The following is a 56,349-nucleotide window of genomic DNA, read 5'->3' on the forward strand; positions in this document are numbered from 1 at the left end:
GCCGTCGTGGCCAGAACCGCGTTGCGCAGATAGGTGCCGACTCGCAGTACGTCGGCGTTAGCCTGCTGTATCAGGTTGAGCCCGACAAGGTCCTGCCGATACGTCTTGTCTGCGTTCGCACTGATCTTCGCCATGTTGTGCAGGCCGATCCCGCTGACAACAGCGCTGATGATCGAAACCAGGATGAACGCACTGATCAGCTTGGCGCCGAGTTTCATATTGCCGAAATTCATAGTTCGCTTTGTTGAGAATGTAAGAACCCGAACGGATAAGCAGGTACATCACCGCTTTGGCGCTCGCTATAACACAACGCCATACCGACGCGAAACGCAGTACCGGACATAACTGGTTATCGGCAATACGCTCTCATTCTTCAGATTAATAGCGGGATCATCGCGAAGATTTTTTTTTACGTCCCTATAAGAGAACAGGAGTGCTCTATTTTGAGCCGATGAAAGTGCCAATCGGTGCACGCACTCGTGCCGACCGCACTCGCTTGGTGCAAAGCTTTTGGTCGCCCCGAACATGCACGCTCTTTTTATCCAGGAGGCCCTATGAGCAATTGGATCGCGCAGCTTTTCCGGCATTTGACTGCGGGTGTGTATGTGATCGGCGTAGCGGACGGCGAGCGCCGCAATGCGTTCACCGCAAGCTCGGTGATGCAGGTTTCGTTTGCACCATTGCTGGTCGCGCTCGGCATCAGTCCCGAGCATGAGTCGTACGAACTCCTGCGCAGCGGCGCGGTGTTCGCGATCAGCGTGTTGCGCGCGGATCAACAGAAGCTCGCCGAGCACTTCGGCACGCAGTCGGGCCGAGCCGTCGACAAGCTCGCGGTGGCTCGCTGGCGTACCGGCGTGACCGGCGCGCCGCTGTTGCTCGATGCGCTCGCGCATTTCGACTGCCGGGTGATAGGCGACATCGAGGCGGGAGATCATCGGCTGATAGTTGGGCGCGTCGTCGATGGCGCGCTAGCCGGCGCGGACGGCGACCCGCTGATCTACGCGCAGACTGGCAATCTCGACATGAGCGAGGATCTTTATCCGGAGACGTTTTCGTAGTTGGCTGGCGTGATGGCTGCTCAATGCCAGTGCCCGCCATGTCCTCCGTGCCAGCGGCCGTAATAGCCGCCATGGCCACGGCCACCGCCCCAGTAGCCTCCGATCACCACTGACGGTCCCCACCATCCGTAGTAGCCGGGCCATGAATAGCCATAGGGATAGCCGTAATAGCCGGGATAACCGTAATAGCCCGGATAACCGTAGTACCCGGGATAGCCGTAATAAGCAGGCGCAGATACCGCGACGTACGTGCAATTCTGTCCCGACAACGGCAAGTCGTTTGGCGCCGGATTCGCGGCCGCCGTACCGCTCGCCGGCACAGGCACGTTGCCAGACGATGCTTGCGCGGGGCCAGTGGCAGTGGCGCTGGTGCAGGCGTAATAGCCACCGGCTCCCGGATAGTACGAATAAGGACCGTAATAGACGCAGCCAGACAACACACATACGCCCGCCACGCCAGTGCATAGACCAACGATTCCACAACGCATGATCGCTCCCCCTATCCGGGCGCAGCGCAGCCGTCCCGACACGGCGTGTTTTTATTCTAGTCTTTGAATCCGGTATCAGGTACGCGCCTTGCGAACGGCAGGTATTCCGTGGAAATCAGGAGTTTCGACATGAACCCGCTCGATCCTCTCGACCCGAACGCCTCCGCGACTCCCGTACAGCCCAGCGCCGGCGCACGTATCGCCGGCAGCGGCGTCGGCGACGGTCCCGGACCCGAGGTCATGGCCGCCGCGACGCTCGACGGCAACAAGGTGATCTCTTCCGATGGCCAGGACCTCGGCAAAATCTCCGACATCATGCTCGACGTGCGCAGCGGCCGCATCGCGTATGCGGTGCTGACGGAGGGCGCTTTTCTCGGCATCGGCGGGACCTTGCACGCGATCCCGTGGCGTTCGCTGACGCTCGACACGGACCGCAAGTGCTTCCAGCTGGACGCCACGGCCGAGCAGGTGAAAAGCTCGCCGGGCTTCGACAAGGACCATTGGCCGGCGATGGCCGATCGCGCATGGGGGACCTCGGTCCATCAGTTCTATCATCGCGAACCGTACTGGGAAGCGACGCGCAGTGTCGTCGAAAGCGATCCCGCGACACGTGTCGATCCGACGAGCGGAATCTGAAGACACTCATCGCGACGCTCGGGCACCGCTACCTCGCACGCGTTGCCTGTTGCGGCGAGCACGCGAGGCGCGGTGCGCTGTTACACCCCGATGGTCCGCGTCGTCTTCAGCGCGATCCACGTCATGCCTTCGCGCAAGCCTTCGAGTACCGCTTCTCTTTCCACGGCGAACACCTGCGACTGATGAAAGGTGCGTTCGAAGTCACCCTCGGGCGACACATGTTTGACATGGATCGTCGACAGAAACCCGCCTTCCTGCGCCTCCCGCGTCTCGACGCTCACGGACCAGGTTCCTTCCTGCGCGTTTGCTGATATGGCCATTGGATGCTCCTCGGGGTTGTCGCGAGCGACTGCCATCGTCAGCGTAATGGCCCGCAACGCCTCTCTCGTTGATCCACGTCAACCGTCGACACGAACCATGAGTCACGCTCGACGTCGTTCGCTTTCCCCGATACTTTCAGCTCCGTTTCAGACGCCCGCCATCGCGTGAAAACCCTGCCGGGAAAACGCCCAATGCCTCTTGCACGCGGCGTGCTTGGCGCGCCGCGCGCACCGATTTCGCGCCCCTCGCCGCGACGTTTCGCGGTAAGCTTTGCGACGGTATCCGCGTCACGAGTTCGTGCCGGTGCGGCAACGCTGCCCTCATGATCGACGAACGTCGGAGTTCATCATGTGGTACGCCTTCATCGATGCACAGCAACGCCTCGCGCGCGCGATGGTCGGGGGAGTTCTGTCCGAACCGGAGTCGGGGCCGCGCCCGCAAGCGGGCTGGCTCGGCCCGCAACAGGCGGCCGACGCGTTCAGCTACTGGCTGCTGAGATCCGCCTGCGCTTTCGAACGAACGCCGACATTCGCGATCCACTCCGTTGCCGCCAACGGTAGCCGCGTAACCGTCGACGAAAGCGTCGTCGCCTCCTTGCCGCTCGGCGCGCTGCTCAGGTTCAAGCGCAGCCCCTCTACACCCCCTACCGACGCAAAACTGCCGGTGCTGTTGTGCGCGCCCCTCGCCGGACATCACTCAGTGATGCTGCGCGAGACCGTCGAAACGCTGCTCGAAGAACGCGACGTGTTCGTAACCGATTGGGCCGACGCGCGCGACGTGCCGCGCGAAGCGGGCCCGCTATCGCTCGACGACTACGTGCAGGCGCTCGAAAGCTTCGTCGGCGCCGCCCGCGCGTTCGGTTCGCCGGTTCATGTGATCGCGATCTGTCAGGCGAGCGTGCCTGCGCTCGGCGCCGCGGCGCTGCTCGCCATGGACGAGACGGCGCCGATCGCGAGCCTCTCGCTACTCGGCGGCCCGATCGATACCCGTTTGAACCCGACCATCACCGACCGCTTCGCCAGTTCCCATTCGCTCGAGTGGTTTCACGACCATGCGATCGATATCGTTCCACCACCCTATTGCGGCGCGGGGCGTCTCGTGTATCCGGGCTTCATCCAGCAGACCGCGATTTTTGCCGCGCATCCGGAGCGGCAGATGCGACTCGAAGCGGATTACTGGTCCCGATGGCTCGCCGGCGACATGCCCGGTGCGCAGCAGGCGCTGCGCTCGGCAAACGAATATGCCGCGGTGCTCGACATGGCGGAGTGCTACTTCCTCGACATGCTTCGTGTGGTGTTTCACGAACATCTGTTGCCGCGCGATCTGTGGTCGGTCGCCGGGCGCCGGGTACGAATCGCCGCGCTGCGCGATACCCCGCTGTGCACGATCGAGGGTGACAGCGACGAGATCACGGGCGCGGGGCAAACGCATTGCGCGCATGCGCTGTGCGATGCATCGCCGATGCGAGCCGCGCGGCAGCTCACCATCGAGCAGTGCAATCACTACGACCTGTTCATTGGGTCGCGTTGGCGCGATGCGGTTCATCCGGGGCTCTGCGAATTCTGGCGCGATGTCGAGCACGCCGCGTCGAAGGTTTGCCGGCCGCGCCGCGCGGCCAGGGGTTCGGCAAACCGCAAATCGGCGTGAAGTGGCCGGGAAAACGTCAGCAGTCCGCATCTGACGAACGCCGAGCGGCACGTCACGATGCAAGCTCGTCAGTTCCCACGCTCGGTGCCGATCGCTGTTTCGAGGGTCATTTCCGCCACATCGAACGCGCGACGGATCGCCGCTTTAGCGTCGTCGTCAGTGCAGTGCGCGACGGGCTTGAGCTCGTGCGCGGGCGTGACCAGATCCAGCCTCACGTCATACAGCGGATGCGCCGATCCAGGACGCAACGCCTCGATGGCGAGATGGCAGTGCGATACGAGCGCGCCAAACCGCGCGAGACGCACCAGTTGCGCACCTGCTTCCGCTTCGAGCGGAGCCGCACCCGCAAAGCCAAGGTAGACGATCTGCATGTCGATGCCCATCTTCGCCTCCCCTTGCGAGTGTCGATCGAACCTGTTTCGCGCAGACTCAGGGTCCAGGCGCTTGCTATGGGGCTTATCGTGTTCTTGCCAGAAAGGCGGTCATTGACGTGGGTCAAGCGCGGTGAAGGCGAGCACCCTCACTGCATATGCATACCCCCGTTAATCGCAATGTCCGCACCGGTGATAAAAGCCGCCTCCTCTGAGCATAGAAACGCGATCAACGCCGCCACCTCGTCCGGACGTCCCAGCCGGCCGAGCGGAATCTGCGGCAGGATCTTCGTGTCGAGGATCTCGCGCGGCACCGCTTCGACCATCGCGGTCGCGAGATAACCGGGCGACACCGTGTTCACCGTGACGCCGTGCTTCGCGGTTTCGAGCGCAAGTGCCTTCGTGAAGCCGTGCACGCCCGCTTTGGCAGCTGAATAATTGGTTTGCCCGTAGGCGCCGCGCGAACCGTTGACCGACCCCACGTTGACGATGCGGCCGTGGCGCCGCTCGAGCATGCCGGGCAACAGCGGCTTGCTCATGTTGAACAGGCCATCGAGATCGGTGCGCAGCACGGCGTCCCAGTGCTCCTTGCTCATCTTCGCGAAGCTCGTGTCGTGCGTGATGCCCGCGTTGTTGATCAGCACGTCTACCGCGCCCAGATCGGTCAGCACGCGTTGCGCGCAGCGCGCGCATGAATCGAAGTCGGCGATGTCGGCTTCGTACGCGTGAAAGTCGCGCCCCGTGTCGCGCTCGTGCTGCAGCCATGTCGACACGTGATCGTTGTGCGTCGAGTGCGTCACCGCGACCGTCATGCCCGCGTCATGAAGCGCCCGGCTGACCGCCGTGCCCAAACCGCCCATCCCGCCTGTGACCAATGCCACGCGATCCGTTCCCATCTGAACGCCTCCTTGCCGTGTCTGCCATTGACGGTGCGCGCGCCGGCCTTGCCGGCTCGCGCGGCTAAACGACGCCCGCGAACGGCAGCGCGTTCTGCGAGCTCCACCACCATGCGCTCAGGCCGCCCGCGAACGGCGCGACGCCTGGCGCGATGCCGTACACCGCCTGCCACCCCGCATACCAGGCGGCGCAAGCGCGGTTGGCCTCGCCGAACCAGTCCGCCTCGCGCTGCGCTACGAAAGCGATCGACTTGCTCCAGTCGGCGAAGCACCGCTCGGCGTACTCGTGTGCCGCGCCCTGTGCGGTCTGATACGCCGCTGCGTAGTCGAGCCAGCCTTCGGGCGGCCCGGACGCCGTCGAGGTCCACGGTGAAGCGGGGCGCCCGGGCGGCGCATCGGATTCGGAAATCATGATCGCTGCCCTCCAGAGCACAGCATAGGATTGCCAGGCGCGGTTGCAAACCGTCGAGCGTGCCCGCCACTGTATTGTGCGCGCGGCGGCCCGCGCTTGATCTGCATCAATAGCCGCGGCCGCCGGGCTCATAGACTCCATTTGACGACGGGTTCGAGCCTGCTTGCGCCCGTTTCCCCACGTTCTGTCACGGAGCTTTGGCGATGAGCTACAAAAGCATTCTCGTTCACCTCGATACGAGCGTTCGTGCACATCCGCGCCTCGAAATCGCATTGCAGTTCGCACACCGCTTTCATGCGACGCTGACCGGCCTGTTTTCGACGTACGTGCCACCGCGGCACGCGTTCTTCGTGATGGCCGGCACCGCCGACTACTACGCGGAGCACGAGCGTCTGCGGCACGAGCGTGCCAGCGCGCTGGAGCGGCTGTTTCGTGCGGAACTCGCGCGCGCGAACGTCGACGGTCATTGGATCGCCGCGAACGGCTACGCGAACGACGTCGTGCCGCCCTATGCGCGTCTCGCCGATCTGATCGTGCTCGGGCAGACCGATCCGACCGATCCCGAGGCGTTCGTCGCCGAACAGTTCGTCGAGCACGTCGTGCTGTCGGCCGGGCGGCCGGTACTGCTGGTGCCGTCGCGCGGCACCTTCGCGGCGCCCGGCCGCCACGTGCTGATCGCGTGGGACGGCAGCCGCGAAGCCACCCGCGCGATCCACGACGCGCTGCCGTTCCTCGCGCACGCGTCCAAAGTGACGCTGCTGACGGTTCATTCGTCGGGCGATCGTCCGCCGCGCGACACGGTTTCGGGCGACGACATCGCACTCACTGTCGCGCGTCACGGCGTCAAGATCGACGTGCGCGAACTGAGCATCGCGGACGACACGCCGGTCGGCGACGCGCTGCTGTCGCAGGCGGCCGACCTCGGCTGCGACATGATCGTGATGGGCGCTTACGCGCATTCGCGTCTGCACGAAATCGTATTGGGCGGCGCGACGCGCACGATGCTCGAGTCGATGACCGTGCCGGTGCTGTTGTCGCACTAAAGTGCACGCTTAAGGAGTCCGCCATGTTTCACCGCCTACTCGTCGCGCTCGACGGCAGCGACACCGCCTCCCGTGCGTTCGACGCCGCACTGACCCTTGCCGCCGAATCGGGCGCCGAGTTGCAGCCGCTGTACGTGATCGACGTGCCCGTCATCGCCTACGACGCGCCCGGCTTCGACCCTTGCGTGATCCGGGACGCCTTCATCGAGGAAGGCAAGCGGATCGCGGCCGATGCCCAGAGCCGGATGACCGCGCGCGGGATCAAGGGCACGGCCCGCACCGTCGAAGCCGCGATCACCGGCGAAGACGTCGCGCATCGCATCGTCGCGGCGGCGCTCGAATGGCACGCCGACGCGATCGTGATGGGCACGCACGGCCGCCGTGGTCTTCAACGACTGATGCTCGGCAGCGTCGCCGAGCGCGTGCTGCGCAGCGCCAGCTGCCCGGTGCTGATGATTCCCGCGCACGCGAACGGCGCGACGCGCGATCAGTCAGTCCCGGCCTGCGCCGAAAACGAACTCAACTGAGCCGCGAAAACCGGGCTGCTGCGCGGCCGCTCCCACGCGATCGCGCCACGGCTGCGCGACGCGGCGCTTCAGGGCCGCGCGTGCCCGTGTTCGTCATGCCGCACGATCAGCACCGGCTTGTCGGTCGCACGCACGAGCGACTCCGCGACGCTGCCGAGCAGAAAGCGCTGCACGCCGTGGCGGCCGTGCGTTCCCATCACGATCAGATCGGCTTCGATTTCGTCGGCGACGCGCGCGAGCACCGCGGACACGCTTTCGGCGTACGCGTCGATCACCCGCACGCCGCCGGGCACTTGCGCCTCGCGCATCAACTCGCGCGGCGCATCGAGCGCGCGGCTGGCGAATTCTTGCGCCGCGGCCGCCGGTTCCGGCTCGAAAGCCACATCGGCATTGTCCGACCACTTGCCGTGCCCTACCACGCAGCAGGCTTCGAGTGTGGCGCCCGTCAGCTTCGCGAGCTTCAGCGCCTCGGCAAAGGCGCGCTGCGCGCTGGGACTGTCGTCGAGCGCAACCAGAATTCGTGCATACATGTTGGACTCCCTGTGAAAGCGCTGGCATGAACCGAAGCGGTGCCGTCGCGTGTCTGCAGCGACAGTGTGAAGCGCGCGCCGCCGCGCGGCTTGACGCAGGTCAATGGGCCACCGCTCGGCCCCGCCGCTTGCGAGCGGCCCGCAACAACGCCGCCATTCGGCCCGACACAGCGGAGGAATGCCATGCGGTTGCTGGCGCGGATAGCGGGACGCTGGCCGCGCACCTGCCCCAGCGGGCGCCAACTCACACGATCCAGTCTATAGCTAAACGTTGTCGTAGATTCCGGGAAAAGGCGCAACCATCGCCTCTCGCTCCTCGTTCGAACCCCATGCGCAGGTAAAACTCATGCCTGTCATGAAAAGCTCCCATCTTCAATATGGCTTCTTGCGCGTGACAACGCGCCGGAACTGGTGACGACTTCGATCTCCCTCTTTACGAGGCCAGCCGCGTACGCATCGACATGACCTGCGCGGGCCCCATCGTATCGCTCGACATCGAGGATGACGGCCTGGGTGTCGCGCTGGATCGGTCGCAGGGAACAGATTCATTCGGTTTGCTCGGCATTCGCGAACGCGTGCGGCAGTTGCGCGGCAACGTGTCGTTCACCAGCTCGCCGGGCCATGGCTTCAGGATCTCGATCCAGATACCGGCCGACGCGCTCGCGTAATGCTCACGCGCTGTCGCGCCCCGCTGCCGCGGGTTACTCTGCGGGCGCATCCTCGGTGCTTGGCTCGCGCATGAGCAGCACCGGACAGGTCGAGAAACGCAGCACCCGCTCCGCCACGCTGCCGATCACGAGGCGCCGCACGCCGCGTCGCCCATGCGTGCCCAGCACAAGCAGATCGGCGTGGATCTGCTCGCCGTAGCGCAGCACGATCGCGGCGACGTCGTCGGACAGGCTCTCCGACTCGATCATTTCAGGGCGGCAAGGCACATCGGCGGCGGCGCAGGCCTGTTCGGCCTCCTCCAACACCAATTGGCCGTCCTGGCGCAAGGCTTCGACGAGCGTGAGCGGGTCGTAATAGCCGGCATAGGAAAAGAGCGGCGTCTTGTCGACCACATAAACCGGATGCACGACGCCCTTCGTCAACGCGGCGAGATTCACCGCTTCTTTCAGCGCGCGTTTCGAGAAAGTACTGCCGTCTAGCGCGACGAGGATATGTTGGTACATGCCGATTCTCCACTGAGGTTGGATTTGTCAACGCGCGTGGCGCGCCCCTGCTACAGATAAAAGGGCCCGCCCGGACTGCCCGGATACGGCTCCCGCCACTCGCCGTGCGGCACGTCGTCCGCCCGCAACGACGACGCGCCGCGCGGACACACGAGCACGGGACACGCCGCGTCGCGCAGCGTGCGCGACGTCACGTGCCCCGGCAACGGGTGCGGCGCGCCGCGCATGCCGTGCGAACCCATCACGATCAGGTCCGCGTGCCAGCGTTGTGCTTCGTCGAAAATCGCGCTCGACGCATCGCCGGAATCATCGTCGAACTCGAGCAACGCGGTTTCGGCCGCGCGCCGGCTTTGTTCGAGCATCGCCGCGCCGCGCCGCAAGACATCGATTCGATGCTGCGACACGACTTCGAACGGTAACCATTCGCACCACGCGAAGCGGTCGTCGGCCGCGTAGACGACCTTGATGCGCGCGTCGGGCGGCGCTACCGCGAGCGCGGTGCGCAGCGCGTCGAGCGCGGTGTCGCTGCCATCGATCGCGACCAGTACGCGGCTCACCGCCGCGGCATCGCTCGCGTCGGTCGACCTCGCCGGCATGTACAGCACCGGACGGCCGATCGACGCGACCAGTTCCTCGGGATCGATGCGGCTGTCCCAGCGATGTTCACGCGGATGCGCGGCCACCGCGACCAGATCCGCGTCCCATTGCGTCGCCGTGTGGGCGAGCGCTTCGGCCGCGCCCTGATGCAGCGCGGTGAGATCGACGATCTCGGCGTCGGTCGCCGCGACGACGCCGTGCAACGCGATCACCGCGTCGCGCAGCGCGGCCTGCGCGCCGTGCAGCATCGCGCGATGCGCCTCGCACCAGTCCGGATAGCTGAGCATCAGCGTCGGATAAAGCGCGGCAGGATTGCAAACGATATCGACGAGACGAAAGCGCGCATCCGCCGCGGCCAACTGCCGGGCGACGCGCGTGCCGAGCGGCAGTCCGCTGCCGCCCGCAGACGCGATCATCACGCGGTGGAAGGTGTTGCGCCCGGCAGCAGTGTTCATCGGCTCTCCTCGGATCGTCGCACCGCGAGGCGGCGCGTCAACCGCGTCGCTTCACACCTCGGCCCGTGACGGGGACGCCAACGGTTCGCGCTTAGATGATGAACGCCGACGCCGCGCGCGGCTTGATCTGTATCAAGCGCCAACGGCTCGCTAGCGGATCACGGGCGGACCGCGAGCACGGCCGCGCCGGTCAGGTTGCCGTTGCGCAGATCGTCGAGCGCGCGGTTCGCGTCGCGCAACGCGTAAGTCGTCGTCTCGATCGCGAGCTGCATCTCGGCGGCGCTGCGCATGAACTGAAGCCCATCGTCGCGGGTCAGATTCGCGACCGACACCACCCGCCGCTCGCCCCACAGAAACGCGTACGGGAACGACGGAATGTCGCTCATATGAATGCCGCCGCACACCACCACGCCGCCTTTCGCGACCGCCTGCAACGCCAGCGGCACCAGTGCGCCGACCGGCGCGAACAGCAGCGCGGCGTCGAGTTCGCCGGGCGGTGCCTCGTCGCTGCCGCCGGCCCATGCCGCGCCGAGGCGCAGCGCGAGTTGCTGGGCCGCGTGGTCGCCGGGACGCGTGAACGCATAGACGGTGCGCTGCTGGTGACGCGCCACCTGCGCGACGAGATGCGCGGCCGCGCCGAAACCATAGATGCCGATCCGTTCGGCGTCGCCCGCCATGCTCAACGTGCGATAGCCGATCAGACCCGCGCACAGCAGCGGCGCGGCCTCGATATCGCTGTAGTGCGGCGGCAGATGAAAACAGTAGCGGCTGTCGGCGACCGTGCGCTCGGCGTAGCCGCCGTCGATCGTGTAGCCGGTGAAGCCAGCGTCGTCGCAGAGATTTTCGCGGGCGGACAGACAGTAGCGGCAGTGGCCGCAGGTGCGCCCGACCCACGGCACGCCGACCCGCTCGCCCACCGTGAAACCGCTGACGCCCGCGCCCAATTCGGCCACCACGCCGACGATTTCGTGGCCGGGAATCACCGGCCGCTTTGGATGCTCGAGCTCGCGGTCGACCAGATGCAGGTCCGTGCGGCACACGCCGCACGCATGAACGTCGATCAGGATCTCGCCGGCACCGGGCCGCGGATCAGGCACTTCCCGCTCGGTCAGCGTCGCCGAGCTGCCGTCGAACACCATCGCTCGCATCGGGTTCTCCTTCAGATGCTTCGGCGGCGACAAGTTGCCGTCATCGCAGACAGCGAGGCGCGCGCCGTTCTCATCAGCGTAGGCGCGCCATTGTGTCGCGCGATCGGCCCGCGCCGTAGACCGTTTGATCGAAGTCAATAAGGGGCGGTTTCGCCGCCCGTACACTGATCTTATTCCTGATACGGGAGTACGTGCCGTGATTGCGCGAATCCGAAACTGTCTGCTCGTGTGCTCGGCGTGCGCGCTGACGGCCGGCGTTGCCTATGGCGAGCCCGAGCTGAGCGCGGTGGGCCGTTATTGGCGCAGGACGCGCACACGCTCGTGCAATGGGTACTTAGCCAATAAGGACTCGATGCGCACGCAGCGGGCCCGCTGCCGGCGCGCGATGGCGCCGGCAATGCGAGTCAGTTGTATACATTGCGGAGACATGTCATGCGTTTGACTGTTCATCTCGACACGTTCGATCGTGTCAACCCGATGGCCTTCGCCATTCTCTGGCTCGACAAGGACACGCGGCAATGGTCGCGCGAAGGTCATTTCGGGCTCGAGTTGCCCGAATGGGGCACGTTGCATATGGATTGCGGCAATACGCTCGTGTGCGCGCCGCATAGCTGCGCGCCGGTCTGCGTGCTCGAGGGGCTCAATCTGAATCAGCTCGACGGGCCGTTCGAAGGCGAGGTCGGTCGCGTGCAGTGGTGCGCCGAGCACGGCCGCATCCTCGCGAGCGGCCACTGGCGCGTGCAATGCATCGACGTCGAACGGACGGCACCGGAAAACGGCGTATTCGCAACCGGCGAAGACGCCTGAATCGGCACAGCTCCGGCGTACCGCGTCGCCGATGCCATGACTCGCCGCCGGATATTTTCGTGAGTGCGCTCGCAACGATGCGATCGCACTGCGCCCCGCCGAATTCGAACACGTCGCGCTCGGCGAGATCGAGTGCCTGAGCACGCGACTCGCGCAACATGCTGCGCGCGTTCCCGAGCGGCTGAAAGCGCCGTGGCTGCGCACGCAGATTCGCGCCGCGCACACTACATCGCGATCACCTTGCCATGGTTCAGGATATTGTGCGGATCGAGCGCGAGCTTGATCGCCTTCATCGCGGCGAGTTCGGCCGGCGAGCGTGACAGGCCGAGCACGCCCAGCTTCTCCTCGCCGATCCCATGCTCGGCCGATACCGAGCCGCCCATCTCCCCCGTCAGCTCATAGACGACGCGCTTGACGTCGTTGATGGCCTCGTCGGTCCAGCCAGGTTCTTGCACCACTACGTGCAGATTGCCGTCGCCGAGATGCCCATAGACGAGGATCGTCGCTTGCGGCCAGCGTGCGCGCAACCGCTCGTCGCAACGCTGCGCCGCGTCGCCCGCCTGCGCGACCGCGAAGCTGATGTCGAACGAGACGCGTCCCGGGATCAGGCGCGGATATTCGGCTGGCGCGTCGCGAATCGCCCAGAACGCCGCGGCGCCCGCGTCCGATTGCGCGATTGCGGCGTCGGCGATCACGCCGGCGTTCAACATGTCGGCGAGGAATTCCTCGAAAGCCGCCGACTGCCGTTCCGGGTCCGCGCCGCAAGTCTCGAGCAATACGTAGTAGGCGTGATCGCTCGCGAGCGGCACGCGCAGTTCGGGCAGGCGTTGCCGCACGAAGTCGCAATAGCTCGGCCACATGACCTCGAACGCGGACACGCCGGCCGGCAGCCGCTCCTGCGCGCGGCCGAGCAGCGTGGTCACCGCCTCGTAGTCCGGCATGCCGCACCATGCGGTCGAGATCGCGCGCGGCTTGGCCCGCAAGCGCAGCACCGCGCGCGTGATGACCGCGAGCGTGCCCTCGCTGCCCGTCAGCAGGTTGCGCAGGTCGTAGCCGGTATTGTTCTTGATCATCTTGCGCGCGCCACCGATCACGCTGCCGTCGGCGAGCACCGCTTCGACGTCGAGCACCTGGTCGCGCATCATCCCGTAGCGGATCACGCGATTGCCGCCCGCATTGGTCGCGATGTTGCCGCCGATCGTGCAACTGCCGCGCGCGCCGAGGTCGAGCGCGAACATGAAGCCGGCGTGATCGGCCGCCTCCTGCACGACCTGCAGCGGTGTGCCCGCGAACACGGTCGTCGTCGCGCTGACCGGATCGATGTCGATGACGCCGTTCATCCGCTCGACGCTCAGCGCGACCTCCCCGCCAAGCACGCAGGCACCGCCCGCGTGCCCGGTCATGCCGCCTTGCGTGACGACCGGCTGCCGGAATCGATGGCAGATCCTGAGCGCGGTGGCGACCTCTTCGGTCGTGCGCGGGCGGATCAGCGCGATCGGCTCGGTCGATGGCGTGCCGCTCCAGTCCGCGAACTGCCGCCCGCCAAATTCGCCCGGCAGGCTCACGATGTCCGCGCCGAGCGCCGCGCGCAGCGCGGCGACGGCTTCGTTACCGCGGATCGCGGAGATCGGTTCGTGCTGCATCGGATATCTCCAGTTCGTCAGACGGGCGGAGCCGCTGCGCGCGCTTCACGTCGCGGCCTGAATGAAGGCGGCGTTCCAATTGCATCCTCCAATGCGTGATCCATTCGGCTATTGGGTTGTGTCGCTGCAATGCACCCGCTCAGGTCACCACGCCGACCTGCCACGGCACGAACTCGCTTTGGCCATAGCCGTGCAGCTCGCTCTTCGTGCGCGTGCCGGACGCGCAGTCGAGCATCATGCGAAAGATCGCTTCGCCGAGTTCGTCGATGCTCGCGCTGCCGTCGACCACACCGCCGCAATTGATATCGATGTCGTCCTGCTGGCGCTCCCACAACGCGGTGTTGGTCGCCAGCTTCAACGACGGCGACGGCGCGCAGCCATAGGCGGAGCCGCGCCCGGTCGTGAAGCAGATCAGGTTCGCGCCCGAGGCGACCTGTCCCGTCGCCGACACCGGATCGTAGCCGGGCGAATCCATGAATACGAAGCCCTTCGCGGCGATCGGCTGCGCGTATTCGTAGACGTCGACCAGATTCGTCGTGCCGCCCTTCGCGACCGCGCCGAGCGATTTTTCGAGGATCGTCGTCAGGCCGCCCACCTTGTTGCCCGCCGATGGGTTGTTGTCCATCGCGCCGCCATTGCGCGCGCAATAGTCCTGCCACCATGCGATGCGCGCGAGCAGCTTGTCGCCGACCGCGGCGCTCACCGCACGCCGCGTCAGCAGATGCTCGGCGCCGTAGATTTCCGGCGTCTCCGACAGGATCGCGGTGCCGCCGTGCCGCACGAGCCGATCGACCGCGGCGCCGAGCGCCGGATTCGCGGAGATGCCAGAGTAGCCGTCCGAGCCGCCGCATTGCAGACCGACGCATAGATGCGAAGCCGGCACCGGCACGCGCTGCACGCGGTTCGCGTCGGCGAGCATCTCGCGCACCATCGCGATACCGAGTTCGATCGTCTTGCGCGTACCGCCGCTGTCCTGGATCGTGAAGCTGCGCAGCTTCGTCGTGCTGGCGTCGAGACCGCCCGCGGCGAGCACGCCGTCGATCTGATTCGTCTCGCAGCCTAGCCCGACGAACAGCACCGACGCGAAGTTCGGATGCAGCGCGTAACCCGCCAGCGTGCGACGCAGGATCGCAATGCCCTCGCCTTGCATGTCGATGCCGCAGCCGAGCCCGTGCGTCAAGGCGATCACGCCGTCGACGTTCGGATAGTCGGCGAGCGCGTCGGGACGCACGTCGCGCCGGAAATGATCGGCAATCGCGCGCGCGACCGTCGCCGAGCAGTTCACACTGGTCAGAATGCCGATGTAATTGCGCGTCGCGATGCGGCCGTCGTCGCGGCGAATGCCCATGAAATGCGCGGGTTCGTCGACGTAGACGGTCGGCTGCGCATCGACGCCGAACGCGTGCTCGCGCGCGAACTCCGACATGCCGAGATTGTGCGTGTGAACATGCTGGCCGCGCGCGATCGCCTCACGCGCGACGCCGATGATCTGGTTGTAGCGCTTGACCGGCTCGCCTTGCGCGATGTTGCGCGTCGCGATCTTGTGCCCCGGTGGAATCAGTCCGGCGACGACCAGTTGTTCCGCCTCGATGCGCGTGCCCGGCAGCAACTGCCGGGTCGCGATGATGACGTCGTCGCCGGGATGCAGGCGGATGATCGCTGACGCGACGCTAGCTTGAGTCGACATGAAAAGCCTCGAAAACAGGGTTATCCGTATGCGTTGACACAGAATACGTCAGATCGTGGAGCGCGCGCCCTTCGGCAGATCGCGGCTTTCCGATTCCAGCGACAGCGGCTCGATGCGTCCGACGATGAAAAGATAGCTGAACGCGCCGAGAAAGCAGAAGCCGCCCGCGACGACGAGCGGGATCGTGAACGAGCCCTTCGTCATTGCGACCATCACGCCGGTGAACGTCGTGATCACGATCCCCGCCAGATTCGACGCAAAGTTCTGGATGCCGCCGATCGACGCGACATGGCGCGGTGTCGGCGCGACGTCGCAGGGCAGCGACCAGATGCTCGCCGCGGCGAACGCGAGGCTGCCATAGGCGATACCGAAGAACGCGAGCATCAGATACGTGTTCTCCGTGAACGCCGACAGCGTGATCACCGACGACACCAGCATGCCGCCGACCATGCAGGTCTTGCGCGCAGCCGTCAGGCTCCAGCCGCGCCGGAACAGCGCGTCGGACACATAGCCGCCGAGCCAGCCGCCCGGAATCGCGATCAGCGCCGGAATCATGCCGAGCGTGCCGAGCGATTTCAGCGAGAAGCCGCGCGTCTGAACGAGATAGCTCGGAAACCACGTAATGAAGAAGTAGATCACGAAGTTCAGGCAGAAGAAGCCGAGCATCATGCCCCACAGCGTGCGATGGCGAAACAGCGATGCCCAGGTCACGTTGTCCTGGCCGCCTCTCGCTTGAGCCGCCGGCGCAGCGTTGCGCGCGCTCTCCATCGCGTCCTGCACGGGATTCCGATAAATCACGAACCAGCCGACGATCCACACCGCGCCGAGCAAGCCGGTGAGGACAAAAGCCGCCTTCCAGCCGAGCGTGCCGATGATCAGCGCGACCACGGGAATCGACAGCGCGGAGCCGACCCGCGAGCCGCTATCGAAGATGCTCGTCGCGATCGCGCGCTCCTTGGGCTCGAACCATTGGCTGACGAGCTTCGCGCAGGACGGATACGCGCCCGCCTCGCCGACGCCGAGCAACAGGCGGCAGCCGAACATGCCCGCGACGCTGGTCGTGACCGCGGTGGCCGCGGTAAACACCGACCACCACCCGACCGCGAGCGGCAACGCGATGCGCGCACCGACACGATCGACGAACCAGCCGAACGGCATCTGCATCAACGCGTAGGTCCAGAAGAATCCGCTCATGATGAAGCCCATCTCGGCGGGGCCGATGCCGAGCGCCTTTTCGATTTGCGGCGCGGCGACCGCGAGATTCGCGCGATCGATGTAGTTCACCGCGATCGCGAGAAAGCACAGCAAAATCACTACCCAACGCATCTTCTTCTTCATGAAACCGTCTCCTCCTGGGCTGGCATCTACTCTATTTGGATGAACCATGCGGCCTCGTGGCCGCCGGTGTGCTGCCGGGATGTGCTGCCGGGGTCTGCTACAGACGATCACCGGCTTGAAACGCCGCTCTTTCTTTTGCTCGTGATTGCCCGCGATGTCGGCGAGGCGATGATCGAGGAACCGCCGGCCTCGCGCGTTCGGCGAGCGCGAGCTGGCCGGGTTGTTCGCAAATGACTGTCTTCATCGTCATGGAGAAATTGATCGGGTGTCGGGATGCGGAGCGACCAGCAGGGCTGCAATGCTGGCGTCTCCGTGGCGTCAATCCGGCCTTACCAATTTGCAAAAATAACGGCGAGTGCGATACTGGTCAAGCCAATTCGCACGAAGTTGGGGAAACCCCGAACGCTGTCGCCTCGCCACCGAGCGCGCACGATTTGCGCGCCGGGCGCTTCGATCTACAATCGGCGCTCGCCTTATCGGGCTTGCACAAGCTACATCGCCGGGAATCGTTTCGTGACCACCAGAACTGCCGACACTCGCCGCCTCTATCTTCAGATCGCGGAAAAATTGCGCGATCTGATCGCTCAGCCGGAGTTCGCGCCGAACGGCCGCCTGCCGCCCGAGCGCGCGCTGGCGGAGACGCTCGGCGTGTCGCGGCCGTCGGTGCGCGAGGCGCTGGTCGCGCTGGAACTGGAAGGGCTCGTCGAGATCCGCATGGGCTCGGGCGTCTATCTGTGCGCGACGCCGTCCGCGCAGAATGATGCGTCGCTGTCGCAGGCCGAACTCGGCGATAGCCTGCTCGACATCCTCGGCGCGCGCTGCCTGATCGAAGGCTCGATCATCGCGAGCGTCGCACCGTTCTGCAAACCGAAAGATCTGAAGATGCTGCGCGCCATCTACAACGAGATGGCGCGCGAAGTAAAGGCCGGCAGAATTCCGGTCGCAGCCGATCGCGCGTTCCATCTCGCGATCGCGCAAATGTCCGGCAATGACGTCCTCGTGCGCACCGTCAGCTCGCTATTCGATGCGCGGCATAGTCCGCTGTCGGAAAAGCTGCGCGGCCACTTCGAGAACGAGACGACGTGGGGCGCCGTGCCCGACGAACATCTCGTGATTCTCGAAGCGCTGGAAGCGCATGATGCGATTCAGGCGCAGGCGGCGATGCAGCGTCACTTGAAGCTGTCGCTGGAGCGGGTGATTGCGGGGGGGCAGAAGACGTCTTAGGTGCCGCTGCGGGAATACCGCTGATTCACCAGTGCGCGTCGCCCTCACACGTCGGTATAAACCTGCATCGCAATCCGCTTGCTCTGCGGCTCACCCGCCGAGATCTGGATCAGCTCGCAAGCACGGCGCTCCGGCTGCGCCATGACTGGCGTCCACACCCAGTAGTGATTGCCCGGCAAGCCATTGACCGCCACCACGCGGTGATTGCCCGCGGCATCGATCGCATGGATCGTCACGCGGCTGATCAAGCCGCCCTTGAGCGCGCGCATATCGTCGACCGCTTCGCTGACCGCGCGCTCGACGCTCATGCCCATTTTCATGTAGAGCACCACCGCGCGCGCCGTGCCGGCGCGGATCGTCATCTCGCCCGCGCCCGTGCATGCGCAGGCGCCGTAACGGCTATCGGCATAGGAGCCCGCGCCGATCACGGGGCTGTCGCCGAGACGGCCCGGATATTTCCAGCCCCATCCCGATGTACTCGTGCCGCTCACGACATTGCGGGCGCTGTCGAGCGCAAGAAAAACAGTCGTGTCCTTGCCGATCTCCGGATCGACCGCGTCGTGGCAATAGCGTTCGAGCGGCACGTTCGGCCACGCGGCCTTGTCGGCCGCGCTGACTTCGCCGTCGAACCAGCGCGCATACGCTTTGCGCGAGTGATCGACGAGCAGCTCGCAGCGCTCCGCACCCGTTTCGGCCGCATAGCGCGCGGCGCCCTCGCCGATCAGCAGCTCGTGCGGCAGCCGCTCCATCACGGCACGCGCGACGCTCACCGGATGCCTGAACCCCTTCAGGCCGCCCACCGCGCCGGTGCGCAGCGTCGAGCCATCCATCACCGACGCATCGAGCTCGACTTCGCCGAGCAGATTCGGCCAGCCGCCACGCCCGACCGTGCGCACCTCTTCGTCATCTTCGACGAGCCGGATGCCTGCCTCGACCGCGTCGAGCCCGGCACCGCCATTGCGCAGCAGTTCCGCGGTCAAGCCGATGCCGGATTTACCTTCGTTGTTGGTCAGAATAATCATGTGTTTGGGTCTTGCAGGCAGAAATGTGCGGAGCCTCAGGGTCAAAGTCCAGCGCGGAAATCCTTGTTCCAGAAGTCGAGCATTTCCGTCTTGTGTTTCATCAGCATCGCGAAGTCGACCGGCACGATCCGCTCCAGCTCCTTGCCCGAGAAGCCCACCGCCTGTTGCAACGACGGCGGCAGGTTCGCGTTCGTGATCGTCGGCGCGTAGCCCATCGATTCGGCGAACGCGCGCTGGGAACGCGGATCGAGCATCGCATTCAGATAGGGAAACGCGCAGGCGGACGATTTACTGCCCGCGGTGACGGCGGCCTCGAACGTGGCCGGCAATGCGCCCTCCTTCGGGAACACGTAATCGACCGCGAGGCCCGCCTTTTTCCACTGCAGCGTGCGCGCCTTCCACGTGACGGTCACGACGATCTCGCCGCTCTTGAGCGCCGACGCCAGCGCATCGACCGACGGATACACTCGCGGCGATGCCTCGCGCAGCGCGCGCAAATACTTCTGCCCGAGCGCAAGATCGCTCGCTTGCCCACCCGAGGCAAGCGCGCCCGCGAGCGTCAGATAGTCATACTGATCATCGACCAGGCCGATTTTGCCCTTGAATTGAGGGTCCAGCAGCGCGGCGAGACCGTCCGGGCGCGTGCGCACCCTGTCGGTATCGTAGACGAGCACGAGCGCGCTGAAGATGTGCGGGACCGCGTAGCTGCGGCGAAATTGCGGAATCACGTTGGCAAGGTTCGGCAGCAGCGCGTCATCGAGTTTCGCCGTCGTGCCTTCGGAGTACATCTGGAACATGTCGTTATCGCGCAGCAGCGCGACATCCAACGTGCTGCGCCGGCCGTGTGCTTCGGCGCGCATCGTGGTCTGCCGCGCGAGCGCACTGCCGACCGCATAGGTGATCGCATCACCGGTAGGCGTCACTAGCGAATCGATGTTCTGTTGCAGCAGGCGTTGATAGTCGCCTCCCCACGTGCCGACCACCACTTGACCGGAACACGCACCGGCCGCATTGGCTTTCAACGCGAACGGACCCAGCGCGGAGGCGGCGACGAGCGTCCCCGTCGATCGAAGAAAACGGCGGCGTGGCTGGTTGATGTGGTTCATACACTCGCTCCAGGAGAAATGCGTTCCGAAAAGAAGCCGCAACAGACGACCTCAGGCCTCGGTGGCCCGATCTGTATTTCATTGGATAGGTGGGGAACGCCGCTGCCGCCGCGAAGCGGCAATCGGTCAGCTCGCTGCCGTCAAGCGCGTATTCACGGCCGCCAGCACTTCTTCCAGCGTCTCCTCCATCACCTTCGACAATTCGTCGAGATGCGGAGCCGGCGCGGCGCCATGCGGCGTGATCTTCAGCGTGTAGAAAGGCATTGCGTGCTCGAAGCGGCGCAAGATCAGATTCGAGTCGAGAAAGTCGTACGCCGACACCGGATGCAGCAAACCAATGCCGAGGCCTTCCTTGACCATCGTCGCGATGTTGACCGAATACGGCGCGGTCGCCACCACCTGCGATTGCAGCTGACCGGTCGCGAACACCTGATCCATGCCCCAGCGCACGAGGTCCGGCAGATCGTACGACACGATCGGCTGATTGCGCAGATCCGCCACCTTGATGACCTTGCGCTTGCCCAGCGGATGACCGGCCGGCAACGCGCAGATCGCGTCGAGCTGCGCGAAGGCGGTCGAATCGGTGCCGGTCACGTCGACCGTATTCGTGACGAGACCGAGCGCGAGTTGACGCGACACCACCTGATCGCGAATCAGCGACGATGCCCCGGTCGTCAACGCAATCTGCACGGCCGGATGCCGGCGATGAAAGTTCGCCACGACGCGCGCGAAGTAGCCGAGCCCGAACGATACGACCGAGCCCACGCGAATCACCGCGGTCGACGGATTGCGCAAGCTCAGCGCGAACTCGCGGATGTTGTCCAGGCCGGCATAGCGCCGCTCGACTTCCTCGAACAGCGCCAGGGCTTCGACGGTCGGTTCGAGCCGGCCGCGGCTGCGATCGAACAGCGTGAGACTGGTCGAGCGCTCCAGATCGGTGATCAGGCGGCTGATGCCCGACTGCGAAGTGCCGATGACCTGCGCGGCGCGAGTCGTCGTGCGCGTGAGCATCAGCGCCCTGAATGCGTCGATGTGCCGAAAGTCCATCCGTTCTCTCCGGATTGCGTGGGCCGCCGGCGCTCCCCGCTGTCAACCTCGCTCGCAAGGGAGCGCTGCGCATGTCACGCCGGCAAATCAAAGGCATGGATTCTACCGCCCTTCATCACGACCGGAATGCGCTCGCCCTGCCCCAGCAGACAGTCGAGCGACGCAAGCGGATTGCCGTCGACGACGAGCATGTCGGCGTGCGCGCCTGCCGTGATCTGCCCGAGCTGCCCGACCTGGCCGAGCACCTGCGCGCCGACCACCGTTGCGCTGCGCAGGATCTCGAGCGGCGTCAGCACTTCGCTGCGCAAGCGGAATTCATCGCTTTGCAGACGCTGCGATTCGCCGAGCAGATCGCTACCGAAGCCCATCGGCACGCCCGCCGCGCGGAAGATTTCGAGCGAACGCAGGCCCGCCTGGCGCACGCTCCCGATCTTCGCGACGCTGTCGGCGGGCAGGCCGAGCGCTTCGCCTTCGTTCGCGAGCGCGTCGTAGGTGACGAGCGTCGGCACCGCGAACGCGCCGTGCTCGGCCATCACCCGCGCAGCCGCTTCGTCGACCAGATTGCCGTGCTCGATCGTCCGAACGCCGCAGCGCACCGCGCGCGCGATCGCCTCGGCCGTGTACGCGTGCGCGAGCACGTAGGTGCCGCGCGCCCGCGCCTCGTGGACGATCGCCCTGATCTCGTCTTCCGAATAGCCCCATGCGCCGACCGGATCGGTGGGCGAGGCGACGCCGCCCGAGGCCATGATCTTGATCTGGTCGGCGCCCATCTGCAGCTCTTCACGCACCGCGCGACGCACGGCATCGACGCCGTCGGCGACACGCGATATCGCGCCGACCCGCGCGCAACACGCGCATGGGCTATCGGTGCCGATGTAGTCGCTGCGGCCGCGCATGTCGCCGTGTCCGCCGGTCTGACTGATCGCGCGGCCCGAGACGAACAGGCGCGGACCTTCGGCGAGCCCCTGTTCCAACGCCTGTTTGAGCGCGAAGCCCGCGCCGCCCGCATCGCGCACTGTCGTGAAGCCGCGCCGAAGCATGCCTTGCAACAACGGCAACGACTTCAGCGTGACCAGCACGTTCGGCAAGTTCACCTGTGCCGCGAGATTGAGCTGCGTCGCATGCACGTGCACGTGCAAATCGATCAGGCCAGGCATCAGCGTCTTGCCGCGCACATCGATTTCGCGCGCGGACGCGCTGCGGATCGGCCGGTCCGAGACCTCCTTGATGCGTCCGTTTTCCACCAGCACCGCGTGGTCCTCACGCAATTCGCCGGCAGCCGGATCGAGCAGCGCGCAGTGCGAGAACAGAATCGACTCCATCAGGTCTCCTCCCGGTACAAGATCCGGGTCATCTCCAACGTTGAAGGGTGTCGCGCGCTGCGCGACTCAATCGATGGTCGCGTGCGCGAGCGTGCGCGGGGTCTTCGTGAGCAGCTCCGGCGTCGGGCCGGTCACGACCGAATCGTCGAGCCGAAAACCGCCGAGACCGTACACATAGATGCCGGGCTCCGCCGAGTACACCTCGTTGTCCAGCAAAGCGCGGTGATTGAACGCCATGTCGTCCGGATACTCGTGACCGATGATGCCCATGCCATGCCCCGTGCGATGACGGATGTGCTTCGCGCAGCCGGCCTGCTCGATCACCGCCTGCGCGGCCGCGTCGATACCCGAAACCGGCTGACCCGTGACGGCCGCCGCGACGGCCGCCTCGTTGGCCGCGCGCGCGACCTCATGAAAACGCGCCTGCTCGGCGCCCGGTTTGCCGCAAAACCAGGTGCGCTCGTTCTCGATCACGAGACCGTTCAAACGCGGAATCACGATATTGACGAGCCCGTCGCCCGCCTTGATCTGGGCGCCGCATGACGCACCGTCGCCGTGCGGCGACGCCGATGCCGGTCCCGACAAGGTCCAGCAACGCATCACTTCGAGGTTCTCCCCAGGAAAGCGGCGCGCGCCTTCGGTCACCATCAGGGTAGCCATCTGATAGTCGAGTTCCTGAACGAGCCGTCCGGGGCGAATGTTCTCGCGATAGCGGTCCTGCACCCAATCGGCGAGGCTTGCGGCGGCCCGCATGATGGCAATCTCCTCCCGGTGCTTGACCCAGCGCAACGAGCGCAGCTCGGCGAGCATCGGCAGGAACTTCGCGTCCGGCAGCAGTGACGCCGCGCGGCCGAGCGGACCGCCGGCGGCTTCGACGCCGATTCGCGATGCGCCAAGCCCGGCGGCACGCAAACGCGCGGCGATCAGTTCCGGGACTTCCGCGAGTAGCGGCTGCCGCTCGACCACGCGCGGATGCTCGGAGTAGAACGAGATATCGTCGAGCCACAGATGTCCGCGCTCGCGCGCCATCATCACGTGATGCGTCGACAGCTCGTTCATGATCGCGAACGGCTCGCCCGACAGCGGCACGCACACGGCGATCGGCCGCTCCCAGGTCTGCACGTCGACGTGGAAATTGGTCGCCCATTGGAAGAAGTCGGCGGACGTGAAGATGAGCGCATCGACTCGCTGACGTTCCATCAGTTTTTGCATCAGGTCGTGACGATAAGCGCGAGTCTTTTCGGTGAGGATTGGCATCTGTTGGTCCTTCAGGAAGAAGAATTAAGGAGAGGCGCATCCCACCCACCAGCCCGCGGCGCGCCCTGCCAGTTCAGGTCATCATCGTCTTCGCGTAGCGCCGCTGGATGATCCAGTGCGAGAACAGCGCCAGCGCAAACGTGACGACCATCGATACGATCGACAGCACGGCCCCGAACGGCCAGTTGTTCGCCTTGGCGATCTGGTCGTAGATTGCCGGCGTCATCATCGTGATGCCGGTGCCGCCGAGCAGAACCGGTGTCGCGTACGCGTTCATGCACAGAATGAACACGAGCATCGTGCCGGCGGCGACGCCGGGCGCCGCGATCGGCAGCACGACGCGCGCGAGCGTCTGAGCGAAGCTCGCGCCGAGATTGCGCGCGGCTTCCTCGATCGAGAAATCGAGGCCTTCGAGCACGCTCTGCAAGGTCAGGATCATGTACGGCAGAACCACGGCGGTGGTGCCGGCCACCACCGCGAACGGCGTATACAGCAGCCGCACCGGTTGATCGACGAGGCCGAGCGCCATCAGCATCGCATTGACGAAACCCGCGTTGCCGAGCATGACCATCCAACCCGCCGCGCGCACGACGTTGCCGACCAGCAGCGGAAACACCAGCAGCATCACCAGTTGGCTCTTGAAGCGGCTCTGTGTTTTAGCAAGCACATAGGCGACCGGAAAACCGAGTACGAGCGACAGCGCCGTGCACAGCGCGGCCACCTTGATCGTGGTCCACAGCACCGCGTGGTAGTACGGATCGGTCAGAAACTGGACGTAGTTCTCGAGCGTGAACGCCGCCTGCATCATCTGGACCGAGTCGAAATGATTGAAGCTGTAGCGCACCAGTTGCACGCCCGGCAGCACGATCACGAATAGCACGACCAACACGGCAGGCGTTGCGAGCAGGCCCCCGGCGAAGTCGCGGCGCCGCGGCGCGGCGTTCAGTGCGCTCGTCGTCATGGTTCAAAGTCCCGGCTTGAATTCCTTGTTCCAGAAGTCGAGCAGCGCCGGCTTTTCCGCGGTGAAACGCGCGTAGTCGACTTTCACGAGGCGATCGAGCTCGGCATTCGTGAAGCCGACGCTCTGTTGCAGCGTCGGCGGCAAGGCCGCATCGGTGACGGTCGGCGCATAGCCCATCGTCTCGGCGAAGCCGACCTGCGCGCGCGGATCGAGCATCGCGTTCAGATAGTTGAAGCCGCACGCACGCGTCGGCGCGTTCTTCGGCACGGCGGCCTCGAACGTGACCGGCACGCCGCCCTCTTTCGGGAATGCGTAGTCGACCGGCACGCCGCCTTTCTTCCACTGCAGCGCGCGCGCTTTCCACATACAGGTCATCCAGATTTCGCCGCTTTTCAGCGCCGCCGCGACCGTTTCGTTCGACGGATAGACCTTCGGCTGCTGCTTGCGCACCTCGCGCAGAAACTGGATGCCGGCCGCCGTGTCGCCATTGTGCTGGCCCGCCGCGAGCGAAGACTGCAGCACGTTGAAGTTGTACAGAATGTCGGAAAAACCCACCCGTCCCTTCAGTTTCGGATCGAGCGCGACCGCGAGCGAATCGGGCTTCGCCTGAAACTTCTCCGGGTTGTAGACGATCACCATCGCACTGAAGATGTGCGGAATCGAATACGGGCGGCGCAGCGCTTCGATCGTGCGCGCCGAGTTCGGCACCAGTTTCGTGTCGAGCGGTTCGAGCACCCCGGAACGGTTGACGTCGAACATGTCGATGTCGGCGAGACAGGCGACGTCGAGCGAACCGTGACGCGACATCTTCTCCGCGCGCAGCTTCGTCATGCGGCCGATCTGATCCGCCGAGTCGTACGTGACGCGACCGCCAGCGGCCTCGATGATCGGCTTGCCGATGTTCTGTTCGAGCAGGTTCAGATAATCGCCGCCCCACGTGCCGACGACGACGTTGGGGCAAGCGTCGGCCGCCAGCGCCGTGCGCGGATCGAAACCGAGCGACGGAGCGACGAGCAGACCGGAAGCAGCTTTCAGAAACGTGCGGCGCGTGATGGGATAGCTCATTTTATGGTCCTTCAGGCGGAAAAAAGCAGGCAATCTTCGGTTCTGAAGCACGCGTGCAGCGTGTCGCCCGGCGACCATGCGCCGGCACCGGCGTGCGCGGTGTTCGGCACGAGCGCGACGAGGCTCTGGCCGAGCTCGCTCGTGAGGCGCAATTCGACGGTCGCGCCGAGATAGATCCGCTCGGCCAGCCGGACCGGGATCGACACTTCGCTGTGCTCGGGCGCCGCGGCGAGACGCAGCCGCTCGGGTCGGATGCCAAGCGTGTTGGCATTGCGCGCGGCGGCGTTGACCGTGATCTTTTCGCCGTTCGCGGTGATGAACTGGCCGTTGTCGACATGGCCCGCGAGGAAATTCATGCGGCCCAGGAAGCTCGCGACGAACGGATTGGCGGGCCGCTCGTACAACGCGTCCGCGCTGCCGATCTGCTGCACGCGTCCGTCGTGCATGACGGCCACGCGGTCCGCCATCGCAAGTGCTTCCTCCTGATCGTGCGTGACGAAGATCGTCGTGAGACCGAGACGCTGCTGGAGCGCGCGAATTTCTTCTCGAACCTCGACGCGCAGCTTCGCGTCGAGATTCGACAACGGCTCGTCGAGCAGAAATACGTCGGGCCGGATCGCGAGCGCGCGCGCAATCGCGACGCGCTGCTGCTGGCCGCCGGACAACTGCCGGGGATAGCGTTCGGCGAGCGAGCTCAGCCGCACCATGTCGAGCGCCTCGCGAATGCGCGTGTCGCGCTCCGCCTTCGGTATGCGCCGCATTTCCAGACCGAACGCGACGTTCTGCGCGACGGTCATGTGCGGAAACAACGCATAGCGCTGAAACACCATGCCGGTATTGCGCTTGTCGGGTGCGAGCCGCGTGACCTCGGTGTTGCCGATCCAGATTTCGCCGTCGCTCGGCTCGACGAAGCCCGCGACCATGCGCAGCGTCGTCGTCTTGCCGCAGCCGCTCGGGCCGAGGAACGCGACCAGCTCGCCCTCGGCGATATCGAACGACACGTCGGCGACCGCGGTCGTCGCACCGTACTGCTTGCGCAGATTGCGCAGGGATACCTGAGCCATGATCAGATCACCTTGCCGAGCTTCACGAAACGATCGGTGATCAGCATCACGATGCCTAGCAGCACGATCTGCGCGGCCGATACCGCCGCAATGGTTGGGTCGAGATTGAATTCGAGGTACTGCATGATTGCGATCGGCAACGTCGTCTTGCCGGGGCCGACGAGCGGCAAGGTCATCTCGAGGTTCTCGAACGAGACGATGAAGCCGAACAGCGTGGAGGCGACGATCGCCGGCCGCAGCATCGGCAGCGTGACGCGCCACAGCGTGCGCCACGCACCGGCGCCGAGATTGCGCGCCGCCTCCTCGACGGCGGTGTCGAGCTGGCCCAGGCTCGCGGTGACGAGCCGGATCGTCCATGGGATCGTCAGGCAGACATGCGCGAGCAGCAGGCCGCCGAATGTGCCGACGATGTCGGTGTCGAGCGCATTCTCGGCGCGCAGGTAGAACAGATAGGTCGCAATGCCGGCGACGATACCAGGCACGACTAGTGGCAGCAGCAGCGTGTTGCTGACGAGGCGACGCCCAGCAAACCGGTAGCGCGCAAGCGCGAGCGAGGCGGCGACACCGAGCACCACGCCGCCGATCGCCGCGCCGGCCGCGAGCTTCAGCGACAGCACGAAGCCGTTCGCGAACGCGTCGTTATGCCATGCGTTGACGTACCACGACAGCGTGTAGCCGGACGGCGGGAACGTGATGATCGCGTCCTTGAAGAAGCTCAGCCAGATCACGAAGATCAGCGGGCTCAGCATGAACAGATAGATGAGCGCGACGCCCGCCCTGACGAACCATTTCGCCGGGGACAGACGTGGGTGGGACAAAGCGCGCGCGGAAACGATGCTGCTACCGTCGATCGGAACCTGCGTCACCGCGCTTTCTCCTTGGTCGGGATTACACGTTGGGGTGTGTCCGGCGGGGTGGCGAGCTCAGGCCACCCCCGCTTCGCCTTGGCTGGTCACAATGTAAATTTGCATAGCCTGACGAACTGCGATTCACAGTAGCATGAATAAAAAAATGAGCAAAGCGGGTTCTGGCTAGACGCGCGCTGGGGTTTACGCGGGCGCTGGTCGCCCAGGGGAAAGGTGTTTGCGCCGGAATGGCAAACGCGTTGACCGTCGAGGTGGCTTGTATCAGCGCGCCACCGCTGCCCGTGCCCTGCCCGACATTACGCGCCAGTTCGCGAGCGCGCCGAGCGCCATCAGCACGCTGGTGCCGAGAAACACCGCGCGCATGCCGACGTGTCCGCCGACGAAACCGCCCAGCAACGGGCCAGCCACCTGCCCCGCGTATTGCGACGACACCGAGTACCCAAGGATCGCGCCCGTCACGCTCGCCGGCACGTTATGGCGGATCACGCTCGCGATGCACGGCAGCAGGCCGCCCAGTGCCATGCCCATCAGGAAACGCAGCACGATCAGTTGCCAGCTCGCGGTGACGAACGCCTGCGGAACGAGCAACACCGCCGATACGGCGAGGCAGCCGACGATCACATTCCAGTGCCCGGCGCGATCGGCGAACTTGCCCAGACGCGACGACGAGATCACGCTGCCGAGCGCCGCGCCCGACATCACGAAGCCCGCGATCATCGTCACGCTTTGAGGCTTCGTGAGCTGGGCGACGTAGACGGTGATGATCGGCTCGATCGACATATTCGCGACCATCAGCAGCAGACCCGTGGCAAGCATCGCGATGGCCGGCCGCTTGTCGTCCACCGAGGCCCACGCGCCCTGCTTCGGCGCGCTGTCCGCGCGCTTGCGAACCGGCATTTCGCGAACCAGGAACGCCGTCGCGAGAAAGGCGACGAAGATCGCCGCGCCCGAGGCCCAAAAGGTCGCGCGGATGCCGATCAGCGGCGGCAGGAAGCCGCCGATCAGCGGGCCGACCAGATTGCCCGCCATGATCCCCGACGACAGCACGCCGAGCGCCCAGCCCGAACGCGCCTTCGGCGTCTGCGTCGCGACGAGGATCATCGAGCCCGACGCATAGCCGCCGAGCAAGCCGGCGAGCAGCCGCAACGCGACCAGCTGCCACGCCGAGTGCGCCATGCCGATCAGCGACATCGCGACCGCCATGCCGAGGCTCGAGCGGATCAGCATCAGCTTGCGGCCGTAGAGGTCCGCGAGCTTGCCCCACAGGGGCGCGACGAGCGCGGCGCTGAAGAAGGTCGCGCCGAACGCGGCGCCGGACCACTGCACGATCGCCGCATGATCCTTTACGCCGAGCTGCTCGACATAGAGCGGCAGGAACGGCAGCAGCAGCGTCATCGCGACGATGGTCGTGAACGAGCCGAACACGCACACGCACAGATTGCGCTGCCAATGCGCGGCGGCTTCATCGCCGGCCGGCGGGGCGGCCTTGGCTGTCGCCGTGGCCTGCGCCTGCGGCGGCACCGGTTCGGCCGATGGTACGTCGAGCTTGCGATTCATCTTCGAGGCTTTCCAGGGTGACGAGGGTCTGTTCGAGCTATCCAAAGCATCGTAACGGGCTGCGCCGCCGCCAGGCAGTCAACCCATCATCCTGGTATCGCTACTACCTCTTCGGAACGCGCGGGCCTGGCTGCGCGCCTCTTTGCATCTAGTGGCCCGCGGGCGACGTGCTGTGCGACGTCTGCGGCGCGGCCGCCGCCGATGCCGCCGCATCCGACACCCCCACCACACCGCCAGGCAGATCGGCCGGCTTCGTCGAACTCACCGCATCCGGATAGAGCTGCATCAGCACGCGCAGCACGCCATTGGTCCAGCCGAAGCCGTCCTGCAGCGGATACTCGCCGCCCCCCGCCGACTTGCCGCTCGCGTCGACGTCGTACTTCTCGACCAGCTTGCTCGTTGACTACGAAAGTATATATTTTAACACAGACCCCGCAAAGCCTTACGCGACAAGCGTCGTAGGGCGCCAGAGTAGTGCGACTGGCGCGATAGTTTTGCGGCTGGATGACAAAGTTGGTCTGGCCTATATTCACGCCTACAGTTTGTGTTTGGCGGCAATTTCATCCCAACAGGTTGGGTAAATTGCAAATTTGCCCATTGGCATCCCTGCTCTGCTTGACGGACGCGAGACGCACGAATTGCCCGCCGAGAACATGCGAAGGTTTTTCGCGAAAGCAGCCGTTCAACAGTCTGTGAAGTCTTGGATCAAAAATAATGTTTACCCCAGAGTTTTCTGCGACCGATGCCGCCGAGCATATCCTGATCGCCAATCACTATGTGGAGACAGAAGAGGCGCTGAATCTAAGCATTGCATTCGTTCGGGGACGCATTCACTTTGGCCGACAACACGTGCCTCTGCCCGCAACGTTTGTCGTGCACTACGACGTGCGCGGCCAAAGGGTCATGGTCGAACTGGAAACTCGCTTGGAACAAGCGCTCGCGGACGTCGCGAAGGTTCGGGTGAAGCGATCATGAGCCTTCAACTGATAACTCGCGGAATCACCCTGAGTGATGTGGAGCGCAGGCTTGACCTGCTTGGCGGTGGTGCTGAAATATTCCCGATCGGCAGAGAGCATGTCGGGATTTCTATCCCGACTCGATTGCTTGACACTGTCGGGCAGGAAAGGGTTAGAGACGTGCTACGACACTTTACGGTCTATGACCTTTACTCCGGTGCTTGGAGCGGACAGTAACGTGCAGATGAGCAAATCGGAGCGCCGACGGGAAAACTGTCGACGATTCGGAGAAGGATGTCGAACGGCTGCCCTGGCCGAACCCGGAAGTTCGGCTCGTCGATGCTCGCTGCATCAGGTCAACTGGCGAACTTCAGCAGACGACCCATCCCGGCCGTCCGACACTCGGTGGGCCGAGCGTCCCTTGATGTTGTGCTACGGTCAATACAGTGCCCTGGCCGTGACGTCATCGGCCATCCTCGACGTTCAGTTACCGGCCTTGACCAGGCAAGTAAGCGACGCTTCGGTCATTCGCTCCGCCGACATCGAAGGCTCGCGACGGGAAATGCGATGTGTTTGTGGCGTATCACTATTGCGATTCCTCTCCTGCGCTACGTGTCTGAAGTTTAAGAGCAGCACTTTGGAGGGCTCGCAAGAAGGGCGGCATAGCGCAAAATGCAACGGACCCACTGTCGTTGCGCGCGCTCTGAACGCCAATAAGCTTATACGAGTAGTCACTTGTATTGACGACGTTCAACGCAAAAATGGGACCGCCGCTCATGCCATCAACGGTTGCGGGCTTATTATCGCCATCAACTGAATCCCAGTCCAAGTCCGCGAATAAACACCGATATTCCTTTTGCTCAATACCATCTGGCGCCGTATCCCGCTGGACAAGTTGAATCGCCATGATATATTTTTCGTACACGGACTTCCCGTGTAGCAGTTCAGGCATATAGGGAGTACCGATGAGTATCCAGTGAGGATATTGCCGAAAATCGTCACCGTCCCACAGATCATGCGTTACCGGAACGATACCTTCATTTTTAAGCGCCATTACGGTCAGCGCGTCGAGAGGAAAGGTCGCATAATCCATCCCGGGCACGTCGTCGTGCAGATATAACACCGAATCGATGTCAAGATGAAACGGGTATGGCGTCGCTGGCTTATCCGTTACCGAAGAATCATCGATTTGCCAATTGGAAATCCTTCCTCCCTTCGAGATCGCCTTCTTTAGGTCGTCGAATATGTGGCCTGCAGTGACTGCTAACCAGTCCCCTCCAAGCTCGACGACGAATGCGCTAAAGTTGTAAATGAGTGGTTTGCCATTGTTGGCTTTGCGAGCCTCGTCGCCGCTATCGAAACACATGAGATTAATCAAGTGACGACGCAGTTTGTATGTAAAGTGCTCGTCAACGGTTGGACGCTCGAAATTATTCATTGACTTTTGTGCTTGCACTGGAAAGGAATAGGAGTCACCGCGCAAAATGCGCGGATAAGGGTAATTATCACCGCCAGAGCACCAACGCCGAACGGATTCGCGACTGCGGGTGTGGTCGGTCCTGATCGGCGTTCGTCCGCGGTCGAAGAGAAAAGCCACAGGGAGCGCTCGCCCGCCTGCGGCCTTCGGTCAAGCACGGTCGCCGCCAGTAAATAAGGCGCCCACAGCCAAGCTGCGGCAATCGTCTGCCAGTCGCCATTCCGGATCGCTTGGCCGCTTTATCCATAGGTCGCGCCACGCATTGCGACTACTGCTCGCGATGGTATTGGCGAGGCTTCCTGGGGTAATCGGCGTCCCCTCGTAAACGAGCTGATCGCCTTCCACCTTCGCATAGTAATACTGCCCCTTGTATTGCATGCGCACTTCCGTGCCGTCTTGCAGGAAGAGTTCCTTCCACTGGTAGCCACGGGTGACGCTCTTTCCCAGCAGCTCCGATTTCCAGCTTGCGTTGTCCATCCAGTAGTCGATGGCCTCTGCGACCACGAGGACAGGGTCACGACTATCTCCGTTGCTACGGAGGAAGTCTGTTAGGGCGATGAACTGCTGCGTCTGAATAGGGACGGATATTTGCGTTTCCATTCTTAAAACTCCTCGTTTAAACGTATTCTCACTATAGCGGACGGAAACGCAGTGTCAAGCATAAAAACGCGCGAAAACGTAAATCACCAGTCGCGCGGCATTCTGAGTCATGCTCGAGGGGCCGAACCCGGACCGATAGCTGAATTGAGAACCGCTTGCCGGCCCGCAGCGGATGATCGTTGCAAGTCGACGCACTTCGGCCGGCCAGTCACACTTTCCGGCAGTCCGGTTCTGGATGAGTAGATGACGTTCGGCTTAGGGAGTAGGAGCAGCGTCAAACTGTCAGAGCGGCAGCTGTCCGGCCTAGCGCGCTTAGTTGGTTAGCAAAGACGTTCACTCGCACGGCGACCGGTCAGGCCGCCATCCGGTGCTCGTAGTACGGTCGATATCGATCATCCAGAATCGCGTGAAGCGCCGTCAGATTCGCCGGATCCGGATTTAGCCAAGCATCGATATTCTCTGGCTTGATAGGCACGATACAGCGGTCGTGGCCAGCCGAGGCAATCTCCGCCTGCGGTTCGTCCGTGATCGCCGCGAACGACAGCAGATCCGCCTCGCCAGGTGCCTTCCAGTGTGACCACAGACAGGCGACCAGCATCTGGCCGCCCGTGTTCGGCCGGAATTCCAGCACCACGTTTTCATCCTGCTCGCCGTCCTGCAGATCGCGCCCTTCCATCTTGGCGCGGCTGACGTTCTCGTAGAACGCGCTGACGACCATCAGGCCGTGTGAGTAGCCGAATAGCTCCTTCCAGAAGCCCTCGAGGTTGTCCCGGCGCGCGTTGTAGGTGCCGGGATATTTGCTGTCGTAGAACTTCGGTTTGCCAGCCGGCCGGCACTGGTAGCGCATGGGTTTGATCACCCGGTGGCCTTCCTCCATGACCATCACCGGCGCGTAGGTGCCGGGAAAGATTCGCGAGTCGCGGTCCTTCGGCTCGACACGCCGGAGATCGTCGAGTCGGCGGATTGTCGCGTCGATCTTGCCTGCGGCAATGCGCTTGCTCTCGGTAGCGGCCTTGGTCGTCCTGGTCTGGAGCGTCCGCTCAGCGTCCGCGAGCCGCGATCGCTGCCTGAATAGCTCCTGTTCGAGCGCCGTAGCCTGCTCTGCGTTGAACCGGTCGATCGCCGCCTTGATCTCGCGCTGTTCCTCTTCCTGCGGATCGTCGAACGCCGCGTCCATGGCCTTCGGGATCTTCACCTTGCTCCCGTTCGCGCGCGCCCAGTAGAGTTCCGCGAACTCCCGCAAGCTGATCCGGGCGCCGAACTCTCGCACGAATTTCTTGTAGTCCGCTTCGATCTGCGCCGAGTAGCACATGGCCCACTCCCTTTTGAGACGACCCTATGATACCGCCGTCGCTCCTCGATGTACTGTACAGGTAAGCTGACAGTCACTAACGTCCTTGAACGGCGGCAGCTGGGCCGAACCGGGACCGATAGCTGAATTGAGAACCGCTTGCCGGCACGCAGCGGATGATCGTCGCAAGTCGACCCGCAAGAGTCGGTCGCATCTCTACAAAGCGGTCGTTCGTTAAGCCGTTACACCCACGGTTGCAGGTAAGGCTTCCCTGCTATTTGCGAACGGCCGACTCACATCACGGTGTCCACGAATGCTTCTCTGCGGTTCGGAAGCCGCGCTGGTACGATACTCAGCAGCGCCACTGGCGATGAGACAACCTTTGATGGGGATTAATCTTCATGTTGATGAAAGACGTTCTTCGCAAACTCGATCTGGGCAACTCAGTTGCCGAATTTGACCAGTCTCTCGAAAAATATTTTGTAGAGAACGAGGCGTTTCATGTCTTGATTAATGGCAAGAAGGACATCATTGCAGGTGACAAAGGGACTGGAAAGACCGCGCTATATCGAATTCTGCAGAAAAGATATGGCTCAATCCCCGAACTAAAAGGCATCGAGGTTATTGCCGGGTTTAATCCTGCGGGTAGTCCCGTATTTCAACGATTGGTTCGCGAGCCAGTCCTAAGCGAAGGTCAATATGTCAGCGTTTGGAAAGCCTATATTTTCTCGTTGGTGGGGAACTGGTTACTCGGTATAGCCGGTGACGACTATTCCGAGAACTTCAAATCGCTGGCAACAATGCTTGAAGAAACTGATCTCAGGTCAAAAGACGATAACGCCGAGACAATTTTCAGCAAGATCACGAACGCACTTCAATCTTTTTTCAGACCAAAATCTGCGGAGCTTGAAGTCACGTTTTCTGAATCCGGCATACCAATACTTACGCCGCGCGTGAAATTTTTTGATTCCGAAGCCAACAAGAAGACCAAGGAGATCTCTCATGAAGATGCTCTTCGCCTGCTCGATAAATGTCTTGGCGAGTTCGGCTATTCCGCGTGGATTGCAATAGATCGATTGGACGAGGCGTTCCAGGGATTTCCCGATGTTGAAATCCCTGCATTGCGAGCCCTGTTAAGGACTTATCTGGATCTGTTCGTGTTTTCGCATTTCCGTCTGAAATTATTTGTCCGGAGAGATTTGTTTCGGCGAATTATTGGAGATGGATTTGTAAACCTCACGCACATAAATGCACAAAAAGTGGAAATTACGTGGGATGAGCGAGATCTTCTCAATCTTCTTTGCAGACGAATTCGCGACAATAGCGAAGTTACAAATGCTCTTTCGGCAAGCGAATTAGATGACGAGGGGCTTTTCTACAAAATATTCCCAGCGAAAGTGGATGCGGCCGAACGCAAGCCGACCACATTAAATTGGATGATGACCAGAATAAGGGATGGCAATGAAATTAAGCCCCCACGAAATCTGATCGACCTCGCGCAAATGGCACGCGAGGAACAGCTTCGCGCCGATGGTCGTGCAGCGAGGGAATTTAGCAGTGATCCAGTAATCACTTCAGACGCCATCAAGAAAGCGCTGGAAAGGTTGAGTGCTCAACGCGTTGAAGATACGCTGCTTGCTGAGGCAGGTGCAGAAACCGCCGCTTTAATTCGAAAATTCCGTCGTGCCAAGGCGGAGCAGAACTTAGAAAGCCTTTCCGGAGTTTTGGGTCTGGATGGCGAAGGATTGACAGCGGCTATTCGATCGCTAATCGAAGTCGGTTTCCTAGAAGAAATCAAGACCAGTTGGAAGGTTCCGATGCTGTATCGAGACGGGCTGGAAATAACGCAAGGTAAAGCCTTCCAAGCTACAGCAGCAGAGCCCGACGACGAAGACGACTAATATCTATTTGGGGGCCGTCCCAAGGCCGGCCCCACGCGCTTACGTCTGACATTTTTTCATTGGCCTCGGGGTTATATTTTTCGGCTAGGCACTGCAATAGGTCTGTCGCGGCGACGCGGACGGGTTTGTGCAATGGGATCAAGGCTAGCGCAGGTTTGTCCGCCGCTTGCAGACGATCTGTCGGTCCGAGTCGACCGGCAGAAGTTGGCCGATCCCTGCCTGACGGCAGCGGCAGCACATGACCCGACAATGTGCAAACCGATATGCGGCCGTTTAGGCCGCCATTTGGCTCCACTACACTCGCGCAGAAATAGCACTCGTCAAGTTGTCTTCGTTGCGATCGCAATCTCTGGATCCGCGCGTTATACAGCCGTTCCCTTAATAAAGCTAATCTTATGCGCGCTGCCGCGCATATCGGATTACGATGGGCTTCCGATAAGTGCCAAGGGGTTGCAATGAACGACCAGTTTTTTTTCGCAATCGTTGCATCACTTGTTCTCTGGCTCGTAATCTACCTTGTAAGGCGCGTCAGCCAACGCAAGCGGTTCTTTCGCTTGATTGGAAAGGAATTCCCACGAAGCAACGTTTACGTCAGGGGATGGGGCGGCGTCGCCGTCGATGTGAAGAACGAACGGTTTGCTGTGTGCAAAAAGGATTGTCTCGACTGGTTTGATGCCTCCCAGATACTCGATGTCAAGGTCGAGCACACAAAGTCTCCTCAGCTCCAAATTCCTTATATGACCATAGACGTCACACTCAGGTCCGAGCGGCTGCCAGCCTTGCGCATAGAAGCTCAGGAATTCGACGATCTTCTCAACATCGGATCGTTGCTGAAGATCTTGGTAGAAAACAAAGAATCAGCGAATAAAACAAAAGTCGCCGAAATCGACTTCGCTACCCAGATTGTAGAATTAATTTATGCGGTAAACCGACTGACGGCCGCAGTTACTTCTCTTACCGACGTGGCGAGCACCTCGACCATAACACTGTCGCCAGGTTGCACCGCTCTGTCGGCCAGTCGGACTCAAACTCGCAAGGCTCGGAGGATATCACGAAGTGGGAGGTAAATTGGTAGAGGCGCTTCTTAACGCCCGCTACTCAGCCAAACAACTAATCTTAACAACGGTTCCTCAGTAAATATCTTTGCCGGAAGATCACATACGTCCGAAAGGTCTTTTTGTCAACGATCTATGTGGCTACGTAGAACGGCCGAAACTGGCCGGTCACTGCCTGACGACGATCGGCGGCACGCGACCCACGTGGGACACTCGCGTCCGCTGCGGACGTTCAGGATACGGCTAGCAGAGTTCACCGTCCAAGGTTCATTAGGAATTCATCGACCTGATCGAATAGAAACGTATTTGGGTCCGAACCTTGATCCTTTCCGGTAAGAAGAGAACACACCTCACTGACTTTAAGGGATAAGATCAGTTTCCCATGTTCTCTCATAGCGCCTTGACTCACCTTCGATGCCGATGGCGCCGCCCCTTGGGGCGAAATAATGATAGCGACAGTCCGGAGAGCCGACGGATACAAGTATCGTTCGGTCGTAACGACCTCGTTTTGGGTGATTGGCTTACTGTAATTCTTAAATTCAAAAATTACATACCGACTTTTCAGATCGTTAAGCATCAACGCCCAGACCTCTGACTCGCCCTTAATTCGACACACCAAATCGCGACGATGTAAACCATCTTCGGTTTCAAGTTGTTCATGCCAACCAACAAGATCAGTCTCAAAAATGTACTTCAGGGCCTCGATACATCTCTCTTCAAAAATGCTCGCCTGTTCCCTGCCTGGAACAACGGCCTGTAATGCTTGTGCCAACTTTTCGCCCTTGGGCTGTTTCGATTCCGAGCCTTTTTCGCTTGACGCGTCGGCGCCGGTCAAGAACTGCGCGACGTTTGAAACAGGCACTTCCAACAAGTTTTCTAATTGTTTGCGCAGGTCAGGAAAGGGCGAGGCTCTTTCAAGGAGCTGATCTGCGTCCCAGATCACTAACTTAGGGTTAGCGAATCGCTCAAAGACATCTTTTAGTCGAGGAATCAGAGGACATGACATTACAAGCATGGAGGTCTTCGCCCTGGTCTCATTTTCTATGAGGGAAATCTGATGCAGTGCGCGCAAGAAGACCTCTGGGGGTGGCGGAGACGCGTATCGGTATTTTTTAACCTCGACCACGGTGAGCTCGCTGTCTTCCTGAAACCGAATGTCGACCTCCCGTCGGTGACCCGGTAGACTTACGTTACTTTCAACCTTCTCAAACCCTAGTTTAACGAACAGTTCAGCCACAACCTGTTCGAATTGTCGCGCGCTATCTTCTGGCCTCATCTGAATTTCCTTTTGTTTTATATTTGACGAAAAAATATGCTCGGGCGCCATCCTATCACCCGAAACTACCAGCTTCTATCCATAAGATAGACCCTTTCACTGAGATCAGATGATACTGACGGAGGCATACCGGAATTTATGGGCTTGAGTTAAAAATCGCTTTTCTGTCGTCTGGCCTGTCGCCGTCGCACATCCAAATCTCGCCGAAGGTGCTTTCGGGGAGACTTTGACGGACTTTTCCGACGAGTGTGGTCCACTCATCGGGGAGATATAGGTGGTTCAACGAACACTGGACGATCAGCGTATAGCCAGGCGGATATCCCTTTGCCGCCTTCGTCGCGATCTCGTCAAGAATGAAGCCCGCCATGTCGTCAATGAAGCTGCCGTTTGAGAATACGACTGGCTCTGACACTATCTTCCGGTGCGGGTTACGCTTCGTTGCAGTGGCCTTCAGGTGATGCACGCTGAATAGGAAGCCCTCTGTCTCAAGGCGTTCGCGCGCAAGGTGATCATTCGGATGTTGTGCTGTCGTGATTTCAAAGAAACCGGCTTTCGGCAATCCACGCTGCTCGACAAACTCGCCGCGTTGCCGAAACTCTGCATCGAAAGGTTGGTTGCCACTGTGCCAGCAGACCTCAATATATCGCCCCAGCGAATACATGCTTTTAAGGTAGTGCGCCAACGGCAATATTTCCGTGATCAGTTTCCGTTCAAAGGGTTGTATGCGAAGCCGCAATCTCTTCACGCCATCCGGCTCCGCCAACAGTCGCTCAAAAAGGCGGTACGCTTCGCGGCAAAACTGCAATCCATCGAGCCACACACGATCGACTGCGGTATACGTGAGGTCTTCCATGAACTCTGTTTGGTCCAGTAAGGCGTCTTCAATAAATCCGTCACCTGGCACGACGCTGTCGCCGGTCGAGCAACCCCGTCAGAAATATTCGGATAGTGACTTGCAGCGATTGTCAACGATTCAGGTGCCGTTGTCGAACGGCCGGTTGTGGCCGATCAGCGCCCGACGACCGAGCGCGACGTTCATCTTGGCCGCGAACGCGATGCAAAAGGCATGAGCCGACCCATCTCCGCCGCTCAACAGTGAAACGCCCGGCCGTCCCTTCCCAAAGTGCAACGGTCATTGGCACGTCTGCTCCGTCGGCAGATCAGAGTCCATCCTGTCCGTTTAAAGTGCAAGCATGCAGCCATGCGTCGATTGTCGTCACATACTCATCAAGGAATCGGCGCCCCTGCTGCAATTGAACTATGCCAGCATCAAACGCCGTAATCGAACCGACACGCACGGTTGTGGATCTGGAGAGCCGCAGCGACGGGAGGTTATCGAACGTCATGCAGCATCATCGAGGCGTTTAGTCGACTACAACTTTCGCTGATCGCTTCGCCCGCTTTCCGGCTGACGCGAGCAAGTCAGTCTGTGCCTTCAGCCGTTCAAGCAACTTCTCCGCGGTCTCGTCGTTGGGGTCTTGTGGGACGAGTTCACCGCGGAAGGCTTTTGCCAAGAGCGCGGGCGTGAGCTTGTCGAGACGCTCGACAGCGCGCTCATACTGGGCTTGAATCTTGTTGGCGATGGCGAAGAGAGCTTCGACACGGCAGATGATGTTTTCCTGTTCCACGAGTGGTGGGAGAAGCAAAGGGAAACTCTTAATCTTGGAGAGATTAAGGTTCGGCTGGTTTCCACCTTCAGCCAGCTCACGCATTGCAAAGTAGTTAGCCTCCAAAACTAACCTAACATATCGTCGATCGGCTTTCTTCTCATTGACTCGCACAGCAGCGCAGGCTTGATTGATGGTCGCAGGAATTGCCAGTTCCGTAACTTGACCTCGGGTCTTGCCTTCTCCATACATCGCAACTAGCAGTGTGCCGATAGGGTAGACTTTCAGTCGATGTGCCTTTATTGCATCGGCAGTCACGAATTCATCTGCCCGCGTGACTGCTCGTTGCGAGGTCGCGGAACTTGTGACCCAAGGCGTGCCTTCAGATGTATAGAACGACTCGTTGGAGCGCAGCGGAGTGGAGCCCGTTCCAACTTCTGCGACGGATCCCAATTCGGTAGTTATCCAGCCATCCCTTGAATCATCACTCATTTGCGACTCGCTCTGCAGCTTCCCGGCTGTGGCTGCGGCCAACACCGTCCGGCGAAACTGCTTTAGCACTGCTGAGACGCGCTCCAGCCTCTCGCGCGCTGCATCCACTCGCGCCAGTACGGCGTCGAGCTTATCGGCGATGCGCTTTTGTTCTGCTAACGGGGCCAACGGGAACAAAATGCTCTCAAAATGAGACCATTTCAAGTTGTTAATATTGACCCCTCTGGCCATGGTAGAGATGGCTGAGCGATACGCTGAAGATCTCAGAAAGAGACCTAGATATCTCGGATCGATTTGAGGATTGGGTCGTAAAACACCACAGAACGCACCGAACGAAGCGTTCGTTTCATTCGTAACTTGCGCGCTCTTCCCAACTACTGAAATGCTCCCGCTCGACATCGCTATTAGGATATCGTTCAACCTCAACAGTTGTTGACTCTGAATGATCTCGTCGGGCAAATAAAGAACGTCATCGAAGACTAACTTGTCCTCTTTGATGTTGTTGGCGCGCAAAACGACTGTGTATCCATGGCGCTTCTCGCTGATCGCCAGTTCCTTCTTGTATGTAAGGCCTCGAACCGGGAGCGCAGCGTCCAGAGGGTTGACGAAGATCCATCCTTCAGGAAGCGAACTCATTCTACTGCAGCCTCCACGCCCAATTCATCCATCAAAGCCCGCAGCTCATCGAGCGCGCCCTCGAGCTGGTCGATTGCTTCTTGCGCCAGCACCTCGGGCTTCTCGATCTCCCCGTCAGCACCATCGCTCTCATCCTTGAGCCACGCGATATCGAGGCTATCGCCACGCTTGGCGATGTCTTCGCGCGAGAAGTATCGGAACCGTCCTTCCTCGCCAGTGTCGATCCGTGCCGCGCTACCATTCGGCGCGCTGCCATAGGCGTCCTCAAACTCGGCGAAATGCGCGCGAGTCAGCGGCGTGCGCTTACCAAACTGCGGCACGTTCACGCGGAGGTCATATATCCACACGCCGGCCGTATTTCCTTTCTCGGTCTTACCGCGGGTGAAAAAGAGAACGTTGGTCTTTACGCCTTGTGCGTAGAAGATGCCGGTCGGCAGGCGCAGGATCGTGTGCAGGTTGCACTTGTCCATCAAGTCGCGCCGGATGTCCGCACCGACGTTTGACTCGAAGAGCACGTTATCGGGCAGTACCACCGCAGCGCGCCCGCCCGGTTTAAGCGCGCGATAGATATGCTGCAAGAACGCGAGTTGCTTGTTGCTCGTCGGAAACGTGAAGTCGTCGCGCGTCGGTAGGCCGCCGCCTTTCTTCGTCCCAAAGGGAGGGTTAGTCAGGATCAAATCCGCCTTTGGCATTTGCTGGCCTTCGCTTGAGAGCGTGTCGCCATAACGGATGCCGCTGGCTTCGTCCGAGTCCAGATCATGCAGCATCAAATTCATCAGGCCGAGGCGATGCGCCGCCTGGACGATTTCCATACCGTGAAATTGAAGACGATACTTTTTATAGGCCGCCTCTGAAAGCGCCTCGATATCGTTGTGTTCGCGAATGAAGTGATTCGCCGCAATGAGAAATCCGCCTGTACCCGCAGCAGGATCTTGGATCACCTCACCCAGCTTCGGCTGCATCACATCCACGATGCTATCGATGAGCACGCGCGGAGTGAAGTACTGGCCAGCGCCAGACTTCTTCTCGTTAGCGTTCTTTTCCAGCAGCCCTTCGTACAGATCGCCGAGACCTTCGGTTTTCGCTGAGTACCAGTCGATGGTGTCGATCGCGGTGATGAGCGCGGTTAGCGTTGTGGGTTTGTCGATGAAGGACCGCGCTGCGGCGAAGATCTCCTTCGTGATAAGTGAGCCGTGCGTGCCGAGATGGATGAGCATGACCTTGTAGGCTTCGAGCCGCTCTGGCGCAGCCTTGCTTTCTAGGTCGTCCCAGCGATACCCTTCCGGTAGCTTGTCCTCGGTGCCTGTCTCCTTGGCCATTTTGAGGAACAGCAAGTAAGTCAGCTCGGTCACATACTCATGGTACGTCACTCCATCGTCGCGCAGGACGTTACACAGGTTCCACAGTTTCGCGACAATGTCGGTAGTGATATTGCTCATCAATTAAGTCTCTTTAGTTGGCAGCGGCTCGCTGCCAGATGGCTTCATTCATATCTGCCAGCACTTCGGGGAGTTGCTGCTCGAAAATTTGGTTCAGGCGCTTGAAGCCGCCCTGCTGTCCGAAAGGGCCTTCGTTGATGGAAACATCATCGAGGACGATGTTGGCTTTGATCTGCTTTGCGATGCGCTTGAGCCAGTCTTGCTGCATTGGAGGTAGTTTGCGGTCGTGAATCACGCGATGCACGGCAGCGTCTACACGCTGGTCGAACGGGATGAGCGCGTCGCCAAGCGCGGCCTGCCGCACAAAGCCCAGCACACGCGCCGCGATTTCGTGATTCGATTTCTGCGCCCACGCATGCGTGAGCGAGTTTTCGTTGAAGCCCGCGCGATCAAGCGCGACCACAAGCTCCCGCAGATCCCGGCGCGTCAGTTCGCGCGGACGCTGCACCACGGCCATTAGCGCGGGCAAGGTGTTGCTGTTTTCCTTCACGAACCGCGCGAATCGTTCGAGATAATCCTCTGGCCGACCATAAACCGGGGATACGTCAACGAGCGAATCCTCGTGCGAAGATATCACGAGCGGGTCCGCTGGCGCCTCGCGTTTGCGATCGAGAGTCTCGCCGAGGCCTAGGTTGTCCGCCCACCATTCACCAAGCTTCTTGATGTCGGTGGTTCTAATGAACTGCGCGAAGTCTTGCGGATCGCACCCGGCGTGTTTGAGCGCGTTGGTCTGTGCGTCGGTGAGATGGCGCGTTTTGCGCTGCCACTTGGCGAGCAACTGCTCCCGGGCGCGCTCCGCAATGGGCTCGTCAGCATGGTGGGCGATTTCTTTCGCCAGCTGCGCGAACCCGATGTTCGGATTCTGCACAACGGGTTTCATGCTGTTCACGGCTTCGAGATTTGCATACAGGTCTACCGCATCGAAGATGCGGAAGACTTCTTTATCGATCTCGTCGCATCGGCGCGTCGCGCGCCCGAGCATCTGTTCGTACAGAATCCGGCTATTCACTCGGCGCAAGAAAACGAGGTTGCTAATCGACGGCACGTCGATGCCAGTCGTGAGCAGATCAACTGTCACTGCAATCACTGGAAGTGCCTCGTTGCGATAGCGCCGGATAAGTTGCAGGGGTTTGTCTGCCCCGCCAGTGATTTTCAGCACCGCGTCGTCTTCGACCTCGATACCCTTGGCTTCGAACGCTTCTTTCAGCAGCCGCACAACCATATCCGCATGCACGTCGGTCGCACAGAAGATCAGCGTCTTGTCTGGCCCTGCGGGATTCAGATAGTCCGCGAGCGCCTCGCAAACCGTCTTGTTGAACGACTCAGTAATGACCTTGCGGTTGAAGTGCCCGACATCGAAGTTCAATTCATCGGGCGTCTGGAACAGGTCCATCTGTTGCGTGCCCGCGTTGTAGAACTGCACCTGCGCGCCCGGTTTGTAGTGAATGCCGCTGTCACTCAGGCTGGTGCGGATGCGCAGCGCGGGATCGTGGTCGATGAGGTGCCCGTCGAGCACGGCCTCTCGGTACGAGTAAACGAAAACGGGCAGGCCGAAGATTTCGGTCGTATGCAGCGCGGGAGTCGCGGTAAGCCCAATCTTCACCGCGTCGAAGTGATCGAGCACGCGCCGGTACTTCGAGATGTAATCGCCCTGATCCCGAAACTGTACCTCCACATCGCTCATCTCGCGATCGAGCAGATAACCTCGATGGCATTCATCGACAACGATGCAGTCATAGGAATCGACTGGCAAGCCGCCATCGTCCGAGTAAAGTACTCGCTGGACGAGACCCTGCACAGTCGCGATATGCACCTTCGTATCAGCCTCGGGCTGCTGGTCGTCAATCTCTTTGATCCCGAACACATCAGCGAAGCGCTGGAGCGACTCCATCTGCGTTTCCTTGAACGCATTCGCGGCCTGCTCCCCGAGCGCAGACCGATCGACGAGGAACAGAATGCGCCGGAAGCGTTGGGCCTTGAGCAGTCGGTACACGAGCGCAATGCAAGTCTTCGTCTTCCCTGTCCCCGTCGCCATCGCGAGCAAGATGCTCTGCTTGCCTTCCTTGACGGCGTCCTCGGTCGCGACGATCGCGCGCCGTTGATAGTCGCGCAGCGGGAAGCCGTACTTGAACTCCATGCTGTCGAGCTTTGCTTGCGCGCCGTCGATATCTTGCTTCAGCAACTCGCGCACGCCACCCGGCGTCCACCAGCCATCGAGCGTCTTACGATGATTGGTCGGGCGACGGAGGTCACAAAACCAGATGCCGCTCACCTCGGCGAACTGCTGCTGGAACGGGCGACCGTTGGTCGCGAACACGAGCGGGACGCGAAACTGGCCCCATTGCGCGAGCAGTGGCGCGTTCGTCTCATCCAGCGCGTCCTTCGCATACCGCTTGGCTTGGTCGATTGCCGAGACTACGTTCTTCGCGCCGCGCTTGGCCTCGACCATTGCAAAGCATTCCGCGCCGATGAAGAGCGCGTAGTCCGCGGGTCCGCTCGCCGTGGGCCACTCGGCGATGGCGAGGTAACGATTCGGCTCCGGGCGCGTGCCCGCGCTGAAGCGCAGCGCAACCGAGTCTGCTTCCCAGCCCGCGTCGCGAAGTTGCTGGTCGATAAGCTCGCGCGTGGCCTTCTCGTCGAGATGGATCAGGCTCGCGGCCTTGTCGGCTTGCTTTTGCAGCTGGACCAACTGCTCCTTTGACTGCTCCGCGGCCTTGGCCTGCAATTCGGCTAGCTGCACCGCCGCGTCTGACTGCAACTGCGCAAGCTTGTTTTCCAGCGCATCGACCGTCTGGCTCCCGTCTATCGCGAGGGATTCCCAGAGCTTCGCTTCTTCCTTGGCTTGCGCGGCCAGTTGCTGCGCGGTCTGCACTTGCCCCGCTTGCTCCTGGAACTTCTTCTGAAGCTCAGCTAGCTCGGCCTTCAGTGCGGCGGATTCATCAACCGGTGCATCGGGCGGGATGAACGCACCGCCTTTGAAATCCGCATTGACGAACGTGCGGTGGAACCAGAACCCGAGTTGCGTCGCGACCTTGAGGCCCTGCAGCGCTGCGCGGTGATCGCCGGAGAATTGATGGTTCGCCTCGTTCCCGGCCTTGCGGAGCCAGTGAAACAAATCCGCGGTGTCGCGCGGGAGCCAGCCGCCGCCTTTGAGTCGCGAGAGCAGTGCGGCCTGATTGTCTTCGTCGGGAGCGTAGACGCCCACGCGCGCCGCGACTTGCTGCGCCATCGCCTCGCCGAACTGGCGCAGCTTGAGCAAACTCGTATTGGGATCGTCGACGAAGTACCGCTCGGCAGCTGCCCCGAGAATGGCCAGGTCTTCCTGCACGCGCGCCAGATGCGCAAAGTTCGAGCGAGGCTGGGACATGTCTAATTATTCTCCTACGGCGCACTCGCGCCCCCGGATCGGCATTTTAGCTCAATGTTCTCAGTGTTCTGCGCACTTTTAGTCCCGATGTTGTATAGCTTTCGCAAAACGTATCCGGATGGCCGCTTTTAGCGAATCCTCGTCCGAAGTCAGAGGGAAGCAGTGGGTGGACGCAGGTATGCTCAATCCGGCGTCCAGTTCTAGAGAGGAACAGCCATTCGAACGTCTTGGCGGCGGCTACAACGAATGACTGAAGGTGGCCGACCACGGCCCGATGCGTGACGCGGCGACGGGGACATGGTCGAGCCGGGCGCGTCGGTCAGAATTCGCCCCCCGAAAGCTGACAGTCCACGCCACGGATGGACCGCCCGAGAACAGAAGATCAGTGCTTACCTGCGGTCGGGCACGAGGCTACCGAACCGCGGTGTATATCGTCTGGGAGATGACCTTATCGCCAAGGTACTCCACGATGCCGTGCTGGTTGTCGCTGGTGTTCTGGGCTCCGCTGTAGTTCCGCACTACGGGCGCGCCCTTATAGACTTCAGGCGAAATCTCATAGAGGGCGATCGCATCCTCCGGGTCACGGGCATTGAACCAGAGATCCACGCCTTCGGGTGCCCTGCGCGGTCCGACGTCGGATGGAAGGCGAGAGTAGATGGCCTTGATTCCAAGTGGTGAACCGATCGTGATGAACGCCTTGACGTTCGCCCGTTGCGGCCTATTTATCAATAAATTGTAGGCGACGATGGTTCCGAGGGAATGGGACACGATGACACACGGCTGGTCGCGCGGAATCGCCCCGTCGACTGCGGCATTGACCTGCAGCCGCACGCCCTTCCTGGTGAGGTAGTACCAGACATCGCGGGTAAAGAGCTCGATTGAGGTTTGGCCTACACCCGGAACGCGGTCCAGCAATCTGAGGGCGGCGAGCACAGCTTTCCAGTTCTGCACTGCTCGATCGACAATCGGCTCTTTCGCCTCGAGAGCGATTGACTCAAGCGATATGCCCTTTCTTTGAGCAATCTCGAACACGAGGTCTTGCGTGAACTGCTGCTCCTCGGCTGAGGGCGCAGAGGCTTCGGCGCCGCGGTCGACGAGAGTTCTGAAGGCCTCGCGCCCCTCCTCTTCTGTGAGATTAAACAGCAGGTCGCCGTAATAGGGCAGTGCCACGTCGAGCTGCGCGAGGGGCGGTAGTCCGGCGGCGGCAAAGCCGTTGACGGCTGCTCGTTTCCATGAGTCTGCGAGATCCGCTGCGTCCTTGTTCTCTTGAGCCCTGCCATGTACGAAAACTACCTTCATTTCAACTCTCCTCGCTCAAATGCGTCGAGCATGGGATGTACATCACGGTAGCGAAACGTCGTCCACTCGGCGTTTAGCCGGTGCTTACCGGCGTCGATAATCGTGGGGTGCAGCGAATCGGCATTCACATACGATTCCATTAGACTCCAGCCGAGTGTCATCATCGGCAGAAAGGGCGCAAAGCCCGGACTGCCGAGAGCCGTTTCACGAGAAAGCACGCCGGCAAGCATAGCCACGTCGAAGGGCACCGGCGCAGGGGGCAGCATGTTGTGCAGGTCTAGAGAGCCATAGCCCTTCATCCAGTCGAAGACGGAACGCGAGCCGTCGTCATTACCAGATAGCGCGTAGGCATATGCAGCGTAGATGCCAAGCGCGGGATCCGCTCGCTTGCTCTGGCGTATGTAGTCGGCGAGCAACCGCCCTTCATTTTGCGCCAGCCGTTGGAGCTTTCCTGAGAACGAGAGCGCCGCAGCCAAAGCGCGCCGCTCGGAGAGGAACTGCCGTTCCGCATACGTATCGCCCAGATCTTGCCGAAGTTGCTCGGACACCTCGAACGATACAGCGGTGACTCGTCCGTCGATGAGGTGCAGCGTACCGACATATCCAGGCAGTATCGGGAGGATGCACACGGTGCCGCCCTTGAAGAAGAGGGCCACTGACCCGCGCTGCTCGCGCGGAGGGCTCGAGTAGGGCGGCGGGTAGAGCCGGACATCCACCGAGGGCTCGCCCTCGGCGTTCGCAAGTTCGCCGGCACTTCCTCCCGACAGAAGCACTTTCTCGACGGCCCCGCCCAAGACGCTGTAGCCTGTTCGCGTCTCGAAGGCTGCCCTGCCATATTTACCGATGTAGTTCTCGAGATACGCGGCAAGCCCAGCGCCGATCGCGGCATTGGGCACCGGGAAATTCACAGTCACCATCGCCGCAACCTCGTCGAGGGGAAAGTCGCGCGATAGGGGATCGGGCGCCGGAAAATGCCCAGTCACCATCGCCGCAACTTCGTCGATGGCAAGGTTGCGCTCACGCGCGGCCCGCGTTGCCACTTCGCGGTCGATCGGAATCGGCCGTCGCTTTGGTCTGTCGCCCATCCGGAATCTGTCTGCCACCCTGTCGAGGTCCGGAGTCCACCATGTTCCGAGGGACGAAGGCTCGGGCACCACATAGCCAATGAACTGCGGAACTCGCGACGTGACGAATCCGTCGGGAGTCTGGGAGAACGGTGGCGTCTGTTGTGCAGCCCTGAGGGGGACCTCGGCCCCAAGGTAGTCCTCCAAGCTCCAGGCCGTAATCACGGGCTGGCCCGGCACAAGCCACGGCCACTCTTCGCATACATCCTCTGGCGGCCGGTTGAGCGCATCGAGCAGCACGTTGGTGAAGAATCCCTCTCCTCGGAGCTCCTTCGCGGTTGTTGACGGCTCGGTGGCATAGAACACGTCTACCTTCGACCTGCGAGCGCCAACGACCGCCCGTCGATCCAGCGCTGGCTTTCCGGCGACGGTGCCGAGTGGACCGAAGGGATCGACCGCGTTGCGGCAGGAATCGCAGATGACGACTAGATGAGGAACCGTCGAGTGCCAGGCGTTCGCCACGGTGGGCGCGATGGCAATCGCCTCGTCCTTATAGTGCTCGACGTCCGTGAGAAGCACTTGCTCGTCGCCTCCCGACTTGACAATTCCGTGCCCCGCGAAATAAAGGATGAGGAGATCTAGGTCGCCGGTCTCGATCAGGCATCTGACGGCGTCCTGTACGTCACGAGCCGAAACCCTGCAGCCTGAAGCGTCTGTCAGTTCCTTGATCTTGGCGGTAACGCCAAAGGTCGATTGCCCGCGCAGCCAACCGGCAAGCTTCGCTGCGCCCGAGGCCGCACCATCGAGCTTTCCAAATAGGCCGACTTTGTCGACCCCGACCGCCACCAGCCCGACAATGCGCGTTGCCATCTTGTTGCCTCCCAGCAAGCCGCAACGCCTGTTATGTTGGCCGGAAATGTGGCGCCATGCAACAGATCTTGGCAGCAACGCGAGTGATGCGACGCCAACACGCGAATGTCGGATCTACGCACGAGGTGAACGACGCTTCATGGCCGACTACCGCCCGATTGCGTGAGGAGGCGACGGGGCCTCGTCGAGCCGGCCGCGTCGGTCAGAATTCGACCCATTGCCGTCGTTCGCGTCGTTAGGGGCGCAACGGCAGGTTGAATCCGCCATGGCGAGCAGCCGCTCGGTACGACGACTTACTCTAACCTTTCAGCCGTTCTTAAACCGGCCCCCAATTAAACCGAGCGGCAGGATCCCAAAGACCCTCTGGGTTGTCTGATTACGTGATCACACATTTGATGTCGCAACGGTAACAGAATTAATGCGGTCTACGGCACTGGCGGGTCGTCGCGCGCGCGCCTATGCTTCAACAAGTCTATTTCGCCCAAAGAACAGAAAGGAAAACGTGATGGCGACGTGGCTGAATGGGGTGATGCTTACCCTCAGGCAGGAACGAAGTCAATTTCATCGATCGTTGCGTGCGTAAGTCTTCCAGAACGCGAGAATGTCGCACTCCAGCGAATCACGATCGTGTCCTTCGAGTCTTTGGGAACTTGCTTCCATTCTCCGCCAGGGAACAAATCCATAAGGCCCGTGGGCGCGAGTTGCTTCTGTAGAACCGCCGTCGTTCGCAGGGGTACTGTCTCCGTCGTCGAAGACTGCGGCACCTTTACGTTTCTCGACATGAGCGATGCGAGCTGCCATTTCGACGCTTCTAGGGACGGGTTTGGCGCTGGAACCCAGTACCGGAACGCGGACTCCACCACGTAATTTGATTCGAAATGGACGCGAGATCCGTCTTTCGACACAAGCCGCGCGTTCGAAAGTTCTTGCCTCACCAATACGTACTCGAAGCCCAGAGGTGCCTGACGCAGTCGCTCACCGTGCTGAGCCATGATCTTGTCGTACAGTTGTTCTCTTTTCCATAGCGATCGTCGCTGGTCCTGGTTGTCCCAGGGATAGAACAGCTGCTGCGCGAGTCGCTCGATGAGGGCCTGAGTGCCTTCGTCGATGTTCGCGACGCGCAACTGAATCTCGTCGTCCAACGCTTTGAGATCGTCCACGACACGTGCCCTATTCGTCGGAATATTGCGAGATTCGATATAACTCCTCACAAGACCATCGTTGGAGACAAGAACCGCCGTATCGCCCCCAACAAGGTCCGAGGTCATTTGGATAAAAGTCTCGCAAAGAACCGCGTCTCGGAATCCCTTCTCAGTAGCGCCGCGCTGAAACGGCGCCTCACGAAAGCAAGACCGACGAATGACTTCGGCCCAATCAACATCCGTAATACTGCAGGGCACTACTTCCAGACCTTGCGCCGCAAGTTCTTCTTCAATCCGCGCCGCGATCCGCTCATCGACGGCTTGCTGCGTGATCCCCCATCGTTGCCCAAACAGACTCTCCGCCTTAATCACATGTGAACTGATATCGCGATACTCATTTCGCATCTGGAATTCGCGCTCGCTGCGCACAACGTCAGGAATCACCCACCGGATCCGCAGGTCGCCGTGATTCGAATGTCGAGCTATCAAATTCTTCGCAGCTTGACTGATGATCGCGTCAAACCCCTTATGGAAGATGGCGTTCGTGTCGAACACTACACTTAGAACTTTATGCCTGCGTGGTCTGCCTCGAGCCGCCATTTCACTTCCCGCTTTAGGTTGATCGGAGGTGATTTTAGGAGCATTTTCGCAGCCTGTAATGCTTAGCCGTGCGTTCAGGGCGCATTTTTCGATTTGGCCGGAGCAGTCCTCGGCGGTCAACACTTTCGCCAAGCGAACCAATGCGCGCACCACGTCGCGCCCCGACGACTGGCAGACCGACAGTCTGCAATCGCCGCTGGCGTCATCCGGTCTTGGTGCAGTGCTCGATAAATGTTTCGATCAGCCGTGATAGCAGCCTACGGTCGCGCGGCTTCAGACCGACGAACGTGGCCGACCTTGCATCGGGCCACGAGCCCGCGATGCGCTGGTATTCGCTGCTGTTCTCGCCAAAGACGAGCGCAACCGGATCGGCGCCGAGTTCGGCTGCGATGCGCAGCAGGTGATCGGCGCGCAGCATCTGCGTCTCACCCGATTCGAGTTTGCTGATGGCGGTCGGCGTAACACCGACTGCGCGCGCAAGGGCGGACTGGGAGATTTCGCGACGCTCTCGGGCGGCCGCGATCCGCGCGCCGATAGTCGGTCCTGATTCATAACGCATATTATTTTCCGTTGGTTACAAAATCGGGTGTAGACAGGATTATTAATCTGCGCTCTTATGTTTCGTGAAGTCCAGGCTTTAACTTCGCGACACGCAAATTATGCCTGAAGTTACCGTGACCCAAATACTGAGAAGGAGCGAGTGTAGTCATGCCAACTACTGCTCTTTATATGCCCACTGATATACCTCGCCTCAGGACGTCTGGACCGGCCGCGGCGAACCCACAGAAGCCCGCCATCCGCCGCGTCAAATGGACAGCTGACGAGCGACGACTTGTGATCGAGCGCGCCCAGCAGCTGCTGGCCGAAACACCGCGCATGCCGAAGCACATTGCGGCGCGCCGCGCCCAGCAGGAAATGCTCGAACCCAACCGGTGGCGGAAGTTCAAGCAGCATAAGAACGTCGAGAAGCTGCTTCCCGCGACCGTTACTAATGCAACTATCGAAGACCCGCCGCGTCGTTATCCTCGCGCGATAGAGCCTGCCCCGCCACTTCGGGAAAAACCGGTTGCAGACGGATCGTCAGCGGACTATGTGCCGCCGGTGTCCACCGAAACGGCGGAAGCTGGAGCACAGCCCGTGGCCAACCGGTCGCCGACAGTCGATCCGTCGATCGTGCGCGCGGTCGCCGAGCACGTTATCCCGATGCTCGCGACAACCGTCGATGAATGCCTGCGGCAGCTGGTCGGCGCGGTCACTATCGCGTTCCAGAATCACGCGATACAGCCGGGCACAGCATCCGCCCATGTCGCGCATCCGAAGGTCGCACCGCCGACGCGTACGCGCCTTCCCCGCGTGTGTGTGGTCGGTCTGATCAACCAGCAGGGACAGGACGTGGCGGCCGCATTCGATGGCGCCATCGACTTCGTGTTCGTGAAGGCGCAGAGAACTGGCGGCGGCGGCCACGGCGGCGCGGGCATGCTGACGAAGGGGTCGAGCGCCGATGTCGTGCTGGCGATGACCGACTTTATTGGCCACGATGTCGAGGCTTCAGCGAAGCATCTGCATGTGCCTTTCGAGCGCGTGAAAGGCAGCGTGTCAGCGCTCACGCGCTGGTTGACCGAATGGCTGGCCACAGGCGTGCGGCACTGAACGCGATGCGCAGCGCCAGCGGTATCCATTACTAACCCCAATACACGAGCGAGAACGGATATGAGCGATCCAAAATACGGGCGAGAATCGCGGGCATTCCTGGCCGCGACCGGCGCAGCCTCTGTCGTCACCGTCGTGATTGGCGGGGTCCACGGTCATGGCATGGCTAGCGTAGGGCGCAATGGCGCAGTCGATCCAAAGGTGGTCAGCACGCTGCTCCGGCAGCTTGCAGGCCAGTTCGATAGCGCGACTACTGCGGATCAGTTCTTCGACATCACGATTACGCCCCTCGGCGACATCCAGCCATGAACGCGACGCGGGCATCCTATGCCTTCAATCGTCTGAGCCCGGACATGGTTGCAGTCGCTGACCTGAACCAGCCCGGTCACAGGAGCGTGACCAACGATATCGAAAACGTGATCGCCGATCTGGTGCGCGTGGGCGCGCTGCTGTCGGGCGACCGCGTAATCTATCGCGACTCGGACGGCGTATGGGATCAGGTCATCATCGACGATGCCTGCCGCTTCGAACGCTTCGAATCCATCGGGGCATCGAGCGCGGTCGAGGCAGTCGTGCGCCTGATCGCGCAGGAGCATCCGATCACGCCCGCCTCCGACGACGACCTGCTCGCACGCGGCTACCTCGCGCCGGTGCGCCGCTTCGATAACGGCCGTATCGCCTGTCTGATGGAAGTGAACCCGTGGCTGTATGCGATCTGCACGGACCTGTTCGAGGGCGGACATGACAATGCTTTTTATTACCGCGATCGTGAAAGCGCTACCAATGCGCTACTCGCATGGGATGGCACAGGCGAGCCGTCAGACTGGTGGCGTCATCCGCAGAGCGGGCGGCGGCGTCATGACGGCGATCCGTCGCGCGAGTACTACCAGCCGTAGTCACCCCGGCCGATCAGACATGAAAGCCATCCCGATTGATCCGTTCGAACGGACCGTAAGCGAAGTCCAGACCGATGGCTCGCTCGAGAGTATCTACGCGCTGATGGATTGCCAGTATGTCGAGCCTGTCCGGCCGCACGATGCGCACGGCGATTATCTGCTGCTGGACGAGAACGGCAAGTACCGCAAGCCGCAGAAATATTTTCTCTGCGCGCTGTGGCCGTACGATGCCTTGGCTGGCAAGGCGCTATGGATCGGCAGCGCGGGCGCGGAATTCGGCGATGCGCAGATGACGCGCAGGCAGGTTGCCGGTCACATCGTCTGGCAGCAGTCGGGGTGAGGAATGGGATATGAAAGGTGAGGATATGGATGCACGGATGCGCCGCGCCGTTCTCGACTCATATGAGACCAGCGTGCAGCTGATGGAAACGATCGCCGCCTGCGAAGCGGTCGATGTCACGGTGAATTGCGCGATGCTGCGCCGGCTACTTGAGGAACACGCGATCCTGTGCGGTTTCGCGCTGGGCAGACGATCGGTTGGCGACGTTGCAGCAGGGTGGTGGAAATGAAGATAGTGAAGTCCGACAGCGAACTCGAACGCTATGCGCTTGCCGCGCATATCGCGCTGATGCACATCGAACTGATCGCGCGACACGGCGGGAACGTGGCCGCGCTTGCTGCTATCGAGAAGATCGCGCGCGATACACAGGCCTGCGCACCACGTCGGGATTCGCTGCAAAGAAAAATCAGGTGTGGGTAATCGGTCAAGTCCGGTTAAAGCCGGTATCGACTCCTGTGCGATAACAACAACTCGCCCTTAATGCTGCGCACAGGTGACGCTCGCTATCAGTGCGGGCGTTTATTCTTTTGACAGGGCATAACTGCAATGAAACATGGAGACGATAACGACGAACCGCGTGGGCTCTGGCTGAATACGGTGTATCTGATGAAACTGACCGGCTGGAATCAGGCGCAGGTCGCCGAACTCATGTGGGCCTACACCGCGAAGGATGTCAGCGTGCTACAACTCAAACATGCGCTGGCGACGATGATCAGCCGGCGACAGCATAAGTGGAATTATTCCGGTGCGCTCGCGGCATTGTTCGGGCTGCCCCTGCCCGTTCTCGTCGGTGAAGACCTGCGCACCTATTCGCTCGGCAAGCTGCAGCGGCAATTCGGCTTCAGTCGCGCTGGAGTGCTGCGGCATGCCGAAGCGGAGGCGAAGAAAGATGCGCGCTGGCGGGCGGCGGTACGCGAGGACGTGATCGGCTATTTTCATGAACTCAGTCATGCAATGCTGAACCCGGACGCGCAAAAAGTGTCGTGCCTGCACGATGATCCTGCTCATCACAAGAACACTCTCACCTAGGCGCTTACCCGACCATCCATCAGGAACCCATAGCATGCGAACAGTCAGAAGCGCGCTGGCAGGTATCATCAATGGAGCGAAGACTATCCCGATACTCGGCGCGGCTCAACTGGCGCTTTACGAGCGCTACTGGCGAAAGCGTACCGCGCGCGAGTGGTCGGCGCGGTATGTCGGCGCACAGCTTGTCGTCGACGGAAGCGGTTCACCTGAACCCACGTTGCATCATCCCACCTCGCAGTTCTGCACTGCATCGCAATGCGTCGAAGAACGCTATCGTTACTGGTGCCGGGAAATGAAGTCCCCCGCTCGCCTTGCCCGTAAACAGTGGGAGTTTGTCTATACGCTCGAAGCGCTCGCGCAGAGCGGTATGCTTGTACCGGGCAAGCATGGTCTGGGCTTCGGCTGTGGTGGCGAGCCGTTATCGGCGGTTATGGCAAAGCATGGTGCGACCATCGTCGCGACCGACCTTTACACGGCGGAAGCTATCGAGAAAGGCTGGGCGACAACACAGCAGCATGCGTCAACGCTTGCAGCACTGAATAGCTATGGTATCTGCGATGCGCGACGATTCACGCGACTTGTCTCGTTTGAGTTTGCTGACATGAACGCGATTCCGGCGAAGTTTGCCGATGCGTTCGATTTCGTCTGGTCATGCTGTGCGTTCGAACACCTCGGCTCGATCCGCCACGGTCTGGACTTCGTAAGGAACGCCGCGCGCTGCCTGAAGCCGGGCGGGGTGGCCGTCCACACGACCGAGTTCAATCTGTCGTCGAACGATGCCACGCTCGAAGACCCCGGCTGCGTGATCTTTCGCAAACGGGATATGGAATTGCTACACAGTGAACTGGAAGCAGACGGATACCATGTTGCGCCGTTCAATTTCAATCCCGGCAGCAAACCGATAGATCGTCACATTGACGCGCCACCGTACGCCGCTTCGCCGCATCTGAAGCTCAGGCTCAAAGGTTACGTTGCAACTTCATTCGGATTGGTCATCCACAAGCCGTAAGCGTCGCGTTCGTTATGGCGATGGCGGCAGCGGCCAACCGATATGCAGCGGATAACCGGCCTGCTGCGGCACCGCGTCGAGCGCATCGCGGTAGGCCTGCCAGTCATCGAACGTCTGGCCGAGCGCCGTACGCCGCGCAATGGCTTCGTCGGCCTGGATGGTGAGCGAGGTCTGCATGGTCTGCGCTTCCCGTTTAGCCGTCCACGGCGGCGGTTCGTAAGTCTGCGTCAGATCGGGGGGCGGTGGCGTACTCCCGTCCGCTAGCGGCAGTTGCGGTGCCGCTGGCGTCGCGGGTCCCGATGCGTCGGGTTCGGGCATCACCGGTACGGGCAGCGGACCGGCCGGGGTCGTGGGGTCACTCATTGCGCGGTTCCTTCTGGCAGCTGCGGCCACGTGATATCAGCCGGGAAACCGGCCTGCTGCGGCACGTCACGCAGGGCCTGCCGGTAGGCGACATACTTTTCACGTAATGCGGCGGGCACGTCAACACCCTGCGACCAGTCGCACTGCTTTAGCAGGTGATCACGACGCATGCGCGCATTGCGTTCTGCATAGGCGCTTTCGTAGTCCGGCCACCGGGCTATCAGTGCCTTGACGTCCGGTTCCCTGGCCGCAGTCGATTTCCATTGCAGGATGAACGGTTCTTCTTTCTGGTTGCCCGCGGCATCGAGCGGATGACCCGCGAGAAAGTCCCGGCCGTGTACCAGACCCGGAATCTCGCTGGTAATGATGAAAATAAGCTGGTCACAGGTGATCATCAATTGTTCCTCAGATAGACGGCACGCACCTGAATTGCACTGTTGTATTGCGATGTCGCTATACCGACCATGACCCACGGTGAGCCAAGCTGCATGAGGCCATCCATCCCGGGGACGACGCCGCCGATGTCGATAACGTCGCTGTTATGTGGACAATTCGCATAACGGTCAGCCTTGTTCCCTATCTGATCGACACCCGCGAGCGCATCCGACAGATACTGGTTGCGCCACGGCAGCCACATATTGCAGTCCGGGTTGATGAAGCCACCATTAGTCGGGAATTGCAGTACCGCGCCATTTGTGAAGCGGAACAGGATCAGGTTGTAGT

The 56,349-nt window shown here is 61.6% G+C and carries 56 protein-coding genes and 2 pseudogenes (2 of these 58 cut by a window edge); 19 read left to right on the top strand and 39 right to left on the bottom strand.

What is annotated here, in order from left to right:
• Positions 1-233, bottom strand: partial view of a methyl-accepting chemotaxis protein gene (locus tag HDG37_RS04960; RefSeq protein WP_184044892.1) — the beginning only. It extends 1,507 nt beyond the left edge of the window; only the first 233 of its 1,740 coding nucleotides appear in the window; it begins with the start codon at positions 231-233; its stop codon lies off the left edge, out of view.
• Between the two features lie 321 nt (positions 234-554).
• On the opposite strand from HDG37_RS04960, the gene HDG37_RS04965 reads away from it, so the two are divergent.
• Positions 555-1,058: a flavin reductase family protein gene (locus HDG37_RS04965; RefSeq protein WP_184044894.1), complete on the top strand. Its 504-nt coding sequence runs from the start codon at positions 555-557 to the stop codon at positions 1,056-1,058.
• A 20-nt stretch (positions 1,059-1,078) separates the two neighbouring features.
• On the opposite strand, the gene HDG37_RS04970 is transcribed toward HDG37_RS04965, so the two are convergent.
• Positions 1,079-1,498, bottom strand: coding sequence for a hypothetical protein (locus HDG37_RS04970; RefSeq protein WP_311541016.1), 420 nt, complete (start codon positions 1,496-1,498; stop codon positions 1,079-1,081).
• 177 nt (positions 1,499-1,675) lie between these two features.
• Between HDG37_RS04970 and HDG37_RS04975 the strand changes: the two genes are divergently transcribed.
• Positions 1,676-2,182, top strand: coding sequence for a PRC-barrel domain-containing protein (locus HDG37_RS04975; RefSeq protein ID WP_184044898.1), 507 nt, complete (start codon positions 1,676-1,678; stop codon positions 2,180-2,182).
• Positions 2,183-2,262: 80 nt separating this feature from the next.
• On the opposite strand, the gene HDG37_RS04980 is transcribed toward HDG37_RS04975, so the two are convergent.
• Positions 2,263-2,502, bottom strand: coding sequence for a hypothetical protein (locus tag HDG37_RS04980; protein WP_090811852.1), 240 nt, complete (start codon positions 2,500-2,502; stop codon positions 2,263-2,265).
• A gap of 349 nt (positions 2,503-2,851) precedes the next feature.
• Here HDG37_RS04980 and phaZ point away from each other — a divergent pair, with 349 nt between their 5' ends.
• The gene (gene phaZ, locus HDG37_RS04985; protein ID WP_184044900.1) at positions 2,852-4,150 is read left to right on the top strand and encodes a polyhydroxyalkanoate depolymerase; all 1,299 of its coding nucleotides are present in this window, start codon (positions 2,852-2,854) and stop codon (positions 4,148-4,150) included.
• Between the two features lie 68 nt (positions 4,151-4,218).
• On the opposite strand, the gene HDG37_RS04990 is transcribed toward phaZ, so the two are convergent.
• The 3 genes from HDG37_RS04990 to HDG37_RS05000 all read right to left on the bottom strand — a co-directional run bounded on the left by HDG37_RS04990 (position 4,219) and on the right by HDG37_RS05000 (position 5,829).
• Complete coding sequence (locus HDG37_RS04990) at positions 4,219-4,533, bottom strand: hypothetical protein (protein WP_184023903.1); 315 nt, start codon at positions 4,531-4,533, stop codon at positions 4,219-4,221.
• A 137-nt stretch (positions 4,534-4,670) separates the two neighbouring features.
• A complete protein-coding gene (phbB, locus tag HDG37_RS04995) occupies positions 4,671-5,417 on the bottom strand; it encodes an acetoacetyl-CoA reductase (RefSeq protein ID WP_184044902.1) in 747 nt (248 codons plus the stop codon).
• 64 nt (positions 5,418-5,481) lie between these two features.
• Positions 5,482-5,829, bottom strand: coding sequence for a polyketide synthase (locus tag HDG37_RS05000; protein WP_221311898.1), 348 nt, complete (start codon positions 5,827-5,829; stop codon positions 5,482-5,484).
• Between the two features lie 203 nt (positions 5,830-6,032).
• Here HDG37_RS05000 and HDG37_RS05005 point away from each other — a divergent pair, with 203 nt between their 5' ends.
• Entirely contained in the window at positions 6,033-6,872 is an 840-nt protein-coding gene (locus tag HDG37_RS05005; RefSeq protein WP_184044904.1) for a universal stress protein, read from the top strand.
• Between the two features lie 23 nt (positions 6,873-6,895).
• Positions 6,896-7,399 carry a universal stress protein gene (locus tag HDG37_RS05010; protein WP_184044906.1) on the top strand — a complete coding sequence of 168 codons (504 nt, stop codon included), beginning with the start codon at positions 6,896-6,898 and terminating at the stop codon, positions 7,397-7,399.
• A gap of 68 nt (positions 7,400-7,467) precedes the next feature.
• Here the strand turns inward: HDG37_RS05010 and HDG37_RS05015 are convergent, their stop codons facing one another.
• Positions 7,468-7,929 (bottom strand): universal stress protein, encoded by a 462-nt coding sequence (locus HDG37_RS05015; protein WP_184044907.1) that lies wholly within the window; start codon positions 7,927-7,929, stop codon positions 7,468-7,470.
• 449 nt (positions 7,930-8,378) lie between these two features.
• On the opposite strand from HDG37_RS05015, the pseudogene HDG37_RS05020 reads away from it, so the two are divergent.
• Positions 8,379-8,597 (top strand): annotated as a pseudogene (locus tag HDG37_RS05020) (histidine kinase); the annotation flags it as partial.
• Positions 8,598-8,630: 33 nt separating this feature from the next.
• Here the strand turns inward: HDG37_RS05020 and HDG37_RS05025 are convergent.
• The 3 genes from HDG37_RS05025 to HDG37_RS05035 all read right to left on the bottom strand — a co-directional run bounded on the left by HDG37_RS05025 (position 8,631) and on the right by HDG37_RS05035 (position 11,301).
• Positions 8,631-9,101 carry a universal stress protein gene (locus HDG37_RS05025; RefSeq protein ID WP_184044909.1) on the bottom strand — a complete coding sequence of 157 codons (471 nt, stop codon included), beginning with the start codon at positions 9,099-9,101 and terminating at the stop codon, positions 8,631-8,633.
• Positions 9,102-9,151: 50 nt separating this feature from the next.
• Positions 9,152-10,153 carry a universal stress protein gene (locus tag HDG37_RS05030; RefSeq protein WP_184044911.1) on the bottom strand — a complete coding sequence of 334 codons (1,002 nt, stop codon included), beginning with the start codon at positions 10,151-10,153 and terminating at the stop codon, positions 9,152-9,154.
• A gap of 158 nt (positions 10,154-10,311) precedes the next feature.
• Positions 10,312-11,301, bottom strand: a complete 990-nt coding sequence (locus HDG37_RS05035) for a zinc-dependent alcohol dehydrogenase family protein (protein ID WP_184044913.1) — start codon at positions 11,299-11,301, stop codon at positions 10,312-10,314.
• A 432-nt stretch (positions 11,302-11,733) separates the two neighbouring features.
• Between HDG37_RS05035 and HDG37_RS05040 the strand changes: the two genes are divergently transcribed.
• Positions 11,734-12,108, top strand: coding sequence for a DUF3564 domain-containing protein (locus HDG37_RS05040; RefSeq protein WP_184044915.1), 375 nt, complete (start codon positions 11,734-11,736; stop codon positions 12,106-12,108).
• 224 nt (positions 12,109-12,332) lie between these two features.
• Here HDG37_RS05040 and HDG37_RS05045 read toward each other — a convergent pair whose 3' ends face one another.
• The 3 genes from HDG37_RS05045 to HDG37_RS05055 all read right to left on the bottom strand — a co-directional run bounded on the left by HDG37_RS05045 (position 12,333) and on the right by HDG37_RS05055 (position 16,776).
• The gene (locus HDG37_RS05045) at positions 12,333-13,751 is read right to left on the bottom strand and encodes an FAD-binding oxidoreductase (RefSeq protein ID WP_184044917.1); all 1,419 of its coding nucleotides are present in this window, start codon (positions 13,749-13,751) and stop codon (positions 12,333-12,335) included.
• Between the two features lie 139 nt (positions 13,752-13,890).
• Positions 13,891-15,438 carry a UxaA family hydrolase gene (locus HDG37_RS05050; protein ID WP_184044919.1) on the bottom strand — a complete coding sequence of 516 codons (1,548 nt, stop codon included), beginning with the start codon at positions 15,436-15,438 and terminating at the stop codon, positions 13,891-13,893.
• Between the two features lie 48 nt (positions 15,439-15,486).
• Complete coding sequence (locus HDG37_RS05055; protein ID WP_184044921.1) at positions 15,487-16,776, bottom strand: MFS transporter; 1,290 nt, start codon at positions 16,774-16,776, stop codon at positions 15,487-15,489.
• 513 nt (positions 16,777-17,289) lie between these two features.
• Between HDG37_RS05055 and HDG37_RS05060 the strand changes: the two genes are divergently transcribed.
• On the top strand, positions 17,290-18,000 hold the full coding sequence (locus tag HDG37_RS05060; RefSeq protein ID WP_184044923.1) for a FadR/GntR family transcriptional regulator: 711 nt from the start codon (positions 17,290-17,292) through the stop codon (positions 17,998-18,000).
• 44 nt (positions 18,001-18,044) lie between these two features.
• On the opposite strand, the gene HDG37_RS05065 is transcribed toward HDG37_RS05060, so the two are convergent.
• The 11 genes and pseudogenes from HDG37_RS05065 to HDG37_RS05115 form a co-directional block, all read right to left on the bottom strand.
• Positions 18,045-19,022: a N(4)-(beta-N-acetylglucosaminyl)-L-asparaginase gene (locus tag HDG37_RS05065; protein WP_184044924.1), complete on the bottom strand. Its 978-nt coding sequence runs from the start codon at positions 19,020-19,022 to the stop codon at positions 18,045-18,047.
• A gap of 41 nt (positions 19,023-19,063) precedes the next feature.
• Complete coding sequence (locus HDG37_RS05070; protein ID WP_184044926.1) at positions 19,064-20,128, bottom strand: PotD/PotF family extracellular solute-binding protein; 1,065 nt, start codon at positions 20,126-20,128, stop codon at positions 19,064-19,066.
• Positions 20,129-20,254: 126 nt separating this feature from the next.
• Entirely contained in the window at positions 20,255-21,175 is a 921-nt protein-coding gene (locus HDG37_RS05075) for a LysR substrate-binding domain-containing protein (protein ID WP_090810843.1), read from the bottom strand.
• Positions 21,176-21,249: 74 nt separating this feature from the next.
• Positions 21,250-22,497: an amidohydrolase family protein gene (locus HDG37_RS05080; protein ID WP_184023856.1), complete on the bottom strand. Its 1,248-nt coding sequence runs from the start codon at positions 22,495-22,497 to the stop codon at positions 21,250-21,252.
• 66 nt (positions 22,498-22,563) lie between these two features.
• Entirely contained in the window at positions 22,564-23,754 is a 1,191-nt protein-coding gene (locus HDG37_RS05085; protein ID WP_184044928.1) for a Xaa-Pro peptidase family protein, read from the bottom strand.
• A 73-nt stretch (positions 23,755-23,827) separates the two neighbouring features.
• Positions 23,828-24,715, bottom strand: a complete 888-nt coding sequence (locus tag HDG37_RS05090) for an ABC transporter permease (RefSeq protein ID WP_184044930.1) — start codon at positions 24,713-24,715, stop codon at positions 23,828-23,830.
• Between the two features lie 3 nt (positions 24,716-24,718).
• Positions 24,719-25,780 carry an extracellular solute-binding protein gene (locus tag HDG37_RS05095; protein ID WP_090810835.1) on the bottom strand — a complete coding sequence of 354 codons (1,062 nt, stop codon included), beginning with the start codon at positions 25,778-25,780 and terminating at the stop codon, positions 24,719-24,721.
• A gap of 11 nt (positions 25,781-25,791) precedes the next feature.
• Positions 25,792-26,844, bottom strand: a complete 1,053-nt coding sequence (locus tag HDG37_RS05100) for an ABC transporter ATP-binding protein (RefSeq protein ID WP_184044932.1) — start codon at positions 26,842-26,844, stop codon at positions 25,792-25,794.
• A 2-nt stretch (positions 26,845-26,846) separates the two neighbouring features.
• A complete protein-coding gene (locus tag HDG37_RS05105) occupies positions 26,847-27,710 on the bottom strand; it encodes an ABC transporter permease (protein ID WP_184044934.1) in 864 nt (287 codons plus the stop codon).
• A gap of 261 nt (positions 27,711-27,971) precedes the next feature.
• A complete protein-coding gene (locus HDG37_RS05110; protein ID WP_184044936.1) occupies positions 27,972-29,267 on the bottom strand; it encodes an MFS transporter in 1,296 nt (431 codons plus the stop codon).
• Between the two features lie 148 nt (positions 29,268-29,415).
• Positions 29,416-29,667, bottom strand: a pseudogene (locus tag HDG37_RS05115) (trehalase family glycosidase); the annotation flags it as partial.
• Positions 29,668-29,981: 314 nt separating this feature from the next.
• Between HDG37_RS05115 and HDG37_RS05120 the strand changes: the two are divergent.
• Positions 29,982-30,242 carry a hypothetical protein gene (locus HDG37_RS05120; protein ID WP_184044938.1) on the top strand — a complete coding sequence of 87 codons (261 nt, stop codon included), beginning with the start codon at positions 29,982-29,984 and terminating at the stop codon, positions 30,240-30,242.
• Positions 30,243-30,809: 567 nt separating this feature from the next.
• On the opposite strand, the gene HDG37_RS05125 is transcribed toward HDG37_RS05120, so the two are convergent.
• The 3 genes from HDG37_RS05125 to HDG37_RS05135 form a co-directional block, all read right to left on the bottom strand.
• Positions 30,810-31,661, bottom strand: a complete 852-nt coding sequence (locus HDG37_RS05125) for a hypothetical protein (protein WP_184044940.1) — start codon at positions 31,659-31,661, stop codon at positions 30,810-30,812.
• A gap of 189 nt (positions 31,662-31,850) precedes the next feature.
• Positions 31,851-32,300 (bottom strand): hypothetical protein, encoded by a 450-nt coding sequence (locus HDG37_RS05130; protein WP_184044942.1) that lies wholly within the window; start codon positions 32,298-32,300, stop codon positions 31,851-31,853.
• 352 nt (positions 32,301-32,652) lie between these two features.
• Complete coding sequence (locus HDG37_RS05135; protein WP_184044944.1) at positions 32,653-33,612, bottom strand: SOS response-associated peptidase family protein; 960 nt, start codon at positions 33,610-33,612, stop codon at positions 32,653-32,655.
• A 380-nt stretch (positions 33,613-33,992) separates the two neighbouring features.
• Between HDG37_RS05135 and HDG37_RS05140 the strand changes: the two genes are divergently transcribed.
• Positions 33,993-35,492 carry a P-loop ATPase, Sll1717 family gene (locus HDG37_RS05140; RefSeq protein WP_184044946.1) on the top strand — a complete coding sequence of 500 codons (1,500 nt, stop codon included), beginning with the start codon at positions 33,993-33,995 and terminating at the stop codon, positions 35,490-35,492.
• A 455-nt stretch (positions 35,493-35,947) separates the two neighbouring features.
• Positions 35,948-36,559, top strand: coding sequence for a hypothetical protein (locus tag HDG37_RS05145; protein ID WP_184044948.1), 612 nt, complete (start codon positions 35,948-35,950; stop codon positions 36,557-36,559).
• A gap of 241 nt (positions 36,560-36,800) precedes the next feature.
• Here HDG37_RS05145 and HDG37_RS05150 read toward each other — a convergent pair whose 3' ends face one another.
• From HDG37_RS05150 to HDG37_RS05190, 9 genes are all read right to left on the bottom strand, one after another.
• On the bottom strand, positions 36,801-37,823 hold the full coding sequence (locus HDG37_RS05150; protein WP_184044950.1) for a restriction endonuclease: 1,023 nt from the start codon (positions 37,821-37,823) through the stop codon (positions 36,801-36,803).
• Positions 37,824-37,959: 136 nt separating this feature from the next.
• Positions 37,960-38,676, bottom strand: a complete 717-nt coding sequence (locus HDG37_RS05155; RefSeq protein ID WP_184044952.1) for a hypothetical protein — start codon at positions 38,674-38,676, stop codon at positions 37,960-37,962.
• A 511-nt stretch (positions 38,677-39,187) separates the two neighbouring features.
• Positions 39,188-40,558, bottom strand: a complete 1,371-nt coding sequence (locus HDG37_RS05160; RefSeq protein WP_184044954.1) for a restriction endonuclease subunit S — start codon at positions 40,556-40,558, stop codon at positions 39,188-39,190.
• Positions 40,555-41,997, bottom strand: a complete 1,443-nt coding sequence (locus HDG37_RS05165) for an N-6 DNA methylase (protein WP_184044956.1) — start codon at positions 41,995-41,997, stop codon at positions 40,555-40,557. Before HDG37_RS05165 ends, HDG37_RS05160 begins: the two co-directional genes overlap by 4 nt.
• Before the next feature lie 13 nt (positions 41,998-42,010).
• Positions 42,011-45,364 (bottom strand): type I restriction-modification system endonuclease, encoded by a 3,354-nt coding sequence (gene hsdR / locus HDG37_RS05170; protein ID WP_184044958.1) that lies wholly within the window; start codon positions 45,362-45,364, stop codon positions 42,011-42,013.
• Between the two features lie 411 nt (positions 45,365-45,775).
• Entirely contained in the window at positions 45,776-46,663 is an 888-nt protein-coding gene (locus tag HDG37_RS05175) for an endopeptidase (protein WP_184044960.1), read from the bottom strand.
• Entirely contained in the window at positions 46,660-48,597 is a 1,938-nt protein-coding gene (locus HDG37_RS05180) for a caspase family protein (protein ID WP_184044962.1), read from the bottom strand. The genes HDG37_RS05175 and HDG37_RS05180 overlap by 4 nt, the downstream gene beginning before the upstream one ends.
• A gap of 539 nt (positions 48,598-49,136) precedes the next feature.
• Positions 49,137-50,459 (bottom strand): PIN domain-containing protein, encoded by a 1,323-nt coding sequence (locus HDG37_RS05185; RefSeq protein WP_184044964.1) that lies wholly within the window; start codon positions 50,457-50,459, stop codon positions 49,137-49,139.
• 82 nt (positions 50,460-50,541) lie between these two features.
• Complete coding sequence (locus HDG37_RS05190; RefSeq protein ID WP_184044967.1) at positions 50,542-50,898, bottom strand: helix-turn-helix domain-containing protein; 357 nt, start codon at positions 50,896-50,898, stop codon at positions 50,542-50,544.
• Positions 50,899-51,173: 275 nt separating this feature from the next.
• Between HDG37_RS05190 and HDG37_RS05195 the strand changes: the two genes are divergently transcribed.
• The 8 genes from HDG37_RS05195 (at position 51,174) to HDG37_RS05230 (ending at position 55,263) form a co-directional block, all read left to right on the top strand.
• Positions 51,174-51,989, top strand: coding sequence for a hypothetical protein (locus HDG37_RS05195; RefSeq protein WP_184044969.1), 816 nt, complete (start codon positions 51,174-51,176; stop codon positions 51,987-51,989).
• Between the two features lie 60 nt (positions 51,990-52,049).
• Entirely contained in the window at positions 52,050-52,298 is a 249-nt protein-coding gene (locus HDG37_RS05200; RefSeq protein WP_184044971.1) for a hypothetical protein, read from the top strand.
• Positions 52,299-52,342: 44 nt separating this feature from the next.
• Positions 52,343-52,885: a hypothetical protein gene (locus tag HDG37_RS05205; RefSeq protein WP_184044973.1), complete on the top strand. Its 543-nt coding sequence runs from the start codon at positions 52,343-52,345 to the stop codon at positions 52,883-52,885.
• The gene (locus tag HDG37_RS05210) at positions 52,848-53,225 is read left to right on the top strand and encodes a hypothetical protein (protein WP_184044975.1); all 378 of its coding nucleotides are present in this window, start codon (positions 52,848-52,850) and stop codon (positions 53,223-53,225) included. The genes HDG37_RS05205 and HDG37_RS05210 overlap by 38 nt, the downstream gene beginning before the upstream one ends.
• A gap of 82 nt (positions 53,226-53,307) precedes the next feature.
• Positions 53,308-53,454, top strand: coding sequence for a hypothetical protein (locus HDG37_RS05215; RefSeq protein ID WP_184044977.1), 147 nt, complete (start codon positions 53,308-53,310; stop codon positions 53,452-53,454).
• Positions 53,451-53,645, top strand: a complete 195-nt coding sequence (locus HDG37_RS05220) for a hypothetical protein (protein ID WP_184044978.1) — start codon at positions 53,451-53,453, stop codon at positions 53,643-53,645. Before HDG37_RS05215 ends, HDG37_RS05220 begins: the two co-directional genes overlap by 4 nt.
• 186 nt (positions 53,646-53,831) lie before the next feature.
• A complete protein-coding gene (locus tag HDG37_RS05225) occupies positions 53,832-54,254 on the top strand; it encodes a hypothetical protein (protein ID WP_184044980.1) in 423 nt (140 codons plus the stop codon).
• Between the two features lie 34 nt (positions 54,255-54,288).
• A complete protein-coding gene (locus tag HDG37_RS05230; RefSeq protein WP_260332756.1) occupies positions 54,289-55,263 on the top strand; it encodes a cyclopropane-fatty-acyl-phospholipid synthase family protein in 975 nt (324 codons plus the stop codon).
• A 12-nt stretch (positions 55,264-55,275) separates the two neighbouring features.
• On the opposite strand, the gene HDG37_RS05235 is transcribed toward HDG37_RS05230, so the two are convergent.
• The 3 genes in view from HDG37_RS05235 to HDG37_RS05245 are tightly spaced (each overlapping or abutting the next) and all read right to left on the bottom strand, a layout consistent with a single transcriptional unit that may run on beyond the window.
• Positions 55,276-55,626 carry a phage tail assembly chaperone gene (locus HDG37_RS05235; protein ID WP_184044982.1) on the bottom strand — a complete coding sequence of 117 codons (351 nt, stop codon included), beginning with the start codon at positions 55,624-55,626 and terminating at the stop codon, positions 55,276-55,278.
• Positions 55,623-56,021, bottom strand: a complete 399-nt coding sequence (locus HDG37_RS05240) for a tail fiber assembly protein (RefSeq protein WP_184044984.1) — start codon at positions 56,019-56,021, stop codon at positions 55,623-55,625. Before HDG37_RS05240 ends, HDG37_RS05235 begins: the two co-directional genes overlap by 4 nt.
• A protein-coding gene (locus HDG37_RS05245) for a hypothetical protein (RefSeq protein ID WP_184044986.1) crosses the window boundary here: on the bottom strand, positions 56,021-56,349 show its end. It continues 637 nt past the right edge of the window; only the last 329 of its 966 coding nucleotides appear in the window; its start codon lies off the right edge, out of view; its stop codon occupies positions 56,021-56,023. Before HDG37_RS05245 ends, HDG37_RS05240 begins: the two co-directional genes overlap by 1 nt.

The sequence above is a fragment of the Paraburkholderia sp. MM5384-R2 genome, from assembly GCF_014201025.1.
Lineage (GTDB): Bacteria > Pseudomonadota > Gammaproteobacteria > Burkholderiales > Burkholderiaceae > Paraburkholderia > Paraburkholderia tuberum.

Bases quoted from the DNA above. Each gene is read 5' to 3' on its own strand.
- HDG37_RS04965 (WP_184044894.1), top strand. From the start codon at position 555: ATGAGCAATTGGATCGCGCAGCTTTTCCGGCATTTGACTGCGGGTGTG.
- HDG37_RS04975 (WP_184044898.1), top strand. From the start codon at position 1,676: ATGAACCCGCTCGATCCTCTCGACCCGAACGCCTCCGCGACTCCCGTA.
- HDG37_RS04980 (WP_090811852.1), bottom strand. From the start codon at position 2,502: ATGGCCATATCAGCAAACGCGCAGGAAGGAACCTGGTCCGTGAGCGTC.
- phaZ (WP_184044900.1), top strand. From the start codon at position 2,852: ATGTGGTACGCCTTCATCGATGCACAGCAACGCCTCGCGCGCGCGATG.
- HDG37_RS04990 (WP_184023903.1), bottom strand. From the start codon at position 4,533: ATGGGCATCGACATGCAGATCGTCTACCTTGGCTTTGCGGGTGCGGCT.
- phbB (WP_184044902.1), bottom strand. From the start codon at position 5,417: ATGGGAACGGATCGCGTGGCATTGGTCACAGGCGGGATGGGCGGTTTG.
- HDG37_RS05000 (WP_221311898.1), bottom strand. From the start codon at position 5,829: ATGATTTCCGAATCCGATGCGCCGCCCGGGCGCCCCGCTTCACCGTGG.
- HDG37_RS05005 (WP_184044904.1), top strand. From the start codon at position 6,033: ATGAGCTACAAAAGCATTCTCGTTCACCTCGATACGAGCGTTCGTGCA.
- HDG37_RS05010 (WP_184044906.1), top strand. From the start codon at position 6,896: ATGTTTCACCGCCTACTCGTCGCGCTCGACGGCAGCGACACCGCCTCC.
- HDG37_RS05015 (WP_184044907.1), bottom strand. From the start codon at position 7,929: ATGTATGCACGAATTCTGGTTGCGCTCGACGACAGTCCCAGCGCGCAG.
- HDG37_RS05025 (WP_184044909.1), bottom strand. From the start codon at position 9,101: ATGTACCAACATATCCTCGTCGCGCTAGACGGCAGTACTTTCTCGAAA.
- HDG37_RS05030 (WP_184044911.1), bottom strand. From the start codon at position 10,153: ATGAACACTGCTGCCGGGCGCAACACCTTCCACCGCGTGATGATCGCG.
- HDG37_RS05035 (WP_184044913.1), bottom strand. From the start codon at position 11,301: ATGCGAGCGATGGTGTTCGACGGCAGCTCGGCGACGCTGACCGAGCGG.
- HDG37_RS05040 (WP_184044915.1), top strand. From the start codon at position 11,734: ATGCGTTTGACTGTTCATCTCGACACGTTCGATCGTGTCAACCCGATG.
- HDG37_RS05045 (WP_184044917.1), bottom strand. From the start codon at position 13,751: ATGCAGCACGAACCGATCTCCGCGATCCGCGGTAACGAAGCCGTCGCC.
- HDG37_RS05050 (WP_184044919.1), bottom strand. From the start codon at position 15,438: ATGTCGACTCAAGCTAGCGTCGCGTCAGCGATCATCCGCCTGCATCCC.
- HDG37_RS05055 (WP_184044921.1), bottom strand. From the start codon at position 16,776: ATGAAGAAGAAGATGCGTTGGGTAGTGATTTTGCTGTGCTTTCTCGCG.
- HDG37_RS05065 (WP_184044924.1), bottom strand. From the start codon at position 19,022: ATGATTATTCTGACCAACAACGAAGGTAAATCCGGCATCGGCTTGACC.
- HDG37_RS05070 (WP_184044926.1), bottom strand. From the start codon at position 20,128: ATGAACCACATCAACCAGCCACGCCGCCGTTTTCTTCGATCGACGGGG.
- HDG37_RS05075 (WP_090810843.1), bottom strand. From the start codon at position 21,175: ATGGACTTTCGGCACATCGACGCATTCAGGGCGCTGATGCTCACGCGC.
- HDG37_RS05080 (WP_184023856.1), bottom strand. From the start codon at position 22,497: ATGGAGTCGATTCTGTTCTCGCACTGCGCGCTGCTCGATCCGGCTGCC.
- HDG37_RS05085 (WP_184044928.1), bottom strand. From the start codon at position 23,754: ATGCCAATCCTCACCGAAAAGACTCGCGCTTATCGTCACGACCTGATG.
- HDG37_RS05090 (WP_184044930.1), bottom strand. From the start codon at position 24,715: ATGACGACGAGCGCACTGAACGCCGCGCCGCGGCGCCGCGACTTCGCC.
- HDG37_RS05095 (WP_090810835.1), bottom strand. From the start codon at position 25,780: ATGAGCTATCCCATCACGCGCCGCACGTTTCTGAAAGCTGCTTCCGGT.
- HDG37_RS05100 (WP_184044932.1), bottom strand. From the start codon at position 26,844: ATGGCTCAGGTATCCCTGCGCAATCTGCGCAAGCAGTACGGTGCGACG.
- HDG37_RS05110 (WP_184044936.1), bottom strand. From the start codon at position 29,267: ATGAATCGCAAGCTCGACGTACCATCGGCCGAACCGGTGCCGCCGCAG.
- HDG37_RS05120 (WP_184044938.1), top strand. From the start codon at position 29,982: ATGTTTACCCCAGAGTTTTCTGCGACCGATGCCGCCGAGCATATCCTG.
- HDG37_RS05125 (WP_184044940.1), bottom strand. From the start codon at position 31,661: ATGAATAATTTCGAGCGTCCAACCGTTGACGAGCACTTTACATACAAA.
- HDG37_RS05130 (WP_184044942.1), bottom strand. From the start codon at position 32,300: ATGGAAACGCAAATATCCGTCCCTATTCAGACGCAGCAGTTCATCGCC.
- HDG37_RS05135 (WP_184044944.1), bottom strand. From the start codon at position 33,612: ATGTGCTACTCGGCGCAGATCGAAGCGGACTACAAGAAATTCGTGCGA.
- HDG37_RS05140 (WP_184044946.1), top strand. From the start codon at position 33,993: ATGTTGATGAAAGACGTTCTTCGCAAACTCGATCTGGGCAACTCAGTT.
- HDG37_RS05145 (WP_184044948.1), top strand. From the start codon at position 35,948: ATGAACGACCAGTTTTTTTTCGCAATCGTTGCATCACTTGTTCTCTGG.
- HDG37_RS05150 (WP_184044950.1), bottom strand. From the start codon at position 37,823: ATGAGGCCAGAAGATAGCGCGCGACAATTCGAACAGGTTGTGGCTGAA.
- HDG37_RS05155 (WP_184044952.1), bottom strand. From the start codon at position 38,676: ATGGAAGACCTCACGTATACCGCAGTCGATCGTGTGTGGCTCGATGGA.
- HDG37_RS05160 (WP_184044954.1), bottom strand. From the start codon at position 40,558: ATGAGTTCGCTTCCTGAAGGATGGATCTTCGTCAACCCTCTGGACGCT.
- HDG37_RS05165 (WP_184044956.1), bottom strand. From the start codon at position 41,997: ATGAGCAATATCACTACCGACATTGTCGCGAAACTGTGGAACCTGTGT.
- hsdR (WP_184044958.1), bottom strand. From the start codon at position 45,364: ATGTCCCAGCCTCGCTCGAACTTTGCGCATCTGGCGCGCGTGCAGGAA.
- HDG37_RS05175 (WP_184044960.1), bottom strand. From the start codon at position 46,663: ATGAAGGTAGTTTTCGTACATGGCAGGGCTCAAGAGAACAAGGACGCA.
- HDG37_RS05180 (WP_184044962.1), bottom strand. From the start codon at position 48,597: ATGGCAACGCGCATTGTCGGGCTGGTGGCGGTCGGGGTCGACAAAGTC.
- HDG37_RS05190 (WP_184044967.1), bottom strand. From the start codon at position 50,898: ATGCGTTATGAATCAGGACCGACTATCGGCGCGCGGATCGCGGCCGCC.
- HDG37_RS05200 (WP_184044971.1), top strand. From the start codon at position 52,050: ATGAGCGATCCAAAATACGGGCGAGAATCGCGGGCATTCCTGGCCGCG.
- HDG37_RS05205 (WP_184044973.1), top strand. From the start codon at position 52,343: ATGGTTGCAGTCGCTGACCTGAACCAGCCCGGTCACAGGAGCGTGACC.
- HDG37_RS05210 (WP_184044975.1), top strand. From the start codon at position 52,848: ATGACGGCGATCCGTCGCGCGAGTACTACCAGCCGTAGTCACCCCGGC.
- HDG37_RS05215 (WP_184044977.1), top strand. From the start codon at position 53,308: ATGGAAACGATCGCCGCCTGCGAAGCGGTCGATGTCACGGTGAATTGC.
- HDG37_RS05220 (WP_184044978.1), top strand. From the start codon at position 53,451: ATGAAGATAGTGAAGTCCGACAGCGAACTCGAACGCTATGCGCTTGCC.
- HDG37_RS05225 (WP_184044980.1), top strand. From the start codon at position 53,832: ATGAAACTGACCGGCTGGAATCAGGCGCAGGTCGCCGAACTCATGTGG.
- HDG37_RS05230 (WP_260332756.1), top strand. From the start codon at position 54,289: ATGCGAACAGTCAGAAGCGCGCTGGCAGGTATCATCAATGGAGCGAAG.
- HDG37_RS05235 (WP_184044982.1), bottom strand. From the start codon at position 55,626: ATGAGTGACCCCACGACCCCGGCCGGTCCGCTGCCCGTACCGGTGATG.
- HDG37_RS05240 (WP_184044984.1), bottom strand. From the start codon at position 56,021: ATGATCACCTGTGACCAGCTTATTTTCATCATTACCAGCGAGATTCCG.